Annotated in this window: 60 protein-coding genes and 1 pseudogene (2 of these 61 only partly in view); 34 read left to right on the top strand and 27 right to left on the bottom strand. The window is 61.8% G+C overall.

The genetic code is table 11. The annotated features are described in order from the left end of the window. Positions 1-1148, bottom strand: partial view of a sensor histidine kinase gene (locus BJG93_RS18315; protein WP_027195722.1) — the 5' portion only. The gene continues 238 nt to the left of window position 1, outside the view; 1148 of the gene's 1386 nt are visible here — the first part of the coding sequence; the start codon lies at positions 1146-1148; its stop codon lies beyond the left edge, outside the window. A 2-nt stretch (positions 1149-1150) separates the two neighbouring features. Then, positions 1151-1828 carry a response regulator gene (locus tag BJG93_RS18310; RefSeq protein WP_027195721.1) on the bottom strand — a complete coding sequence of 226 codons (678 nt, stop codon included), beginning with the start codon at positions 1826-1828 and terminating at the stop codon, positions 1151-1153. 272 nt (positions 1829-2100) lie between these two features. On the opposite strand from BJG93_RS18310, the gene BJG93_RS18305 reads away from it, so the two are divergent. The 10 genes from BJG93_RS18305 to BJG93_RS18260 all read left to right on the top strand — a co-directional run bounded on the left by BJG93_RS18305 (position 2101) and on the right by BJG93_RS18260 (position 13504). Beyond that, positions 2101-3120 (top strand): ABC transporter substrate-binding protein, encoded by a 1020-nt coding sequence (locus tag BJG93_RS18305; protein ID WP_027195720.1) that lies wholly within the window; start codon positions 2101-2103, stop codon positions 3118-3120. 39 nt (positions 3121-3159) lie between these two features. Further along, complete coding sequence (locus tag BJG93_RS18300) at positions 3160-3954, top strand: ABC transporter ATP-binding protein (protein WP_027195719.1); 795 nt, start codon at positions 3160-3162, stop codon at positions 3952-3954. Positions 3955-3970: 16 nt separating this feature from the next. Then, entirely contained in the window at positions 3971-4834 is an 864-nt protein-coding gene (locus tag BJG93_RS18295) for an ABC transporter permease (protein ID WP_027195718.1), read from the top strand. A 286-nt stretch (positions 4835-5120) separates the two neighbouring features. After that, complete coding sequence (locus tag BJG93_RS18290) at positions 5121-6593, top strand: tetratricopeptide repeat protein (RefSeq protein WP_027195717.1); 1473 nt, start codon at positions 5121-5123, stop codon at positions 6591-6593. A 54-nt stretch (positions 6594-6647) separates the two neighbouring features. Beyond that, positions 6648-7130 (top strand): glycoside hydrolase family 108 protein, encoded by a 483-nt coding sequence (locus BJG93_RS18285; protein ID WP_027195716.1) that lies wholly within the window; start codon positions 6648-6650, stop codon positions 7128-7130. Continuing rightward, positions 7130-7822: a hypothetical protein gene (locus BJG93_RS18280; protein WP_027195715.1), complete on the top strand. Its 693-nt coding sequence runs from the start codon at positions 7130-7132 to the stop codon at positions 7820-7822. Before BJG93_RS18285 ends, BJG93_RS18280 begins: the two co-directional genes overlap by 1 nt. Before the next feature lie 150 nt (positions 7823-7972). Continuing rightward, positions 7973-9517, top strand: a complete 1545-nt coding sequence (locus BJG93_RS18275; RefSeq protein ID WP_027195714.1) for an alkaline phosphatase family protein — start codon at positions 7973-7975, stop codon at positions 9515-9517. 1084 nt (positions 9518-10601) lie between these two features. Further along, positions 10602-11645: an AraC family transcriptional regulator gene (locus BJG93_RS18270; RefSeq protein ID WP_027195713.1), complete on the top strand. Its 1044-nt coding sequence runs from the start codon at positions 10602-10604 to the stop codon at positions 11643-11645. Positions 11646-11953: 308 nt separating this feature from the next. Beyond that, on the top strand, positions 11954-12886 hold the full coding sequence (locus BJG93_RS18265) for a hypothetical protein (protein ID WP_027195712.1): 933 nt from the start codon (positions 11954-11956) through the stop codon (positions 12884-12886). 45 nt (positions 12887-12931) lie between these two features. Next, positions 12932-13504 carry an OsmC family protein gene (locus tag BJG93_RS18260; RefSeq protein WP_027195711.1) on the top strand — a complete coding sequence of 191 codons (573 nt, stop codon included), beginning with the start codon at positions 12932-12934 and terminating at the stop codon, positions 13502-13504. A gap of 86 nt (positions 13505-13590) precedes the next feature. Here the strand turns inward: BJG93_RS18260 and BJG93_RS18255 are convergent, their stop codons facing one another. Both BJG93_RS18255 and BJG93_RS18250 read right to left on the bottom strand, forming a co-directional pair. Then, positions 13591-13767, bottom strand: a complete 177-nt coding sequence (locus BJG93_RS18255; protein WP_231337557.1) for a hypothetical protein — start codon at positions 13765-13767, stop codon at positions 13591-13593. Between the two features lie 34 nt (positions 13768-13801). Continuing rightward, positions 13802-14440 carry a glutathione S-transferase gene (locus tag BJG93_RS18250; protein WP_407675328.1) on the bottom strand — a complete coding sequence of 213 codons (639 nt, stop codon included), beginning with the start codon at positions 14438-14440 and terminating at the stop codon, positions 13802-13804. Positions 14441-14626: 186 nt separating this feature from the next. Here BJG93_RS18250 and BJG93_RS18245 point away from each other — a divergent pair, with 186 nt between their 5' ends. From BJG93_RS18245 to BJG93_RS18225, 5 genes are all read left to right on the top strand, one after another. Continuing rightward, positions 14627-15202 carry a TetR/AcrR family transcriptional regulator gene (locus BJG93_RS18245; RefSeq protein WP_027195709.1) on the top strand — a complete coding sequence of 192 codons (576 nt, stop codon included), beginning with the start codon at positions 14627-14629 and terminating at the stop codon, positions 15200-15202. A gap of 184 nt (positions 15203-15386) precedes the next feature. Further along, positions 15387-15902 carry a DUF2867 domain-containing protein gene (locus BJG93_RS18240; RefSeq protein ID WP_027195708.1) on the top strand — a complete coding sequence of 172 codons (516 nt, stop codon included), beginning with the start codon at positions 15387-15389 and terminating at the stop codon, positions 15900-15902. A gap of 142 nt (positions 15903-16044) precedes the next feature. Continuing rightward, positions 16045-16182: a hypothetical protein gene (locus tag BJG93_RS18235; protein ID WP_167544170.1), complete on the top strand. Its 138-nt coding sequence runs from the start codon at positions 16045-16047 to the stop codon at positions 16180-16182. Between the two features lie 110 nt (positions 16183-16292). Continuing rightward, complete coding sequence (locus tag BJG93_RS18230; RefSeq protein ID WP_027195707.1) at positions 16293-16610, top strand: hypothetical protein; 318 nt, start codon at positions 16293-16295, stop codon at positions 16608-16610. Positions 16611-16680: 70 nt separating this feature from the next. After that, the gene (locus BJG93_RS18225; RefSeq protein ID WP_018425166.1) at positions 16681-16932 is read left to right on the top strand and encodes a DUF1488 family protein; all 252 of its coding nucleotides are present in this window, start codon (positions 16681-16683) and stop codon (positions 16930-16932) included. Between the two features lie 281 nt (positions 16933-17213). On the opposite strand, the gene BJG93_RS18220 is transcribed toward BJG93_RS18225, so the two are convergent. Beyond that, a complete protein-coding gene (locus BJG93_RS18220; RefSeq protein ID WP_027195706.1) occupies positions 17214-17645 on the bottom strand; it encodes a helix-turn-helix domain-containing protein in 432 nt (143 codons plus the stop codon). 74 nt (positions 17646-17719) lie between these two features. Here BJG93_RS18220 and BJG93_RS18215 point away from each other — a divergent pair, with 74 nt between their 5' ends. Beyond that, a complete protein-coding gene (locus tag BJG93_RS18215) occupies positions 17720-18583 on the top strand; it encodes a class I SAM-dependent methyltransferase (RefSeq protein ID WP_027195705.1) in 864 nt (287 codons plus the stop codon). Positions 18584-18611: 28 nt separating this feature from the next. Here the strand turns inward: BJG93_RS18215 and BJG93_RS18210 are convergent, their stop codons facing one another. Beyond that, a complete protein-coding gene (locus BJG93_RS18210) occupies positions 18612-19232 on the bottom strand; it encodes an NADPH-dependent F420 reductase (RefSeq protein WP_051374270.1) in 621 nt (206 codons plus the stop codon). A gap of 161 nt (positions 19233-19393) precedes the next feature. On the opposite strand from BJG93_RS18210, the gene BJG93_RS18205 reads away from it, so the two are divergent. Next, entirely contained in the window at positions 19394-19846 is a 453-nt protein-coding gene (locus BJG93_RS18205; protein WP_027195704.1) for a winged helix-turn-helix transcriptional regulator, read from the top strand. Positions 19847-19902: 56 nt separating this feature from the next. On the opposite strand, the gene BJG93_RS18200 is transcribed toward BJG93_RS18205, so the two are convergent. After that, a complete protein-coding gene (locus BJG93_RS18200; RefSeq protein WP_231337602.1) occupies positions 19903-20316 on the bottom strand; it encodes a LysR substrate-binding domain-containing protein in 414 nt (137 codons plus the stop codon). On the opposite strand from BJG93_RS18200, the gene BJG93_RS18195 reads away from it, so the two are divergent. Next, complete coding sequence (locus tag BJG93_RS18195) at positions 20227-20535, top strand: Rossmann-fold NAD(P)-binding domain-containing protein (RefSeq protein WP_231337615.1); 309 nt, start codon at positions 20227-20229, stop codon at positions 20533-20535. The two genes, BJG93_RS18200 and BJG93_RS18195, sit on opposite strands and share 90 nt — an antisense overlap. Positions 20536-20757: 222 nt before the next feature. Then, positions 20758-21072, top strand: a complete 315-nt coding sequence (locus tag BJG93_RS18190; protein WP_027195703.1) for a DUF4148 domain-containing protein — start codon at positions 20758-20760, stop codon at positions 21070-21072. A 280-nt stretch (positions 21073-21352) separates the two neighbouring features. On the opposite strand, the gene BJG93_RS18185 is transcribed toward BJG93_RS18190, so the two are convergent. From BJG93_RS18185 to BJG93_RS18175, 3 genes are all read right to left on the bottom strand, one after another. Continuing rightward, positions 21353-21601, bottom strand: coding sequence for a hypothetical protein (locus BJG93_RS18185; protein ID WP_027195702.1), 249 nt, complete (start codon positions 21599-21601; stop codon positions 21353-21355). 183 nt (positions 21602-21784) lie between these two features. Next, the gene (locus BJG93_RS18180) at positions 21785-22831 is read right to left on the bottom strand and encodes a phytoene/squalene synthase family protein (RefSeq protein ID WP_027195701.1); all 1047 of its coding nucleotides are present in this window, start codon (positions 22829-22831) and stop codon (positions 21785-21787) included. A gap of 239 nt (positions 22832-23070) precedes the next feature. Beyond that, complete coding sequence (locus BJG93_RS18175; RefSeq protein ID WP_027195700.1) at positions 23071-23562, bottom strand: DUF4126 family protein; 492 nt, start codon at positions 23560-23562, stop codon at positions 23071-23073. Positions 23563-23901: 339 nt separating this feature from the next. Between BJG93_RS18175 and BJG93_RS18170 the strand changes: the two genes are divergently transcribed. Then, positions 23902-24780: a LysR family transcriptional regulator gene (locus BJG93_RS18170; RefSeq protein WP_027195699.1), complete on the top strand. Its 879-nt coding sequence runs from the start codon at positions 23902-23904 to the stop codon at positions 24778-24780. 4 nt (positions 24781-24784) lie between these two features. Here BJG93_RS18170 and BJG93_RS18165 read toward each other — a convergent pair whose 3' ends face one another. Continuing rightward, complete coding sequence (locus tag BJG93_RS18165; RefSeq protein WP_027195698.1) at positions 24785-25036, bottom strand: hypothetical protein; 252 nt, start codon at positions 25034-25036, stop codon at positions 24785-24787. A 41-nt stretch (positions 25037-25077) separates the two neighbouring features. Next, entirely contained in the window at positions 25078-25599 is a 522-nt protein-coding gene (locus tag BJG93_RS18160) for a lecithin retinol acyltransferase family protein (protein ID WP_027195697.1), read from the bottom strand. A 451-nt stretch (positions 25600-26050) separates the two neighbouring features. Between BJG93_RS18160 and BJG93_RS18155 the strand changes: the two genes are divergently transcribed. Continuing rightward, positions 26051-26338: a hypothetical protein gene (locus tag BJG93_RS18155; RefSeq protein WP_027195696.1), complete on the top strand. Its 288-nt coding sequence runs from the start codon at positions 26051-26053 to the stop codon at positions 26336-26338. Positions 26339-26343: 5 nt separating this feature from the next. Beyond that, on the top strand, positions 26344-27114 hold the full coding sequence (locus tag BJG93_RS18150) for a PP2C family protein-serine/threonine phosphatase (RefSeq protein WP_027195695.1): 771 nt from the start codon (positions 26344-26346) through the stop codon (positions 27112-27114). Positions 27115-27147: 33 nt separating this feature from the next. On the opposite strand, the gene BJG93_RS18145 is transcribed toward BJG93_RS18150, so the two are convergent. The 9 genes from BJG93_RS18145 to BJG93_RS18105 form a co-directional block, all read right to left on the bottom strand. Further along, positions 27148-28509 (bottom strand): sigma-54 interaction domain-containing protein, encoded by a 1362-nt coding sequence (locus BJG93_RS18145; RefSeq protein WP_027195694.1) that lies wholly within the window; start codon positions 28507-28509, stop codon positions 27148-27150. Beyond that, on the bottom strand, positions 28506-31574 hold the full coding sequence (locus BJG93_RS18140) for a peptidase domain-containing ABC transporter (RefSeq protein ID WP_027195693.1): 3069 nt from the start codon (positions 31572-31574) through the stop codon (positions 28506-28508). Before BJG93_RS18140 ends, BJG93_RS18145 begins: the two co-directional genes overlap by 4 nt. A 39-nt stretch (positions 31575-31613) precedes the next feature. Next, complete coding sequence (locus tag BJG93_RS18135) at positions 31614-32366, bottom strand: peptidylprolyl isomerase (protein ID WP_027195692.1); 753 nt, start codon at positions 32364-32366, stop codon at positions 31614-31616. Positions 32367-32403: 37 nt separating this feature from the next. Then, positions 32404-33777, bottom strand: a complete 1374-nt coding sequence (locus BJG93_RS18130; protein WP_027195691.1) for an HlyD family efflux transporter periplasmic adaptor subunit — start codon at positions 33775-33777, stop codon at positions 32404-32406. Next, positions 33755-36343 carry an FHA domain-containing protein gene (locus tag BJG93_RS18125; RefSeq protein ID WP_027195690.1) on the bottom strand — a complete coding sequence of 863 codons (2589 nt, stop codon included), beginning with the start codon at positions 36341-36343 and terminating at the stop codon, positions 33755-33757. Before BJG93_RS18125 ends, BJG93_RS18130 begins: the two co-directional genes overlap by 23 nt. A 237-nt stretch (positions 36344-36580) precedes the next feature. Beyond that, a complete protein-coding gene (locus tag BJG93_RS18120; RefSeq protein WP_027195689.1) occupies positions 36581-37993 on the bottom strand; it encodes an efflux transporter outer membrane subunit in 1413 nt (470 codons plus the stop codon). Between the two features lie 316 nt (positions 37994-38309). Further along, the gene (locus BJG93_RS18115; RefSeq protein ID WP_027195688.1) at positions 38310-38597 is read right to left on the bottom strand and encodes a hypothetical protein; all 288 of its coding nucleotides are present in this window, start codon (positions 38595-38597) and stop codon (positions 38310-38312) included. 251 nt (positions 38598-38848) lie between these two features. Continuing rightward, positions 38849-39286 carry a DUF4399 domain-containing protein gene (locus BJG93_RS18110; protein WP_027195687.1) on the bottom strand — a complete coding sequence of 146 codons (438 nt, stop codon included), beginning with the start codon at positions 39284-39286 and terminating at the stop codon, positions 38849-38851. A 46-nt stretch (positions 39287-39332) separates the two neighbouring features. Beyond that, positions 39333-39803 carry a DUF4399 domain-containing protein gene (locus BJG93_RS18105; protein WP_407675327.1) on the bottom strand — a complete coding sequence of 157 codons (471 nt, stop codon included), beginning with the start codon at positions 39801-39803 and terminating at the stop codon, positions 39333-39335. A 271-nt stretch (positions 39804-40074) separates the two neighbouring features. On the opposite strand from BJG93_RS18105, the pseudogene BJG93_RS36435 reads away from it, so the two are divergent. Beyond that, positions 40075-40929 (top strand): annotated as a pseudogene (locus BJG93_RS36435) (caspase family protein); the annotation flags it as partial. Between the two features lie 153 nt (positions 40930-41082). Beyond that, positions 41083-42096, top strand: coding sequence for a formylglycine-generating enzyme family protein (locus tag BJG93_RS36430; RefSeq protein WP_407675326.1), 1014 nt, complete (start codon positions 41083-41085; stop codon positions 42094-42096). Between the two features lie 27 nt (positions 42097-42123). Here BJG93_RS36430 and BJG93_RS18095 read toward each other — a convergent pair whose 3' ends face one another. Beyond that, positions 42124-44187: a serine/threonine-protein kinase gene (locus BJG93_RS18095; RefSeq protein ID WP_027195684.1), complete on the bottom strand. Its 2064-nt coding sequence runs from the start codon at positions 44185-44187 to the stop codon at positions 42124-42126. A gap of 433 nt (positions 44188-44620) precedes the next feature. Between BJG93_RS18095 and BJG93_RS18090 the strand changes: the two genes are divergently transcribed. From BJG93_RS18090 to BJG93_RS18060, 7 genes are all read left to right on the top strand, one after another. Next, positions 44621-44887 (top strand): hypothetical protein, encoded by a 267-nt coding sequence (locus BJG93_RS18090; protein WP_027195683.1) that lies wholly within the window; start codon positions 44621-44623, stop codon positions 44885-44887. A gap of 88 nt (positions 44888-44975) precedes the next feature. Further along, positions 44976-45272: a hypothetical protein gene (locus BJG93_RS18085; RefSeq protein ID WP_027195682.1), complete on the top strand. Its 297-nt coding sequence runs from the start codon at positions 44976-44978 to the stop codon at positions 45270-45272. A 195-nt stretch (positions 45273-45467) separates the two neighbouring features. Next, a complete protein-coding gene (locus tag BJG93_RS18080) occupies positions 45468-45686 on the top strand; it encodes a hypothetical protein (RefSeq protein ID WP_027195681.1) in 219 nt (72 codons plus the stop codon). 346 nt (positions 45687-46032) lie between these two features. After that, complete coding sequence (locus BJG93_RS18075; protein WP_027195680.1) at positions 46033-46239, top strand: hypothetical protein; 207 nt, start codon at positions 46033-46035, stop codon at positions 46237-46239. A gap of 188 nt (positions 46240-46427) precedes the next feature. Beyond that, positions 46428-46583, top strand: a complete 156-nt coding sequence (locus BJG93_RS18070; RefSeq protein ID WP_018423731.1) for a DUF3309 family protein — start codon at positions 46428-46430, stop codon at positions 46581-46583. Between the two features lie 100 nt (positions 46584-46683). After that, positions 46684-47484 (top strand): SDR family oxidoreductase, encoded by an 801-nt coding sequence (locus BJG93_RS18065; protein WP_027195679.1) that lies wholly within the window; start codon positions 46684-46686, stop codon positions 47482-47484. Between the two features lie 754 nt (positions 47485-48238). Then, positions 48239-48712: an Lrp/AsnC family transcriptional regulator gene (locus tag BJG93_RS18060; protein WP_027195678.1), complete on the top strand. Its 474-nt coding sequence runs from the start codon at positions 48239-48241 to the stop codon at positions 48710-48712. 21 nt (positions 48713-48733) lie between these two features. On the opposite strand, the gene BJG93_RS18055 is transcribed toward BJG93_RS18060, so the two are convergent. From BJG93_RS18055 to BJG93_RS18045, 3 genes are all read right to left on the bottom strand, one after another. Then, positions 48734-49522 carry an alpha/beta fold hydrolase gene (locus tag BJG93_RS18055; RefSeq protein WP_027195677.1) on the bottom strand — a complete coding sequence of 263 codons (789 nt, stop codon included), beginning with the start codon at positions 49520-49522 and terminating at the stop codon, positions 48734-48736. A 78-nt stretch (positions 49523-49600) separates the two neighbouring features. Beyond that, a complete protein-coding gene (locus BJG93_RS18050; protein WP_027195676.1) occupies positions 49601-49948 on the bottom strand; it encodes a DUF4148 domain-containing protein in 348 nt (115 codons plus the stop codon). Positions 49949-50225: 277 nt separating this feature from the next. Continuing rightward, entirely contained in the window at positions 50226-51269 is a 1044-nt protein-coding gene (locus BJG93_RS18045; RefSeq protein ID WP_027195675.1) for an alpha/beta fold hydrolase, read from the bottom strand. Between the two features lie 309 nt (positions 51270-51578). Here BJG93_RS18045 and BJG93_RS18040 point away from each other — a divergent pair, with 309 nt between their 5' ends. From BJG93_RS18040 to BJG93_RS18030, 3 genes are all read left to right on the top strand, one after another. After that, on the top strand, positions 51579-52550 hold the full coding sequence (locus BJG93_RS18040; protein ID WP_027195674.1) for a LysR family transcriptional regulator: 972 nt from the start codon (positions 51579-51581) through the stop codon (positions 52548-52550). A 168-nt stretch (positions 52551-52718) separates the two neighbouring features. Further along, positions 52719-53435, top strand: coding sequence for a cytochrome c biogenesis CcdA family protein (locus tag BJG93_RS18035; RefSeq protein WP_027195673.1), 717 nt, complete (start codon positions 52719-52721; stop codon positions 53433-53435). 1 nt (position 53436) lies between these two features. Further along, positions 53437-53976 (top strand): thioredoxin family protein, encoded by a 540-nt coding sequence (locus tag BJG93_RS18030; RefSeq protein WP_027195672.1) that lies wholly within the window; start codon positions 53437-53439, stop codon positions 53974-53976. An 83-nt stretch (positions 53977-54059) separates the two neighbouring features. Here the strand turns inward: BJG93_RS18030 and BJG93_RS36090 are convergent, their stop codons facing one another. Next, positions 54060-54350 carry a MipA/OmpV family protein gene (locus BJG93_RS36090; RefSeq protein WP_027195671.1) on the bottom strand — a complete coding sequence of 97 codons (291 nt, stop codon included), beginning with the start codon at positions 54348-54350 and terminating at the stop codon, positions 54060-54062. Further along, on the bottom strand, positions 54347-55052 hold the 3' portion of the coding sequence (locus BJG93_RS36085) for a MipA/OmpV family protein (RefSeq protein WP_162162777.1). 164 nt of this gene lie beyond the right edge of the window; the window shows 706 of its 870 coding nt (coding positions 165-870); the start codon falls outside the window, past its right edge; its stop codon occupies positions 54347-54349. Before BJG93_RS36085 ends, BJG93_RS36090 begins: the two co-directional genes overlap by 4 nt.

Below are 55052 nucleotides of genomic sequence, written 5' to 3'. Positions count from 1 at the left end.
TCGGCATCCGCACGCACGGCAACCGTCACGTGACCACCGCTACCCGTGTAGCGGATCGCATTCTCGGCGAGATTGGCGATCAGCGCCTGCAACAGGCCGCGATGTCCGAGCACCGGCGCCGCGCCGTGCAATTCCGCGCCCAGATCGATTCCGCGGGCCTGCGCGAGCAGCGCGAGATCCTCGACGACCTCCATCGCGAGCGGCACCAGATCGACGCTTTCCATCGCGACTTGCGAGTTGTCGGCGGCCTCGGCCTGCGCGAGCAACAGCAGCTTGTTGGTGAGACCGACCATCGAGCGATTGCTGCGATGCATCGCGGCGAGCGCTTCGTCGAGCGCGGGATTGAGACCTTCCTGCTGCCGCGCGAACTGCAATTGCGTGCCCAGCAGCGTGAGCGGCGTGCGCAACTGATGCGCGGCGTCGGCAATGAAGCGCCGCTGCGCGGCCACCTGCACGCCGAGCCGCGCGATGCACTGATTGATCGCATCGACGATGGGCCGCAGTTCCGTATGCAGACGCTCGACGCGAATCGGTTCGAGCTGCATCGGATCGCGGTCGGCAACCTCGTCTTTCACCTTCATCAAGGGCCGCAGCTCGAATGTGAGCCCGATGCAGACCAGTGCGACCGCCAGCGCGATCATTTCGAGCTGCCGCACGAGTTGCGGCCGCCATAGCTGTTGCGTCATCGCGTCGCGCGAGCGCACCGTCTTGCCGACCGTCACGCGCACGGGGCGCGCCACGCCGTTGTCGTACATGAGCCGTACGATGTCCACCGCGCGCACCTGTTGGCCGTGCAAGTCCGTGTAGTACGAGTCCGGCACGTCGGGCGCTGGCAACCGACGCGGCGAAAAATCAGGCGTGCCCGCGAGCAGCGGTCCACCGACGACCCGCACGCTGTAGAACACCTGGTCGCGATAGGGCGACGCGAAGATCTCGAGCGCGGCGGGCGGCACATCGACCCGCAGAAAGCCGTCGCTCCATTCGACCTCGCCCGCGATCATCCGCGCCGAGGCCACCAGCTGATTGTCCTGCACGAGATTCGCGGTGTGCCGCGCGTTGTCGTACTCGGTCTTGCCGGTCACGAACACATAGAGCGCGAGCGGCACGAGCAGCCACCAGAGCAGGCGTATGCGCAGGCTATTGGCCATCGTTACTGGTCGTCTTCTTTCTTGCGCAGCAGATAGCCGAGTCCACGCAGCGTGACGATCGCGGCCGAGCTGCCATCGAGCTTCTTACGCAGACGGGAAATATAGATCTCGACGGCGTCCTCGCTCGGCTCGTCGGCGAGTGTGAAGATTGCATCGACGAGCGCGGGCTTCGTCACCGTCTTGCCCAGGCGCAGGATCAGCGCTTCGAGCACCGAACGCTCGCGCGGCGTCACGTTCAGGGGCGCGCCCTTCAGCGTGAACTGGCGCGTGTCGATGTCGAACGACAGATCGCCGCACACCACCTCGCTCGCCTTCGACGGCGACTGCCGGCGAATCGCCACCTTGACGCGCGCGATCAGCTCGCGCACTTCGAACGGCTTCACCAGATAGTCGTCAGCGCCAGCGCCGAGCAGTTCCACCTTCTCGTCGATGGAGCCGCTCGCGGTCAAGATCAGCACCGGCGTCGCGTCGCCACGCTGACGCAGCCGGCGCAGCACGTTCTTGCCCGAGAGCTTCGGCAGGTTCAGGTCGAGCAGGATCACGTCGTAGTGATTGGTGCGCAGCAGGCGGTCGGCTTCGTCGCCGTCCTGCACGGCGTCGAGCGCGAAGGCTTCCTGCTCCAGCATCTTCGCGAGCCAGTGCGCAAGCGTGGGGTTGTCTTCGATCAGCAGCAGCTTCATGGCGGCAACGGCAAAAGTCAGGCCGTCGATTGTGCCTTAAAACAACGGCTCTGCGCGCTTGCCGTGTGGTTTGCAGCGTCCGTCCAGTGCCTGGCGCGGAGGTAGCGGCGCATTGGTCGGCGCATGGCTCGGCGCATGGCTGGGGTTAACACCCATGTTTTGCGCCGAACCCCGAAAGCTCTCCGAAGGTTTCGCGTTTCTATAATCGCTGCCAGTGACCCAGAAAAACGCCGCCCGCCACGCTCGCGGCGACCAACCTAAGGAGACTCCTCATGCGTACTTTGCGCCAGATTGCTGCTGTGTCAGGTGTTGCGTTCGCCCTTGCCGCCGCTTCCGCCGCGGCTCACGCCGAGAAGATCACGATCATGGTCGGCGGCGCCACCAAGATCATCTATCTGCCCGCCAAACTCACCGAGCAGCTCGGCTACTTCAAGGACGAAGGCCTCGACGTCGAAATTCTGTCGCAGCCGGCCGGTGTCGATGCGGAGAATGAACTGCTCGCGGGCGCGGTGCAAGGCGTGGTCGGCTTCTACGATCATACGATCGATCTGCAGAGCAAGGGCAAGGAAGTGCAGGCGCTCGTCGTCTTCGGCCAGGTGCCGGGCGAAGTCGAAATGGTCTCGACGAAGGCGGCCGATTCGCTCAAGAGCATGGCCGATGTCAAAGGCAAGACGCTCGGCGTGACCGGTCTCGGTTCGTCGACGAGCTTCCTCACGCAGTACCTCGCGCAGCGCGCGGGCGTGCCGTCGACGCAATACACGATGTTGCCGGTCGGCGCGGACAACAGCTTTATCGCCGCCGTCAAGCAAGGCCGCATCGACGCCGGCATGACCACCGAGCCGACCGTCTCGCAACTGCTGAAGACCGGCGACGCGAAGGTGCTGGTCGACATGCGCAACGTGGAAGGCACGCGCGCCGCCCTCGGCGGCACCTACCCCGCGTCGAGCTTCTATGTGCAGCGCGCGTGGGCCGAAACGCACAAGGACGAGGCCGCGAAGCTCTCGCATGCGTTCGCGAAGACGCTGAACTTCATCGCGACGCATAGCGCCGAGGACATCGCCGCGCAGATGCCGAAGGACTACTACGGGAACAACAAGGACCTGTACGTGAACGCGCTAAAGGCGTCGAAGCCGATGTTCACGAAGGACGGCAAGATGCCCGCCGACGGTCCGGATACGGTGCTCAAGGTGCTCTCCGCATTCAATCCGTCGGTGAAGGGCAAGCATATCGATCTCGCCAAGACCTACTCCAACGACTACCTGTCGGCGCCGGTCAAGACCGCGTCGAAGTAACGCTTCTTTAATATTCACAGAACTTCGAGGCACCCGCCGATGAATCAATCTATGTCACGCGAGACGCCAGCGATCGAAATGCGCAACGTGTCGTGCCGTTTCATTTCCCCGGACGGCAAGGCCACGGTCGCGCTGCGCGACTTCAGCATGTCGGTGGCACGCGGCGAATTCGTCGCCGTGGTCGGCCCGACCGGCTGCGGCAAGTCCACCACGCTCAGCATGATCACCGGTTTGCTCAAGCCGACCACCGGCGAAGTGCGCGTGATGGGCACGCCGGTGGACGGCATCGATCCGCGCATCGGCTTCGTGTTCCAGGCCGATGCGGTGTTTCCCTGGCGCTCGGTGCTCGATAACGTCGCGGCGGGTCCGCTCTACCGCGGCCGCTCGAAATCGGCCGCCTACGACGAAGCGAACGAATGGCTGCGCCGCGTGGGCCTCGACAAGTTCGGCAAGCACTATCCGCATCAACTGTCCGGCGGCATGCGCAAGCGCGTCGCGCTTGCGCAGACCTTCATCAACAAGCCGGAAATCCTGCTGATGGACGAGCCGTTTTCGGCGCTCGACATGCAGACGCGCACGTTGATGCAGGACGAGTTGCTGCAATTGTGGGGCGGCGCCGGCTCGGTCGTGTTCGTCACGCACGACCTCGAAGAAGCGATTGCGCTCGCCGACCGCGTGTTCGTGCTGACCGCGCGCCCCGCCACGTTGAAGAAAGTCTACGAAATCGATCTGCCGCGACCACGTGTTACGTCGGAGATCCGCTACGACTCACGTTTCATCGAAATTTCGCGCGATATCTGGCATGACCTGCGCGAAGAAGTGCAGATCGGTTAATCAAGGAATGGCAAACATGTCTACACCCTCTCAACAGATGATGCCCTCGGGCATCGACGCCGCGTCGCTCGCTAACGTCGAGCGAATCGCGCAGAAGAAGATCCGCCAGCGCCAGATGCTGGTGATTTCGCTGCGCATTCTGCTGCTCGTGGTCGTGCTCGGCGGCTGGGAACTGTCCGCGCGCCTGAAGTGGATCGACCCTTTCTTCTTCTCGATGCCGACCGAGATCTTCGCTCAGATCGTCGACTGGTTCGTGAACGGTACGTCGCAAGGGCCGCTGCTCACGCAGGTGTGGGTCACGCTCGAGGAAACCGGGCTCGGCTTCATCATCGGTTCGATCGGGGGCATCTTCTGCGGCATCGTGCTCGGCCGCAACAAGCTGCTCTCCGACGTATTCAGCCTCTACATCAAGATCGCCAACTCGATTCCGCGCGTCGTGCTCGGCTCGGTGTTCGTAATCGCGCTCGGGCTCGGCATGGCATCGAAGGTCGCGCTTGCGGTCGTGATGGTGTTCTTCGTCGTGTTCGCCAACGCGTTCCAGGGTGTGCGCGAAGCGGATCGCTACATGATCGCCAATGCGCAGATTCTCGGCGCGTCACGCCGTCAGGTGACGACCTCGGTCGTGATTCCGTCGGCGCTGAGCTGGATTCTCGCGAGCTTGCACGTGAGCTTCGGCTTCGCGTTGGTCGGTGCAGTGGTCGGCGAGTTTCTCGGCTCCAAGCAGGGCATCGGTTTGCTGATCTCCACCGCGCAGGGCGCATTCAATGCCAGCGGCGTGTTCGCGGCGATGATCGTGCTGGCGGTGGTGGCGCTGGCCGCCGACTATCTGCTGACCGCGGTGGAGAATCGATTGTTGAAGTGGCGACCGAGTTCGGTTTGAGTCGCGGCGACGCGAGTCGCCAATAGGAAGTTCTCGTCAAAAATGCCGCTCAGTCTTTCCGACCGAGCGGCATTTTTATTTGCTAGCCGCTCGTCCTGTCTCCCGTCGGCGAACGCTTTGCGCCGATACGTTGGCCAGCACGCAACACTACTCCTTTTGTAGTCCCGTACCATAAGCCAACAGGCGGCTGCCAGCCGGTCTCGCCGGCTATGGCACGTTCAATGCATACCCACCGCGCAAGTCAGGCGATCGCCAACATCGATCGCGGATCGAAGCGAGGTGGTTCATGTCGAGTGTACATAGTCAACGCCGATCACCGAACGGGTACAACCGCCCGTTCATGCGCGCCAACGCAGCGAATCGCCGCCATCGTCATCATTCGAGCGGATTTGTGCTGTTCGGCTTGCATACCGCCCGTGAGATCGGCTGCGGACCGAAGCGGCTGTGGCCGTATGTATTGCCCTGGGTGTTCGCCATTCTGGCGATGGGCTTCTTCTGCCTCGTCGTGCGCGGCGTGCTCACGCGTCAATTGCTGGTGCCGCCAGTCGAATCCCCGCAAACGCTGAGCGAGCGTGGCTATACGTCGAACTTTCTCGCCGAGCGCATCATGTCGGCGATGAAGGAGATCGGGCAGGATGCCGAATCGATTTCGCACGACACGATGACCGACAACGATGCGCAACCCGACATCCAGATTCCGGGGCAGGAGATGTCGTATGCGTCGACGGTGCGCTTCCTTAAGGGCGTCCTCAACCGCACCGATGTCGCCGTGCATGTCGGCATCACGAAGACGAATGACAGCGCGGATTCGTACGTTGCGCATGTGCAGATCGAAGGCGGTCCATTCAACGCCCGCGAAAGTAGCGTGCCGTTCGAAGGGCGCGACCTCGAGAACTTCGTGCGCGATATCGCGGTCATGGCGATGCGCCTCGCCGAACCGAACATCCTCGCCAGTCATCTGTTCACCCAGGTGCAAAAGACAAAATGCTCGCTCGCGCAATGCGACTATCACGAGATCGTCGGGATTTATGACGAAGTACTCGCGCTGCCCGCCTCGGAGCAAGCCGAATGGGCGCTCGCGGGCAAGGCGTGGTTGCTTAACAGTCAGCGGCGCTCGAAAGAAGCGGAGCAGCAGATTCGCGAAGCGTTGACCCAGCACAAACACTCGGCGGTGCTGCGCGCGAGTCTGGGCATTGCGCTCGAACAGCAGAACAGCATCGACGATGCGCTGAAAGAACTGCGGGCCGGCGCGAACGAAAAGTCGCGCACCGTCGAAAACCTGCGGCTGCTCGGCGATGTGTTGTTGCATGCGAAGCACGATCGCGAAGCACTCGAAGCGTTCAGGAAGGCCGCCGACTTAAAGCCCGACTCCGTCGATACGCTGCACGACTGGGCCGAGGCGCTCATCAAAACCGGGCACGACGACGAAGCGATCGACAAACTCTCGCACGCCGTCGCGTTGCGCCCCGATCACGCGCCGTCCTATGTGGAATGGGGCCACGCGCTGGAACATAAGGGCGCTCCGCGCGAGGCCGCGCGCAAGTACGCGCAGGCACTGCAGTTCGACGCCAGCACGCTGTCGGCGCGCGAACGCGAGCTGGCGCGCTCGGCGGGCGTATCGCCGGACGCAGACGACACCGCCACATCGATGCCCGACCTGCGCGTCAAGCCCGTTTCGAATCCAATGACGTCGTATCCGCTTCGGGCATCGCTCGATACGGTACGCGACAGCGTAGGACATGCGATGCAAGCGGCCTGAGCCGGGTGCATTCGCCGTTTGAGTCGCCAACACGGCCGAAGAGGAGACAGATCGATGGATAGCTTCGAAGACGCATTCACAGCCTTGATCGGAAATGAAGGCGGGTACAGCTTCAACCCGGGGGATCCCGGCGGCGAAACGATGTGGGGTGTGACCGCGCGCGTCGCGCGCAGCGAGGGCTATAACGGCGCAATGAAAGATCTGCCGCTCGATACCGCGCATCAGATCGCCAAGCGCAGGTATTGGGACCCGTTGCATCTCGACGAACTCGATCCGCGCGTGGCCTTCCAGATATTCGATGCGAACTACAACGGCGGCCTCGTCGTGCTGTGGATGCAGAAAGCGTCCGGCGCGAAGGAAGACGGCAAGTTCGGCCCCGCCACGCTCGATGCGGTCAAGAACGCCGATCCGATGAAGTTCGTGCTGCGCTTTGCCGCGTATCGTCTGCGGTACCTGCGCAACCTGCATTCGTGGCCGAATTTCAGCCGCGGTTGGACCGAGCGCATGGCAGCCAATCTTCTCCTCGGAGCAGCATGATGGACTGGTCTAAAGTAGCGACGAACATCAACAGCACCGCGCCGCTTCTCGCCGGGCTCGTGGGCGGTCCGGTCGGCCTCGGCGTAACCGCTGCCGCCGCGATCATCTCGCACGCACTCGGCACGCCGAGTGATCCGACGTATGTGGAACCCGCGTTGAACGACCCCGGCGCGCTCGAAAAGATTCGCCGGGCCGAAAACGCGAACTCGCTGCAATTGCAGCAGTTGATGGTGACGGCGGCGCAGTCGAGCCTCGCGCACGAAAGCGACCTGGCCCGCATCGCCACGAGCGACATCGCAAGCGCACGCGCGATGGGTGTCGCCGATCGCGACTGGGTGCCGAAGGTACTTGCGATGGCGGTCACCACCGGCTTCTTCGGCATTCTGCTGCTGATGGCGTTCCAGCCTCTGCCGGGCACCAACAAGGATCTCGTCAACGTGATCGTCGGCGCGTTGGGAACGGCGTGGATCAGCATCATCGGCTACTACTTCGGCACGTCGGTCGGCTCGATGCGCAAGACCGAACTGCTCGCGAAGCCGCGTGTGCCCATTGCGCCCGATAGCGCGTCGACGTCGCGCGAACCGGTGTCGCAGTCGGGTTTGCCCGCACCGGCGGCGGCCGCGCCGTCCGGCGACATCTTCCCGTCGTTCGCGCCGGGCGCGCAAGGTCCGATCTTCTCGGGCGGCAGTTGAGTCGATGCTACGTTGAGCGAATCATGCACGTGACCCAATAGGCTTAGCGTGGCATGCAGATCCGTTTTGAAGCGAGGCACTTTCGCCAGCACGCGTTTTACGCTAACTTTGCAACGCGAAGTCCATCCCGGCCCGAGTGGAGCGATAAAGATGAGTGACGTCGAGCAAAACGCGCAGAACGATCCGATCGAACACGTCGTGCTGCTGCTATTGGAGAATCATTCGTTTGACCAGATGCTCGGCTGCCTCGATGCCGTGCACGACAAACTGGACGGCGTGCGCAACGCCGCCGGCAAATCGAACGCCGACGGTAAAGGCAACACATTCCATCCGCGTGTGACGCGCGAGCGGCAGATGAAGCAGGATCCGAATCACGGGCACAAGGCCGTGATGGAACAGATCGCCGCGGACAACAGCGGCTTCGTGCGTTCGTTCGTGAACGACTATCCGAACAGCAGCCTCGCCGCGCGGCAAGACGTGATGGGCTATTACCCGCCCGGCTTTCTGCCAGCGCTGCATACGCTCGGTTCGCAATTCACCGTGTGCGATCGGTGGTTCTCGTCATTGCCGGGGCCGACATGGCCGAACCGTTTCTTCGCGCTGACAGGTACGTCGAAAGGCGAGATAGACATGCCCGCGGGACTCGACGGGCTCAACCCGCGCTGGTACACCGAGCAGGATCAGGACACCATCTTCGATCGGCTGAATGCGGCGCGCAAAACATGGAGCGTCTACTTCTACGATTTCCCCGCTTCGCTGCTGCTCAAAAACCAGCGACGTGCGGAAAACCTCGCGAATTACCGCTCTTTCGACAAGTTCTTCGAAGACGCAGCGGGACCCGCCGATCGATTTCCGCAATTCGTGCTGATCGAGCCGAAGTACTTCGGCGAAGCGCAGAACGACGATCATCCGCCGCATAACATCATGAAGGCGGAGAAGCTGATCGCGGATACCTACAACGCGCTGCGCTCGAATCAGGCGCTGTGGGAGCGCACGTTATTGGTGATTCTCTACGATGAGCACGGCGGTTTCTACGATCACGTATCGCCTCCGGCCGACGCCGTCGCACCCGACGAGCACACCGCAAGCTTCGATTTCAAACGACTCGGCGTACGCGTTCCCGCGATCCTGGTGTCGCCGTGGTGCGAAGCCGGCGTGTGCAACGAACGATTCGATCATTGCAGCCTCCTGAAGTACCTGAGCGACAAGTGGCAAATGCCGCCGCTTGGCAAGCGCACCCAGGCGTCCGCCAACATCGGTGTGGCGATTCGCCGCGGCGGCGGCGCGCGCACCGATACGCCGGCGTTTATTCGCGTGGCCAATCAATCGTTGATTGCAGAGCACGTCGAGCTGGAGCGCAAATCGTCGAACGGCAATCAGCATGGCCTGCATCATTTCGCCGACTATCTGCACGCTGAACTGGACCGGCTCGCCGCCGAGGCAGTCGAGGCTGCCGCGCAACTGGCGCGCACCGGCAACGCATGGGTGCGCTTCAAGAGCGCGGCGGGCTCGCTGATGATGAGTGTCGGCCAGTGGCTCAGCAAGGACTTCTACGACGCACGCGACCAGCGCGATGCGCGCACGAGTCAGGCGTTCACGCGCTTGCGGCAATCGGTTCGTGGCGCGACGTCGGGCGTCGCGCGAAACGATGCGCAAGCAACGGGCTCTTCCGTCAGTCCGGTGTCGGAGAAGTAGCACTCGGCAAAAACCGCGGGCAGGTTGCTATCCGACCGGTGCAATTGGCCTGCTCCTCATGCAGTCGTTCGAACGTCAGCTTGCACGTTGGCGACGGGCGCATCCGTGCCGATCGTATCCGGCGCGTCGTTGATCAGCATTGGGCAACCATCGGTTTACGTTACTCGCCAATGTCCGCAAACCTTGCTGTCAAAGAGTGAATCGGATAACCCACTTCCACCGGAATTACTCCACTGCTCTCGCTTGCCTGTGCGCTTGCTTCCATCTTGCGTTCGAGTAACCCACCTTGCTTGACGTACCGACGCACGGCACTAACTCTTGTTGAACAGGCTCAAGACGCGGGAGATAGATTTCGCTGCCAGAACGAGCAGAGCGCCGGAGACGTTGTAGTCGACGTTGTACATCAGGTCCGTCAAGTAGAACATAGGTAGCGCAATTAGCGGATGGCATATCGTGCGGCTTATCAGGAGTCTCATAGACATCTCACGCAATGTCGATTGCCCGAAGCGGTAGGTCACTGGACGCGAACCGATGGGTGCAAGTGGGATAGCGCAGCGGGCTTCGGATAGCCATTGAAGATTTCGCCACGAGAACGACCGACGTTGCTCACGTCACGTCCCGTTCTGTACCAACTCTGCCTTTCTCAACCAGTTGCGGTCCTGCCCGCGCGTCGACGTTTCTTGTCCGATCGTCCAAGTCTTGCCGATGCTGCGCGTAGCTATTGCCGGGCGTCCAGAAAGATTGCCCTGCACTCCTGCCAAAGCGCTCGATGTTACGGTAACGACGAGGCGGGACGTCGCCACGTTGGCACACGGGCGAATCCGAGTCGCGATTGCCGCGTCGATCGTGATGGGTCCGACGCGGGGACCAACCAGGTGAGACCCGTCCGGTGAGCCAGGTTTGCTAACGACCTGGCCGCACCGCTACACATCTCATGAAGCGCCTCAGGAGGCGGGGTGGAATCATCCGTAAGGGATTTGTCATCGATTAGCGCAACGGGTATAACATGTACTCCCCGGCCAAATGACGAATGAGCGCCATCGCAGTTCCTTGTCGGGGAAATCGCATTTCACGCGAGCTATTCATGGATGCAGTCTCCGACGTTCTGCGCGCTGTGCGCCTAAGCGGCGCGGTGTTCCTGAACGGAACCTTCACGGCACCGTGGTCCTTGATAGGCCGCACCGATGCTGCGCTCTGTGCGGCCTACCTACCGCGTTCAGAGCGGGTAGTCTCCTATCATCTGATCATAGAAGGGAGTTGCTGGGCGAAGTTGGCAAACGACCCGCATTCAGCTATTCATCTCAACGCCGGAGAACTGCTGGTGATCCCGCAAGGTGAAGCGCATGTGATGGGCAGCGCCATGGATGTTCCGCCCACGCCGTCGGAATCGCTATTAGCCGGTCTGATGGCGGAAACACCCGGTGAGGTAATGACGCTGTCCCATGGAGGCGGAGGAGCGACGACTCGCATCGTATGTGGCTTTCTAGCCTGCGACGATACGCTGAGCAACCCACTGCTCTCATCGCTGCCGCGACTCTTCAAGATTGATATGCGTCAGGATCCGCGCGCGGCATGGCTTGAGTCCTCTCTCAAGTTTGCTGCCGCCGAGGCAGGGCATTCGCGTCCGGGCGGCACGATCGTACTCGCCAGACTGTCCGAACTCCTGTTTGTCGAGGCGGCGCGTAGCTGTATTGAAGCGCTACCCGCGGACCAGACAGGATGGCTGGCCGGCGTGCGCGACCGGTATGTGGGGCGCGCGCTTTCCTTGCTCCATGCTCAATCGATTCACCCCTGGACCGTCGATGAACTTGCGCGCAAGGTGGGGTTATCGCGCTCGGCGTTGGCGCAACGGTTCACCGATCTTCTTGGACAACCGCCAATGCAGTACCTTGCGCGATGGCGCATGCAGATTGCGGCACACGAGCTGCTGATCGGCAGTAAGTCACTCGCGGCAATAGCGGAGCAGATCGGCTACGAGTCGGAGGCGGCGTTCAGTCGAGCCTTCAGACGCGAATTTGGAATGCCGCCGGCGAGCTGGCGCCGGAGCAAAGGAAAGTTGGACGGCACTGCCGTATCCAGGCAGGCATCACTAAGCGCAAGCGGTATCGCATCGCCACCGGTTCAGTGACACCGTTCGCCACGCGCAACGGTGCGCCGATAAACGTCAGCAGACGCCCGAACTGATCGGTGGCTCATTGCGCCAATTGGCCGGATCAATCGCCAGCGTGCCTCTGGCATGCCCGACGCAATGTTCATTCACGCACGTCAATGCTGACGCGGCGTTTCAGTCATATCGTCCGGCGGCCCGATCATAGAGCTTCGCCTATCCCCATCGTACATTGAGCGTACCGGAACGCCAGATCAGCTATCTGGTTCTGACCGGTTGATGAACACGCATAACTCGACCGCGTGGCGGTCTCTATTGGGAGCAAGGCTATGGAAGCAGTATCGCGACTTTCCGACCGCGATCGTTACGCCCGGTGCATTCGCGCCTCAAAGATGGTCAGTTGGGATATCGACCGTGACGTGATTGGAGGCCGCACTTTTGACACATCCCAGAAGTATCTGCCCGACGGTCTCTCACTGGCGCCGAATTTCTTCACCCTGTCCGGCAGTGAGAAACGGTTTGTCAGTCAGATTCAGGGCCGCACGTATGCAAACGTGTTCGGGCTGGTCGAACGCTTCATCAACGCAAAGGTGCTTGAAATCGGCCGCGACTACTGGCTCGGCGACCAGGTGGCTCTTGAGGCGCTGGTTCGGTTCAGCGAGGAGGAAATCAAGCATCAGGCGCTGTTTCGCCGGATCGACAAAATGATCGGTGAAACCCTGCCTGCCGGCTATCGCTTCGACGTCGACCCCGATGCCATTGCCGCGGTAATCCTCGGGAAGAGCACCTGGGCCGTACTGGCGCTGACGTTGTATATCGAACTTTTCACACAGCTTCATTATCGTCAGAGCATCAATCCAGACGATCAGCTATCCGAACTGTTCAAGAACGTATTTTTCTATCACTGGAAGGAAGAGAGTCAGCACGCCATCCTTGATGAACTCGAATGGCAGCGTCACGACGCTACTGTGACGGCCAATGAGCGCGACAAGGCTGTCGACGAGTTCATCGAGCTGGTCACCGCAATCGACGGCATTCTGCAGGCGCAGGCCGCAGCCGATGCGCGTTACTTCGCGGCGAACTGCGGCCGCGCAGTCGACGAGGTTGAAACGCTGTCGATCGAAGCGAATTTTCTGGAGGCTTACCGGTGGCAATACATCCATTCCGGTGTACGCCATCCCCACTTCGGGGAGGTTCTTCATAGGCTCATCTCCGAAGACCAAGGCATGCGCATCCAGACCGCGCTAGCCACGTTGCAATGAGATCGACCGAAACGGAACAACCCGCGTAGGTAAAGGAGATGCGATATGAATGCGAATGCACAGACCCAGCAACCTAACGTCGTCAACGGCATCAACGTCGACGACCTGTTCGCGCTGATCGAGAGCGTCAGGCGCGATGCCTCGAAAGCCACCACCGGTTGGCGCATTGCTACGACATGGCAAGGCCAGACCCGGACTCGCGCGGAGGTAGACGGCTTCTCGATCGGAGGACAGAACGTGTCGCGCCGGTTCACGATCGATATCGATGAGCCTTGCGAACTTGGCGGCTCTAATCAGTTTGCCAACCCTCAGGAGCATCTGATCGCGGCGCTGAACGCTTGCATCGCGGTGGGTTACGCGGCGCAATGCGCCGTTCGCGGGATTACGCTCCAATCTCTGCACGTTGAGACTGAGGGCGAAATAGATCTCAGAGGGTTTCTTGGGCTCGACTCCAAGGTGGCAAACGGCTACGAGAGCTTGCGTTTCACCGTTCGTATCAAGGGCAGCGGCACCAGGCAGCAATTCGCCGAAATCCACGACGCTGTCATGGCCACGTCTCCCAACGTCTACAACCTGGCGAATGCGGTCGCCTTGAAATCGACGTTTGTGGTCGAGTGACTTCGAGATGGGGCGCTGCGGGACCCGAATCGTCGCCGCGGCGCTTTTTTTAACGGATGGAGGCGAGAGCACGCACGCCCAACTTCTCACACCAGGTGTTCGCCAACAACGCCGCACGCCGACCGATCGCTTTGGGCAAAGACCGCAGGCCGATCTGAGAGCACCCGGCCTTCAAAGCCATGCTCGATGCCGAGACCAGACTGCTTGTGGCCACCGAACGAAATATCGACGCCCCGGGTGCGGATTTCATTCACCCATGCCATGCCCGTCTCCAGGCGTGTGGCGACAGCTGCGATTTCAGGCAAATGCCGGCTGGCTCTTGACGCTCGGGCGTTCGCGCATTCTCGCGTACCAGGCGAGAAGGGCTTCGCACTCTGCGGGCACCCGCAGCTTCACGATCGACGCAAAGACCAGGCCGCCAATGACGGTGATGTCGGCCATCGAGAATGCATCTCCGGCGACAAACGGCTGCTCTTTCAAGACGTCATTGAAGTACTGCATGCCCCTGAGAGCTTTGTCGCGCTGACGAAATCCCCATTCGGGGTTTTGATAAAGCTCGACTTCGGGCCCCAGTCCAGGCGTGGCGTGGTGGAAATAGACACTGATGGCGTCGAGTAATTCCAGCTCGGCGCGCTTGCTCATCATGTGGATCACGCCCTTGTCGAGCGGTGTTTTGCCGGTCAGTGCGGGTGCGCCATCGAGCGTATCGAGGTATTCGGTGATAGCGGTGCATTCGGCGATGCACGTTCCGTCATGGAGTTCGAGGACCGGCAGCGTACCCGAGTAGTTTTTCCCTGAGATGAACTCGGGCCTTTTGTGCTCTCCCTTGTAAAGATCGACCATCACGAACTCGACGCGCGATTGCAGATTCTTTTCGGCCAAAGCGATACGCACCCGCGTCGGATAAGGTCCCTTGGGGAAATCGTAAATCGTCATGATGGGCAGTTCGGTTACATCGGAATGAATGATGCCGGATGTCATGCTTACCTCTCCAGGTGGCGGTTACTCGGGATCGGGGGATAGGGGACAGTATCCACCGACCTACCTAACGCTTGTTAGGTTTACCATAGAGGGTACAATTCGCTGTGTCAACAGTCATCCCAGTTTCAGGAGGCGGTCGCAGTGAAGAACGATTCGGGCTTGAGCTCCAGGGAACGAATCCTGGCGGCTGCTACAGAGATTGCGCAAGCGCACGGCTACAGCGGCCTGAATTTTCGTGATCTCGCTGAGGCTGTCGGCATCAAGGCCGCGAGCATCTACCATCACTTCGCAAGCAAGTCCGATCTCGGAGCCGAGGTGGCGAGGCGTTACTGGGAGGACTCGGCAGCCACCCTGGATGCACTTTGGGCCGAATCCGCGAATCCGATCGACTGTCTGCGCCGCTATCCGGATACATTTCGCACGGCACTGGAGCGCGATAATCGCATCTGCCTCTGCAGCTTCATGGCCGCCGAATCTGATGACTTGCCGGAGGCGGTGACCAAGGAGGTCCAAACCTTTGCGGACGTGAATGTTGCATGGCTCAGCAAGGTGCTATCCGCCACGGCGATTGTCCGGGCCGAGGAGCGCGGGGGGCGTGCTCGCGCCATCTTCGCAGCCGTCGCCGGCGCTCAACTCATCGCCAGAAGTCGCGCGGATATCTCTGTCTACGATGGGTTAATTGAAAGCTATCGTATTGCCGGTCTTTTGCCGGCATAGCAGTAGAAAAAAAGCCGGTACGACGCCTCCTGGCCTTCGAGGTGCAGGTGCCGGTGTGTCGGATGGGCAAACGTTTCTGGCGACTGACGTTTCACCGCACATGTTGGGCGGGGAGTCGGCGGTCGACGGCGACATCTCGCTGCTATAACGTCTCGGCCCAAGACCCTCGCATTGGTGATCGCACATGTATTGCTATCCGAACATCGAACAGTCCGATTTGCCGCCGTGCTCGCAGTTGAGACTGTCGTACGGCCTGGCTGATTTCGCGGACGCGTTCTCGGTGGACCTGCCAGAAAGAGCCTGCCACGACGCAGAGGCGCTCGCACGACACGTTTTCGCCAGGCAGCCCGCGTGGATTGGCATGCTGCTGAGATTCCGGGACATTCTCGTGCGGCCGTTCGGCTTGAAGACAGCAGCTGACCTCAAGCAGAAAGGAGGCGACAGGATAAGCCTATTTCACGTATTCGAACGATATGACGACGAGATCGTTCTCGGCGAGGATGACACGCATCTGGATTTTCGCCTCTCGGTCCTGGTGCAGCCGTCATCTCACGGTCGATCCCGCCTCACAGTCACGACGCTCGTCTTCTACAAGCGTCCGCTGGGGCGAGCCTATATCACGCTCATCGCGCCTTTTCATCGGGTTGTCGTCCGAGCTTCGCTTCATCGCGCGCAGCGGCTAGGATGGCCCAATGCATAACGGCGATCCCACTCGCAATCGGCCAACCCTGTCAGTTTTCCGCGTAGCGACACGCCAGATCCGTTCATTTTGACGCCGAGACCAAGCTAAGCGCGTATGCTGGGAATGTCACCTAGTCACGCAACGCACCAGGAGCAACACCATGGCCAAAAGTCAATTACGCAGCACACGCGAAGCGAAAAAGCCCAAGCAACCCACGAAGCCGTCAGTGCCGGCAAAGCCGTTCAGCCCGGTTCATTCGCGGATTGCGAACGAAGGAGTTGCCAAGAAAAAGACATAAATCGGTTGGCCGCGGACACGCCGCACAGCGATCGCATGCAACTTCTAGCGTTTACCGCAGGAAATTGATATCTCCACATCGAAGGCGCAAGCCGCTTCGGGAGGCGCATCATGATCCATCACAACTCCGACCCCACTTTTCGAGGGCTTCCGCTCACGGCCGAGCAAGACTCGGAAATTCGTCACTACCTGAACAGAAAGGCCAAGCTGGGCAAGCCATGGAACACGCCCGAACTGCGCGGGATGCTTGAGGACATGCTGCTGCCGCCAAGCACCGAAGACGTCAGCGAGAGCGATATCCCGGGCGACGCGTCGACCGCCGCTGAGCGCGCCGCGGCATTCGTCGATCAGGATATGGAACCCATCGAGGCGTATGAGGAATTGCATGCCGCGATGGAAGCCGAAAGCATGAAAGGCGATCCGCACTAGCGGGAGCGCTCCGCGCAGGTAGTGAGCGTGCAACCCGGTCCATCTCGAGGCGTAGAACGAAGGACGACACATGGCACTTAGCTTTTCCAACCCCAGCCGCAGCTATGATGGGATCAGGCATGGCGTGTGGTTCTGGGGATACGACAAAGCACGCGAGATTACCTTCTTTGTGGAAGACCGCGTACTGAAGCATTTCGACTCCGCCCTCGGTACTGACGAAGCCGAGGTGCTTGCCTCCTTCGACCGGAATCGCAATGAGATCCTGAAGGTCGCCATGACCCTTTATGCTGAGGGGCCGCAGACTCTCTACACGCTGCACTAAAGAAGAAGCCTGGGCGGGCCGCGAGCGACACGCCCCGCCGCATCGGGCGCGCAGGCATCCGCCGAGGGTTGCGCTGGAGGCGAGGATGCGGGAGAAAGCGCACGCTCGCTTCGACTTGCTTCGAGAAACTTATGCGATGAAGCCTCGAAAGATCCATTGATCCCTTGGCCGCGTCCCAACCAGCAATCGGACCCATTTGAGCCATTCGGTCTGTAATGGCTCAAATGGTGTAGCGAGGACGCCATCCAGATGGTCGACAATGGCCGTTCCTCGAACCTGCTTTACGGTCGCTGTGGGGCTGTCTTCCTTTGCATTCGAATACCCCTGGATGCGACAGCGCGAAGGATGCGGCGAAACGCCGGGCATTCCATGTGGCTTGGTGCGGGGCAGGCAGCGGCATGTCGCAACCCGTCGCGCATGACGCTCAATTTGCGGATCGTCGCGTCCAACTCGTCGGCCTTGGCCACCAGCATCCGGCGGTCGATGCGCGGCTGCCCCGCCGGCGCAAACATCAACGCGATGTCATCGAGCGAGAAGCCGGCAGCGCGCCCCAGCGCGATCAATGCCAACTGATCCAGCACGCCGGGGTTGTACAGGCGGCGCAATCCCCGGCGGCCGCTCGACGCTATCAGCCCCTTTGCCTCGTAGAACCGCAGCGTCGATGCGGGTACGCTGGATCGCCGCACCACCTCGCCGATATCTAGCTTGAACATCGCTTGACCTGAAGTCGACTTGAACTTGCATAGTTTAGCTTCCGCTCCCCGGGGGCAAGCCAAGGACAACGATCATGGATGTCACACGCCAGACTGAAAACGCGCAGACGGCACTTTGGAATGGCAGCGCCGGTCGCGCATGGATAGCCGAACAGGCGGTACTCGACCAGATGTTCAAGCCCCTCGAGGAGCTACTGGTCGACATGATGGGCGCCGGAGCCGGGCTGCGGGTGCTCGACGTCGGCTGTGGCACGGGCGCCACGACGCTTGCCGCGGCACGGCGGCTCGGCGCGAACGGCCATTGCATCGGAATCGATGTTTCCGCCCCGATGATCACGGTCGCCCGGCGGCGTGCCGAGCGAGAGAACTCGACAGCCAGCTTCGTCTGTGCCGACGCACAGACCCATGCCTTTGAGCCGGCGAGCTTCAACAGGATCATGTCGCGGTTCGGCATCATGTTCTTCGAGAACCCGTCGCTGGCGTTCGCAAACCTGCGGTGCGCTGCAAAGGACGGCGCCGGATTGCGCTGCATTGCCTGGCGCAGTGCCGAGGACAATCCGTTCATGACCACCGCCGAGCGCGCCGCTGCACCCCTGTTGCCGAACCTGCCCGCTCGCCGGCCTGACGCGCCAGGGCAATTCTCCTTCGCGGACCCGCATCGGGTGTCGGCTATCCTGGAGGAGAGCGGCTGGGCGGAGATCGACATCCGGCCGATCGATATGGACTGCACTTTGCCCGAGAAGGAGTTGGTCAGCTACTTCAGCCGGCTAGGCCCTGTTGGTCGGATCCTTCAGGAAACGGACGAGCGGACGCGAACCCAGGTCATTGAATCTGTCCGCGCCGCCTTTGACCCCTATGTGCACGGAACCGAAGTTCGCTACACCGCGGCCTGCTGGATGCTCAGCGCGCGAGCGCTGTCTACGGACGGCCGTTCCTGACACAAAGAAGCGGCACGTGTCCATCCGGTCAGTCGATCGTAGGAAGGACGAACCGTTCGTTAAACGTCAGATTGACCCCAACGAGCGGTCCGCCGGTTTGCTGGAGTCGGCCGCCAACCGCGAGGGAACCGAGATCGAGGCTGTAAAAACCGATCTGCTCAATGAGGTCGGTCACCCTCTTTTTGGCGTCGGCATCGTCCCCGGATACGAAGAACGCGGTCTTCCGTTTTGCTGGTGAGAAATCCGAGATCCAAGACATTGGAACGGTGTTGAACGCCTTGACGACCCTCGCTCCCGGCGCGAGATCGGCGACGATCTCGCTCGACGTCCGACCGGATATGTCGCCCAACATCAAAGGCTGATAGCTGGCAACGCGGTTGGTCGTATCCACCAGGATCCGGCCTTTCCAGTCGCTGACCGAAAACAACGCTGCCTGCACGTGCCACCATTTGGTGGCGAGCACCACGAGGTCCTGCTCGGCAGCCTCCTTAGCCGTTCCGGCGGCAGCGCCGGAACCCAACTCCGCGATAACGGAGGCGAGCGATTCAGGCTCACGCGAATTACTCAGTACAACCTCGTGACCCACCGATAGGGTGTGTTTGGCAATCGATTGGGCGACAATCCCGGCGCCGATAAAGCCAATTTTCATTGCGAACTTCCTTGCTGTTATGGGTTGAGCATTCGTCCAGCACGGGCGCCATCTAGTGACCGCGCTCGGCGTATGAATCATGCTAGCCATGTAACTTGCAAAACACAAGTAAACTGACCGGGATTTTACTTGTGACATGCAAGCGATGCTAAGATCCAGCCATGAAGACGACGAGCAAACAAGACATTCGGTCACATTGCGCAGTGAACTACGGCGTAGAGATCTTCGGCGACAGGTGGTCGCTCTTGATCATTCGCGACATCGTTTTTGCTGGCAAGAAGACGTACGGCGAGTTCCTGAAATCGGAAGAAGGAATCGCGACGAATATCCTGGCTTCCCGCCTTGCCTTTCTTGAGGAGCAAGGGATTCTCTCGAGGACGCCCAGCCCCGCCGACGGGCGCAAGGACTTCTACACGTTGACGGAGAAAGGCCTGGACCTGATTCCCATCGTGCTCGACATAGCCCTTTGGAGCGCAAAGCACGATTCGAAGTCGTACGTGCGGCGCCGCAAGGATTTCCTTGCGCGATTGAAGCGAGACCGAATAGAGGTGAGCGAAGAGGTGAAGGCGTTGGTCCGCAACGGCGGGTGTGTCTTTCCTCAGAGCAAGGAATGAGCATGACGGCAAGCGCGCCCTATCGGGTCGCACGGACAATAAGCACAAACCACCGGCTACTGCGCCCGCAGGCGCTTCACTAACGCCGCCAGCACCGGCGAAACCTGCTTGCGCGACGGGTAGTAGAGGAAGAATCCCGCAAACGGCGGACACCAGTCGTCCAGTATCCGAACCAGACGCCCCGTTTCAACATGCGGCGCCGCCTCGTGCTCCAGTACGTAGGCCACGCCAAGACCATCGACAGCGGCCTGCAACATCGGGCCGGGCTCATTGAAAGTCAGCGGCCCTGACGGCGCCACTTTCAGCGCTCGCCCCTCCTTTTCAAACTCCCATGCATACAGGCTGCCCGTGCTTTCCATCCGGTAGTTGATGCAGCGGTGATGCTGCAGTTCCCCCGGCGTTGCCGGCGCTCGATGTCGCGACAGATATGCCGGCGAGGCGACGACTTCGCTGCAACGCTGGGTAAGCAACGCGACGCCCTGCTCGCCTCGGATGGGAAGCAGCAGAACGATCCGTCGAAAGGCGCGCTTGCGATCATCGAGGCGCTGAAAGCGAAACAACCGCCGTTGCATCTGCTACTGGGCGTCGACGCGCTTGAACTCGCACGCAAACAGCTTGCTGCAATGGCCCGGGATTTTGACGCTTGGGAGACGCTGACACGAAGCACTGCATTTGACGAACCGGCGTAAGTACTGCCCACCGGTATTGCGTAGAGCATGTCGGACGCGAGGGAGGCAACCATAATCGCCTACGCGTTAACCCTAAAGGTTCCGCACTTCTGTATCAAATATCGCAATAAACATTACCCATCTCGCGAGTTACTCTGCCTAGTTCACCAATCTACAATGTAATCACTGACTACGAACAAGCAAGTTCGCAGCACAAAAAACCGTGAACTGGAGGTAAGTATCATGAAATCGCTGATTCAAGCCGTTGTCATCGCCGTCGCTATCGCCGCCCCGGTCGCTGCGTTTGCGCAAGCCAACCAGCCCGTGACGCGCGCTCAGGTACGCGCCGAACTGGTCCAACTCGAACAGGCCGGCTATCAACCCGGTCACGCCGACCCGCACTACCCGGCTGACATCCAGGCTGCGCAAGCCCGCGTCGACGCGCAAAACGGCGTCGGCCAGGCCACTAGCGGCTTCGGTGGTGTAGAGAGCGGTACGTCGCAATCGAGCCATGCGGCTCCGACGGTTGGCCCGAAGTCGGTCTACTTCGGTCATTAAGCGGTAAGCAGTAGGCGGTTCGTGAAGCCCAGCAGTTGTGTCGCCCGAAGCCGTACGGCGGCGACACGAACCGCTAGCAGTTCCGAATAGCGCGTCCTTGCGACGCGCATCCCGATTCAAATGAACTGGCCCGCGGCTCGGGTATCTCCGAGCGCGGGCCAGTTCAATATGGGGTTACCTCCGTCATCGGACTCCCGATGACTTCGCCCAGGCCTTCACGGTCTGGGCGCTTTTTCGCGGCGCTCTGCGTGCACCGCGACGAATCCTCAGTTGCCCCCGCTCAGTCGCGCGCGATCAGATCGCCGACCTGGCCGCGCCCGGTCACGAGGCAACTCGACAGGAAGCTCTCGCTCTGCGCGCTCGCGCCAGCGTCACCAAAGCCCTTTTTCAACGCATCCGATTTGACCAGCGCCGCGCCCTGGTGACAGGTAATCGTGCCGACCTCACCCGCCTGCGCACGCATCAACGTCCGATCCGCCATCAAATAGCCAAGCAAAAGCACCAACGCAATATTGAACGCTTGTCGCATGGTCGCCTCCTTTTCGAAGAGACTAACGCGAAGCGCGAATGCAGTGGCCTAGGGCTTTCCCGATTGTTGACGGTTCAATGATCCAGAATAAATCGCGGCTACTGCGGGCGATTCGTAGTGCATTGAAGCGATTCAGTTTTATTCGATGCGGGTAGCTGTGCGCGCAACCGTAGGCGTTTACGCCTACAGCCGCGTTTCGATCCTCGCGATGCGGCTATTGATCGCGTTGCGCAAGAGCGCATTCGACGGCACCAGCAGCAGCGACGACCCGATGATCCGATACACGCGATGGCGCGTCACCTTCGACACTTTCGCCGGATCGAGCCACGCGTCGTTATCCGCGAGCAGCAGCAAGGTGTCGAGGCCGATCAGGATCGGCCACAGGCAGGCGAGCCGCAAGCGCACCGCGCTCGCCGGAATCGCGAGCGTATAGTCGAGCGCCGCGCGGAAATGGTCGAGGCTCTTGCGCAGAAGTTCGCCGAGCAGCGGCCGCGCGCGCAGCGAATTGGCCGGTTGCAGCAGATCGCGCGCGCTCAGAGCGTGGCGCTCGAGCATGCTCTGCGGCAGATAGCAGCGGCCGATGCGCAAGTCTTTGCCGCAATCACGCAGCACGTTGGTCATCTGCAATGCCTTGCCGAAACGCACGCCACGCTGCGTCATCGTGTCGGGCTGTTCTTTCAGCGTGCCCGGCATGTGCGCGTAAGTCATCGTGGTCCAGAACTCGCCGACGCATCCCGCGACCAGATACGTATAGCGATCGAGTTCGTCGTATTCGCGCAGTGCCGCGATCTGGCCGGAGCGTTCGTCGGGGAACGTGCGCAAATCGAATTCCATGCCTTCGGTCAGCGTCGTGACGATTGCGCGCACCGCTTGGCGGTCGGACTCGCTCAGTTGTGAGAGCACGTCGAGTGCGGGGCTCAACGATTCGAGCAGCAGCTTTTCATCCGACTGTGCCTGCTGATCTGCGAGTTCCGCGGCGATGCGTTGGAACGGCGCGCTGTCGACGGCCACACCATTGACCTGATCGCGTAGTGCGAGCAGCAATTCGAGGCGTTGAGCTGGTGCAATCAGCGAGGTGTCCGCAATCGTATCGGCCGCGCGCGCGAGCAGATAGGCGAGTCCGATCGGATCGCGCATGCCGATGGGCAATACGCGCAGCGTCAAGTAGAAGGAGCGTGAAACGCCTTTCAGGAGCGGGCCGAGAAGGAAGGCCCGGGTCGAATCCGGCATGGGTCGAGTTGGATTGGTTGGCAAATAGGCGGGGAAAGCCCGCGGCGCTCAGGCGCTGCCGAATTGTATACGGCCGGGCGCGGCTGATAACAGGACACTGCCGGGACTCTTGCGCGACTTCCCGCGATGCCGGTGCGCATCGGCGCTTGCCAACCTGTGGCGCGTGGCTATCTGCCTGTGGCCTCTGCCGGCCGTCGCGTGCAATGTGATGAGCCAGCCGATCAGGCACATTCAGCGTGTCAGAACCCATGCAACGACACCACGATCAACGCCGCGGCAACCGCTGCGACCACGTCCTCGATCAACGCCGCGGGTGCATCGCGCCCGAACATGTTCGCGAGAGAGCTGCGCACCTTCGCGCCGCCGAGCGTGCCGATCACCGCGCCGACGGCTCCGACCACCGCGCCGAGAACCCCGACGATCAAGCCGCCCGCGAGGCCGCCATGCGCGCCGCTGATCGCCGCGCCGCTCAGCGCACCGAGCACGATGCGCGCGCCGAACTGCAGCGGCACCTTGCGGCTCGGCGTTTCGGGCAATTGATCCGTGACCAGTTCGATCACCGCCAGCACGGTGAAGATATACGGCGTGGCCGTGAAGCCGAGGAATGCGAGCGGCGTGCCTTGCAGCGGCAGCCATCCCAGACGCGCAGCCCAACTGACGGCGGTGGGGGCGATCATCGCGCGAAGGCCGGCGACGACGCCGATGAACAAGGCCAGAACATACACGGACATAGCGGACTCCCGATCGAGGGCAATGATGCAAGGTTGCACAAGCCGACGGCTTATCAGGACGAACGTCGGCAGAACATGTCGAGCATTCCATCTGCACAGTCAACTTCTCCCACCTACATCGACGCAATCCGCAGTGGCCGTTCACGATTGTTCACGCTTGCCGACGCTTTGTCTCCGACCCGCTACCGCGGGTCTCGCGTGGCGCCGGGCGGGCGTTTGCCGCCGTCGATGTGGTCCAAGTGTCGCACGATTCGACAGGCGAATATCAGACCGGAAGTCGGCGAAGCGGGCCGATGATGATAAGTTAGCCCACTCACAAGAAAACCCATTATCTGCACCATGAGACCGTATCTCCCGCTGAATGCGCTGCGCGCGTTCGAATCGTCCGCGCGGCATCTGAGCTTTACGCGCGCCGCGCAAGAGCTGAACGTGACCCAAGCCGCGGTCAGTCAGCAGGTACGCTCGCTGGAGGAGCGGCTCGGCACCGCGCTGTTCAAGCGTTTGCCGCGCGGCCTCGTGATGACCGACGAAGGGCTCGCGCTGCGGCCAGTGCTTTCCGACGCGTTCGATCGCATCGAGGCGGCGCTCAAGCGGTTCGACGGCGGCCATTTTCACGAGGTGCTGACGGTCGGTGTAGTCGGCACGTTCGCGGTCGGCTGGCTGATGTCGCGCGTGACATCGTTTCGCGACGCGCATCCGTTCGTCGAACTGCGGCTGCTGACCAACAACAATCTCGTCGACCTCGCGACCGAAGGCCTCGATTTCGCGATCCGTTTCGGCGACGGAACGTGGCCCGGCTCGCTCGCCACCAAACTGCTCGACGCGCCGCTCGCGCTGCTCTGCACGCCCGAGATCGCCGCGCGCCTGGCGCGGCCTGACGATCTTGCCAACGAAACGCTGCTGCGCTCGTACCGCACGGACGACTGGATGAACTGGTTCGCGGCCGCGGGCATCGCGCCGCGGCCGGTGCGCGGGCCGGTGTTCGATTCGTCGCGGCTGATGGTGGAAGCCGCGATACAGGGCGCGGGCATCGCGCTCGCGCCTGCGTCGATGTTCGAGCCGGAGATCAAAAGCGGGCGTCTAGTGCGCCCTTTCGACGTCGAGGTCCAGGCGGGCAGTTACTGGCTGACCTGCCTGAAGGGCAAGCCGATGACGCCGGCCATGGTGCTATTCCAACAGTGGATCGCAAGGGAAGCGGCCACGCCGGGCCGCGCATGAGTTTCTACGCGGCCGTGCGGCAATGCCCGTTCATCGCGGGCCGCTCGGCTTGCGGCGGGAACACGTTCCACGAACCATCGCCGTGGCGGAAGAAGAAGATCGACAACAGTCCTTCGGGCTTCAACGCCTGCACGCACACATAGCGCTGCTGTTGCGACGCGCGATGGCAGAACCGCACGACGCGCGCGGGCATCGACGGCGTGGGCGCGAGCCATTTGTCGACGGCCCAGTGCAAGGTCTTTTCTGCTGCAACCATGATGTTTCTCCTCGAAGCGTCCCGTTCCCGACGCGCTGCGCTCACGCGAGTTGCGCGAGTTGCGCCGCCCGCTGTTGATGCCTCGTCCCGCTCTCGACGAACGACTTCACGAGGCACAGCAGCGCACGCACGCCCGTGCGCGGGTCGCGCAGGCAGCAATGCACCTGTTCGCTGCGGCTTTCGCCGAGCAGGCACCACGCGCAGAAGTGTTCGCAGTTGTTGGTCAGCAGGCGATAGCGGTTTTCGCCGAGGCGGGAGCGCGCGCGGCGCACCGCTTCCGTGCCGCCGTAGATCGCGCTAGGCGTCGCGCGAACCGACAGCGAATGGCCGGCGGCGAAGCGCGCCAGTTCGACTTCCTCGACCGGCCCGCGATGCACCGAGCCCGCGAAGCCCGCGTAATGCACGACGCGGCCGTTGCCGACATAGATGCCGTGATGTTCGTAGCCGTTACGCTGCGTGACCAGATGCGCGCCGATCGGCAGATCGATCGTCGATGATGCGGTGTCGCGAATCGCGGCCGATGGCGGGGCGTCGTCGCGTGTATCGAGCGTTGGGGTGTTCATGGCTGGCCTCGTTCGCATTTCCAACACAGTTGCGACAGCTTTCGCATGATCCGGGCCAAGCGCCGGAAAGCCCTTGTTTGCCGGGCCGACGGCTAATTGAGCAGGTTTCTGAAGACGAGAATGTCAGTACCGAACCAACAGAAATCGCGCTGATCTGTTAGCGTGTGACGCTCATTTGCGAGGGGTGTCGCGTGGTGCTTTCGCGTGAAATGAAGCGCACGCGGGACCCGATCCATGTGTTGGGTCCTACACCTGTTCGAGTGCGAGCTTGTTGGCCGCGAGCCGACCGATCGCGTCGACCGCGCGCGGGGTCGAACTGCGCAAAGGCGCGCCAGTCAACGCGCGGCGCGCTTAGGCTGCAATCCGTTGCTGATTGGCATGGTGTTTGCAGCGTCCCGGGCAGAGTCCATTCAGCCGCGCGCATTGCGCATGCGGCCAACCGGAGAACGACATGTCCTGCATCAAATTGAACGACCTCTCTTTGAACCTCGCGCTCGATCGCAAAGCGATGGCGGCGATTCGCGGTGGCGGCGGCGCGCCGTGGATCTATGGCTGGATTCAGCCCTATGTGCCGCAAACGCCGAGCATCGGGCCCGTGGTCAATCTGTACGAGGTCTCCAACAACTTCTATGCTAACCAGATGATCAACCAGTTTCAGTCGGTCGACGTACGCAACACCGGCGCGAACGCGAACCTCAACGTGTCTCCGGACGCACGCAACAGAAACGACATGGTGTAGCCGTTGTGACCTGCGCGAGCCAATTTCTCTGGACATCGTCTGCGCGTTCCGACGCGGGACGGGTGCGCGAAATCAATGAAGACGCCTGCCTCGACGAGCCCGAAGCGGGACGCTGGGCCGTCGCCGATGGGATGGGCGGGCACGCGGTCGGCGACCTTGCGAGCCGCACCGTGATCGACGCGTTGACCACGCTGGCCGAGCCGCAGGGCCTCAGAACGCTGATTGCCGATGCACGCGCGCGGCTGCAAATCGCGAACCGTCAATTGCGCGACGAAGCCGCGCGCCGCCAGGTGCAGCGCATCGGCAGCACCGTGGTCGCGCTGCTTGCCTGCGATCGCTTCTGCGGTTACGTGTGGGCCGGCGACAGCCGCATTTATCTGTACCGCGCGGGACAGTTGCGGCAACTGACGCGCGATCACAGCCAGGTCGAGGAGTTGCGCTCGCTCGGGGTGATCACCGACGAAGAGGCGCGCCATCACCCCGCGCAGCACATGATCACGCGCGCGGTCGGCGCGACGGATCTGCTCGAACTCGACGACGATGCGATCGAAGTCGCCGACGGCGACGTGTTCCTGTTGTGCAGCGACGGTCTCAGCAATGAACTGAGCGACGACGAGATCGCCGACGTGCTGACGTCGGCGGAGCGCGAAAACGCATGTTGCGAACTCGTCGAGCTCGCGCTCGCGCGCGGCGGGCGCGACAACATTACCGCAGTGGTCGTCGAAGCGCAGGACCCGAATGCGGCGGACAACACCTTGCGGAATCCGGCGCCTTGATCGTCTTCGGGCGAGCGTTTCGCTGAATCCTCATTAGCCTTCGTCGTCTTCCTCGTCGCGCTCGTTCGCGCCGTTCTTCGTGGGCGGCGCATTGCGATTGCGGAAATCCTTTGAGTGCAGGCCGTGCTTTTTCAGCAGCATCTGCAAGTGCGAGCGATTCATATCGATGCGCCGTGCCAGTTCGGCGACGGTCCCGCCAACTTCACGCAGTCCGCGTTCGAGGAATGCTTTTTCGGCGTCGTCGCTGGCCGCCCGCTTCGCGTCGCTCAACGACATCAGGTTCGCGACACTGATCGGCTGCTCGCCGCTCGCCTGCCCGCCATCCACCTGCGCCGGCGCCGGCGCCGAGCCGGGCGCAGCGGGCCGCATGTCGAGCGGCAAATGCTCGACGTCGGCCATCTCTCCCGCCAGACATGAAATGCGGTACATCACGTTGCGCAATTCACGGATATTGCCCGGATACGCGTAGCTCAACAGAAAGTCCCGCAAACGTGGCGTCAATCTGACCGGCCGGCGTTTCAGCGTGCCCGCCGCTTCGTCGCCGAACCACGCAATCAGCAACGGAATTTCATCACGCCGTTCGCGCAGCGGTGGCAGCGTCACGTGAATCACGCTGAGCCGGTAGAACAGATCCTCGCGAAACCGGCCTTCCTCGCTGAGCTTGCGCAGATTGCGATTGGTCGCCGCGACGATGCGCGTATCGACCGCGATCGTTTCGTCGGAGCCGACGCGTTGAATCTCATGCGCTTCGAGCACGCGCAACAGCTTGACCTGGCCTGCGAGCGGCAACTCGCCGATTTCGTCGAGAAAGATCGTGCCCGTATGCGCGCTTTCGAATTTGCCCTTGCGGTCGTTCGACGCGCCGGTGAATGCGCCCTTGCGATGCCCGAACAACTCCGATTCCAGCAGATTGTCCGGAATCGCGCCGCAGTTCACGGAAATGAACGGCTTGTCCGCACGCGCGCCATTCGCATGGATCACTTTCGCCATCAGCTCCTTGCCCGTGCCGCTTTCGCCATCGATCAACACCGGCAGGTCGGTTGGCGCGGCTTTTTCCGCGATTTCGAGCGATTCGAGCAAACGCGGATTGTCGCCGAACGTTCCCTCGAAGATAAAGCTGCGTTCGAGCAGCGCCTTGCGGCGCGCACCGCGCGATTGCTCCGCGCTCGTCTGCGGCTCGCCCGCGGTGGCCGCCTGCACGAAGCGCTCCTTGTGCGAAAGCTGCATGACTTCGTCGCGCAGCGACGTGGCCTGCCTCAGCAGCTTGTCGATATCGGCGCGTTCGAGCCGCGACGACCAGCGCAACGTGGAGCGCAGGATCTCGATGCGCTCGATCAGTCCCGCATACGATATTGCGGGACTCGCCTCTTCAATCTGGTCGAGTATCTTCATCATGATGCGCTCAACTGTTTCTGCACCAGCTGGTAGTACATGCCGCCGCGCTGGATCAGCTCTTCGTGACGGCCCTGTTCGACGATCGCGCCTTCATACAGCACGAGAATCTTGTCCGCCCGCATGATCGTGCTGAGACGATGTGCAATGATCACCGCGGTGCGGCCCTTCAGAATGTCGTGCATATTGCCGAGAATATTGCTTTCCGATTGCGAGTCGAGCGCCGAGGTCGCCTCGTCGAATACGAGCAGACGCGGATCGTGATACAACGCACGCGCGATGCAAAGCCGCTGGATCTGACCGCCCGACAAACCGATGCCGCGTTCGCCCACGATCTGCTCATAGCCGAGCGGCATCTTGCTGATGAAGCCGTGGGCGTCGGCCATCTTCGCGACTTCCTCGATGCGGCGGCGCTCCGGCGCGTCGTCGCCGCTCGCGATGTTCTCGGCGATCGTGCCCGAGAACAGCAGATTGCTTTGCATCACGTAGCCGATTTGCGCGCGAAAATACGCCTTGTCGATCACGCCGGAGTCATAGCCGTCGATCGTCATTTTCCCTTCGCTTGGCTGATAGAAGCCGACCAGCAGCTTCGCCAGCGTAGTCTTGCCCGATCCGCTGCGCCCGACGATCGCGACCAGCTCGCCCGGCTTGATATCGAAGCTGATGTTCTCCAGCACATAAGCGGAATCGTCTTCGCCATAGCGGAAATACACGCCTTGCAGGCTGATTTCGCCTTGCAGCTCCGGCAGCATCACGCGCGACGGTAAATCCTGCGGCTTCTGTTCGGGCTCGATATCGAGCACATCGCCGAGCCGTTCCATCGCGACGCCCGCATCGTTGAGCATGCTCCACAGGCCGACGAGCCCCATCAGCGGACTCAATACGCTGCCCATGAACGCATTGAACGCGATCAGCTGGCCGATCGTCAATTCGCGCGCGAGTACCAGATTCGCGCCGACCCACAGAATCGCGATCGTCGTGGCCGCATTCAGCAATTGACTGCCGAAGCTGACCAGAATATTGAATGCGTGCGCGCGATACTGCAATTCAAGCGCCTTCGCGTATTTCTTTTCCCAGCGTAACCGTACTGGCCGCTCGATACCCATGCCCTTGACGGTCTCGACACCGGCCAGAGCCTCCATCAGAAACGACTTCGCCTCGGTGGACGCCGTAAACACCTCCCGCGCGTAGCCCTTGATCTTCGGCGTCGCGATCACCGTGAGTCCCATGATCGGAATCACGAACGCGATCAACACCAGCGTCATCTTCACGTTGTACACGAACATGATCGTGAAGTAGATGAAGATCATCAGCAGATTCAGTGCGGTGGTCACGGTGGATTCGGTCAGGAACGCACGGATCGTCTGGTTCTCCTGAAAGCGCGCGAATATATCGCCGGTCTTGCGCTTCGCGAAGAACGAGAACGGCAGCGACATCGTATGCTTGAAGAACTGCGACATCATCGCGAAGTCCATGTTGCGGACCATGAAGTTCGCCAGATAGGCGCGAATCGTCGACATCAACTGCGTGAAGACGTTGGAGATGATGAGCCCGCCGATCAGCAGATGGAGCAGACTGACGTTCTGATGCACGATCACGCCATCCAGAATGTTCTGAATGATCAGTGGTGGTATCACGCCGAGCACCTGGATCACGAAAGTCGCGAGAAACAGATAGCCCAGTATCTTGCGGTACGGCTTCAGATAGCCGACAAAACGGATCCACGGCGAGCGCGCGGCCGACATCTGCAACAGTTGCGATCCGCCGGTAAACAACAGACAGGTGCCGCTCCAGCCACGTTCGAAGTCTTCGACGCTCAGTTTTCTGAAACCGAGTGCCGGGTCCGCCACCCAGACATAGTCCTTCGACAGCCCGTACACGATCACGTAGTGATAGCCCTCCCAATGCACGATAAACGGCAGATCGAAGCCGGCGAGCGAATCGAACGTGCATTGCACGCCGCGCGTCGTGAAGCCGAGCGACTCGCCCGCGCGCGAGAGGCTATCGAGCGTCGCGCCCTGCGTCGTCACATTCGCGAGTTCGCGCAGTTTTCCGAGCGTCATCGGAATGCCGTAATGGCGGCAGATCATCGCGAGGCAGGCGGCGCCGCAATCCATCTCCTCGGCCTGCTCGACGAGCGCGAAGCGCCGGATGATCCTTTCGCCCAGTTCCGGCTTGCTCTGCAGGTCGAGCAGCAACGGCAGCTTGCGCCGCTGTTCGAGCCGCTTTTGCCGCTGCAATTCGCGGTCGCCGTAGCGGATGCGCTCGTCGAGTACTTCGCGTAGCTTTGGATTGCGTTCGAGAATGAAATGAACGGTGCGCTCGGGAATGACCAGTAGCCGCGTGTCGGTGGTCGCGACGACCGATGCCATCTGTTCCTGGCGCATCAGGCACGCCTTCTCGCCGAAGATCTCGCCTTCGCCGAGCGTGGCGAGCGTATAGTCGTGGCCCTGCTCCTGCCGCACGATGCGCACCTGGCCCTGCCGCACCAGATAAAGCCGCCTGTCGTCGCGGCCGTCCTGTTTGAGAATCTCCTTGCCGGCAGCCACCCGCTTGGCCCCGACGCTGCGCACGCATTCCTCGAGTTCCGCCTTGTTCAACTTGCCGCGCAGATCGAACAGTTGCGCGACGAAGCCGCCGGCCGAATTGATCGCGACATAGCTCGCGACGAACGCCAACGCCGCGGCGTTGCCCGCCATCACGGGTTCGAGCGCTGTGCGCGGAATGAACAGCAATTCGGTCCTGGCCGACGCCCGTACCGACGCTTCGTGAACGTACGTGCGCAGCATCGCAATGTCGGCGAAGATCTCCCCCGATTTGCGCACGCCCCTGCTGGATTCCTTGCCGTGCTCCTCGGTGAAGATGCGCACCGTACCCGAGCGGATCACATAGAGCCCGTCGGCCACCTCTCCCGCCGAGCACACCGTTTCGCCGAACGAATAGGACTTGGCCTGCGCGTAGTCGGCAAGCCGCTCGATCTCGTCGCGCGAGAACGCCGACAGGATCTCCACCGAAGCGAGAAATTCGGCGGTGGAAGACGCGGATGGCGCGGTCTGGGGGGCATCCATGTATCGGCGAGCCTCGCTTTATCGGTCGCTAGTCGGGTACTAGCGCGCTTCGATCACGTGTTCCTGGGCGCGGGCTATCAGCCAGCTCTCGCGCAGCAAACGGCGGATTTCGGTGGCCACGTCGGCATCGAGCGTGGCCGGATATTTGGCCGTCACCGCGAAGATTTCGAAGCACGAACGGTCGGCCGACGGAAACGGCCCGAGCAGATCGCCGAGCGCCGCATTGAAGATCTTCGCCTCGATGTCGGGCTTCAGCGAGCCGCGTAGCACCTTGCCGATCACGCCGCCCGACTCGCGCGTATCGGCAATCGAATGCTCGCGCGCCATCTCGGCGAAGCTGTCGGGGTCGTCGCGCAGGTACGAGATCATTTCCTTCGCCTTGCCTTCGCTATCGAGCACGATATGACTGACTTCGAGCGCGTCGAACTTCGGTGAATTCAATGCGAAGTAATCGCGGATCGCCGCGTCGTTGCCGATCTCGTCGAGCATCTTCTCCTGATAGAGGCCGTCCGTAATGAACGCCTCGAATTCGTCGAGGCTCACGTGCAGCGCGTCGAGATAATGATTCATATCCGCTGCGCGATGCAGCCCGCGCACGCGGCGAAACTGGTCGGCGCGCTGCTGGATTTCGTCGACGCTGACGGCAACGCCCTGCTTCTTCGCCGCATGGACGGTCAGCTTGTCGCGCACGATCTGCTCGATCAGGCTCTCGAACTGGCCGGTCAGTTTAAGAAGACGAATGAACTCGTCGACGTCCACGACCTCGTCATCGATACGCACTATCGCGGTCATTTGCTCCGCTCCTTTGGTGAATGTTTGATTCGCGCGCTCAACCCGCCACCTCTCTGAACGGATCGAGACCGAGATCGATCAGGCGCCGCTCACGCACGACGATTTCCGCATTGGCGGTCATGCCGTAACGAAGCGGATAACGCGTGCCGGCCACCTGGTAGTAATCGTTGTCGAGCATGACGCGGCCCTCGTAGACCGGCTGCTTGTCCTGCGCCGACGGTTTGGTGGCCGGCGAGATATAGGCTAGCGTGCCGCTGATCAACCCATAGCGCTGGTAGGGAAACGCGTTGAACTTCAATTTGACCGGCAGGCCTTCGTGCAGAAAAGCGCGGTCGTGTTCGGCGATTTCTATCTTCAGCACGGGCCGCGCGTCTTTTGGCGCAATGCCGCCGAGCGGCGCATTCGCCTGAATCTTGTCGCCGCGCTGCGTCGATGTGACGTCGGTGATCACGCCCGAAACCGGCGCGAGAATCAGCAGAAAATTATCCTTGTCGATGTTCTCGAAACGCACGCGCGCGGCGGCATCGGCTTCGAGGCGTGCGCTTTGCAGTTGCACGCGCAGCTTGTCTTCCGCATCGGTGATATCGCGCACCGCCGCATCGTATTGCAGTTGCAGATCGGTGCTTTGCTGGCCGCTCGTCGCGAGTTGCGCGTTCGCCTGCGCATATTCATGGCTCAGCCGGAAGTCGAGCTCGGACAGCTTCGATTGCGCGACACGGTATGCGTTATCCGCCTCGAGCGCGGCCGTGCGTTTCTGCTCGACCTGCAATTCAGCGATACCACCGCCGCCCGGTTGCGCGAACAGCCGTGAATAGCGATCGAGTTCCTGATTCGCCGCTTCGCGCACACGGCGCGCGTTGTCGAGCGAGCTGCGCGCTTCGTCGAGTTCGGCCTTCTGCCCTTCGGCAAGCTTCGTCGTGCCTTCTGAAACGCGATTCTCGTGCAAGCGCTCTTCGACTTCGAGTTGCGCCTTCAGCGACGCGGCCTTGCGTTCCATCAACGCCTTCTTCTGCGGAAACTGCTTCCATTCGCGTTCGGCGTCTTCGAGTTTGAGTTGGGCCTGCAACGCATTGCTCGCGGCCTCGATCGCACCGCGCGCATTGAGTCGCGCCAGCACGTCGCCCTTCGACACCGGCTGCCCCTCGGCGATATACAGATCCGCGAGTTCGCCGTCGATCGGCGTATAGATGCGCCGTACTTCCGATTCCGGCGACAACGTGCCAGGCGCACTGACGATCACGTCCGCGCGACCGACGAACGACCACAACAAACCCGAGACGACGAGCGCAACCATCGCCCAGATCAGCGCACGCGCGATCCGCATCGGCTCCGACGTCAGAATCGCGATGCCTTCGACGCTATGATCTTCGAGCGCCTCCGACAACGGTCTAGGGTGAGGGTCGCGTTTCACTCTGATCGCCTCCAATCAATGCGAGCTTCGCCTTCAAAAGCCCAGCGTCCAGCACCATGCGCAACTCGGTCAACGAGCGACGCTGCAAACTCGCTTCGGCTTCGATATCCGCGAGCAGGCGATCGAAATCGGCGGGATGATCGGCCTTCAACTGCGTGTAGATGCGCATGCCCTGCCGCGCCGCCGTCTGCGCTTCGGTCAGCAGCCGCGCTTCGTTGCGAAAGCCCGCCGAGATGCCGGCTTCGAGCCGCTGCGTGCCGCCGATCGAACCATTGGCGCGGTATGTCTTCCACAGGCTTTGCGCGCGCAGCAGCAGATCTTGCGCGTGCGTGAGTGCCTTGTCATGCAACGCGGCAACGTCTTTCTGGACCGCCTGGACGAACCATGCGTCGGTCTGCGGATCGAGGCTCGCGTAAAACGACAGCAGACGCTGGTCGTAATCCTTCGCGCCACGGGTTTTTTGCAAATCGTTGTATTGATCGAACAAGCCCTTCTTGTGCGCGGCTTCGGTCGCCAGCACGTCGGACCACGGGCTCGCCGGCATCGACTGCAAATCGTTCAGCGCCTGCTGCGCGTCGCCGCGCTGCCACGCGGCGTCGACCGCATCCTGACGTTGAACGACGTCCGCCGCCGGCAAACGCGTAGCCGCAAGCTGCCGGAATTGGGCCTGAAAAGGCGGTGTACGGAAGCGCGCGGTTTTCATCATCGCTAGCAGTGACGTCAACTGGCGGCTCAGCGCGGCATTCAGCAAGGCCGTGTATTGGCGCAAATCGTCACGCACGCGATCGAGTCCCGCGAGCCGTGGATAACGCTGCGCGTAATCGTCGAGTACCGGTGGCAACGCGTCGGGTTTGTCGCGCGCGAGTTCGGCGAGGATCACGCCGTTCAGCCGGTCGATCGCGGCGACGTACACCGAATCGTCGCTTTCGAGCTTGCGCAGATGACTGAGCGCTTGCGCGTAGGGCTCCGCGAAGACCGGCACGTAGCTCGCAATACGGTCGAGCGCGCGCTGATGACTCGTCGCGTCGTCGTCCCAGCGGTGCAGCAGGTCATTGATCGTCGCTTCGTCCGTGTACATGCGAATCGGCGCGTCGACGCCGCCGCGCGCCGCGACGAAGCGTTCGAGATCGCCGACCCATTGCAGTTCGCCGACCAGCGACGCGGCATCGGCGTTATTCACGCTCAACGCCTTCATGTTCTTCAGCAGCGCATCGGCCCGGTCGAACTGCGCTTTTTGCAGTGCTTCGAGCCAGCCCGGCAATTCGCCTTTCAGCAACGCCTCGCTCGCGAGCACGCTGATTTTCGTGTCCGCCGGATGCGTGGCCAGATAGCCGCGCGCCACCGTGACGGCGCTCGAGTAATCACCGCTCGCGAGCAAGCTCTTCAACTCCCGTTCCGATGAACCGTGCAGATAGAGGCCCACGCCGAGCGCAACCACGATTGCGACACCCGCGCCGCCCCATGCCGCGGCGCGCCGCGCGTTGGTATGCTCGCCGTCCGCGAACGCCTTGTGCAGTTCGCCGGCGAGCATCTTCCAGCGTCGCGGCTGACGCTTTACGCCGCCTTTGCCGCTTCTTTCATTCGCGCGGTCTTTCGGGTCCGCGGGATGCGCCCCCTGCGCGCCGTTTGCCGTCGCTACGCCATCGCGCTTCGCGCGCGCGGCGCCCGGCTGCGCCGCTTCATTGACTTCGTCTTCGCGTTGCAGCGCCGGATCGACGCAAAAGATCTCGAGAAACGAATGCGCCGCGCCGACGAAGGTGGTCTTGTCGGCATCGGCGCCACTGTCGGCAGCGCTACGAAGAGAAAGCTGGGTCACGGTGGGTTCGACGTCGGGGGATTTCTGCAGCGACACCCTGTAGACGAAGTGGTCGCCGCCAAATGCAACGACGTCGCCATCCACCAGCGCAAGCGCCGATTCGCCGAGCCGCTGCCCATTCACGAACGTACCGTTGGTGCTGCCGAGATCCTCGACATAAAGCGCACCGCCCTTCAGAAACAGATGCGCATGGCGCCGCGAAATGTAATTGACCTGGTGCGGATAACGATCTTTATAGCGGGAGAAAACCTCGTCCGTCTTGCTGACGAGAAACGGAAAAGCCAGCACGTCGACCGGTTGCAGACCAAGGTCATCGCGCTGCGGCACCAGCAATAGATGCGTGACGGGCGAAGCGCTTCCGCTCGCGACGATGCGCGCGCGCGGCTCGATGCCGACCCGATAGCGCAGCTCACCGCCAAAGCAGAGTTCATCGCCGGCGCACACGCGCGCGGGAGCTTGCCGCACCGCGATGCCGTTGACCGTGGTGCCGTTCTTGCTGCCTAGATCGGCAACATAAATCGCGCCATGCTCGACGAAAACGCGCGCATGCCGGCGCGAGAGACCGGCGGTCCATTGCGGAGGGTAGTCGTTGAACGGCGCTTCGCTGCGGCCGATGGCGAACAGGTTGTCGACGATGCGAATCGCTTCGAGCGCGGGGCGCTGCGCGCACGCTACCGGCGACAACACCACGTCGAAGGCAGTGCCCACTGTCGCGCGCATTTCAGCAATCGGAGCTTCGCCGGTGGCCATTTTCTGGATCACTAAGCGTTTACCCGCCGCGGCGACGACGCGGGGCGAACGGGACGAAGAACAACGGCGCAACCATGTCGTTGTGACGAGCCACGCAAACGCTGACCCCTAAAGGATTGTAAGTCACGCATCGAGAGTGTCAATTTGGATATCGCCGGTTGAGAAGACAGCGCGTAAGTCATCAGCCGACGAAATACCCGCGTGATACGCCAACACCAGGATTAGCTCAATGTTTCGTTACTTCTCTTTGATCTGCGCTTGTACGTCGACGCCTGGCCAGCCGCCGCCGAGCGCCTTATAAAGCGTTACCGTATCGGACAGAATCAATTGATGATTTGCCAGCAAGGCCTGTTGCGCCTCCAGCAAGGTCCGCTCGTCTTCGAACACTTCGAGTTGCGACACGACGCCAAGGCGTAGTTGCGACTGGATCTGGTCCGCGACGATCTGCAGCCGCGCCACCTGCTGCTGCAGTTCCGCGTGCTGCGCCTTATGGGCACTCAGATTGACGAGCGCATTTTCCACTTCCTCGAACGCGCCCATCACTGCCACGCGATATTGCTGCTCGGCGACTGTAGACTGCGCTTCGCTCACCTTCACATGTGCGCGCACGCCCGGATCGAACAGCGGGATGTTGATGCTCGGCATCAGGCCGAACGTGAACGACTTCAGCAACTGGTTGAGCGCGTAGCTTGCCGTACCGCCCTGCGCGGTAAGGCCGATGGTCGGCAATTGGGCGAGCTTCGACTGACCGACAAGGTCATAGGCCTCGAGCACCCTGAATTCGGCCGCCACCACGTCGGGACGGCGCGACAACAATTGCGCGGGCAAGCCATCGGGCACGCTCGGCAACTTCACCCGGTCCTGCAAATGACCCTGCGGCAGTTGGAACTCGCCGGCCGGCACGCCGAGTAGCGTACAGAGCGCGTTGTTGGCGACCGCGCGTGAGCGTCGCTGCTCGAACAGATCGTTGGTGAGCCGGTTGATCTCCGCCAGCTGGCGCAAGACCTGCGTTTGCGGCACGAGCCCGTTGCGCGCCTGGCCTTGGTAGATCGTCAGGATTTGCCGGTTCGTGTCGATAGTCTTTTGCTGCTGCGCGATCTGGTCGTCGAATTGCAGGATCTGGAAATAGGTACTGGCCACATTCGCGACCAGTTCGAGATACCCCGCGCGCCAATCCGCCTCGCTCGCGTGGAATTCGGCTTTTTGCGCCTGCACGCCTTTTTCGACCTTGCCCCAGATGTCGATGTCCCAGCTCACCTGCAGCGCGACGTTATACGTCCTTGTCAAAGGCTGTCCGGTCGACGTCTGGATGTCGGTGCCCGCCCCGAGGTCCACGCTCGGCAATGCGCCCGCTTGGGTCTCGCTGATCTGCGTGTGCGCGACTTCGATACGCGCGGCCAGCACCCGGATATCGAAGTTGCCGTCGATCGCCTTGTCGATCAGCGTGTTCAGGTACGGGTCCTGGAAGCCCTTCCACCAGTCGCGCTCGATCGTCTGCGCCGCCGATACCGGTGCGCCCTTGCGATCCGACCACGATGTCTTGTCCGGCGTGTCCGGGCGTTGATAAGCCGGCATGCGCACGTCGACGCACGCACTCAACACAAGCGCGCACATCGTTGCGGCGCCGATGCCGCGCAGCACACGGCCCATGTCGCGCGGCGCCGTCGTCGCAGCGCAGAGTCGCTGACGTTGCGGCGAATCACACGGCAAATCGGGCGATGATTCCGGCAATGCTGACACGATGATCTCCGATTGCATTCGCCTGTTTCGCGCGAGCTGCCCGGCTTCAGGCCGAGCCGCATTTCGCGCGGCATCGGCAATGAAGCCGCGGAAACGTCGATGCGGGGAGCGGCGGATACGCGAAGGATGCGTCGAAAGGACGATTGAATGAGCGGTCTTTTTGAGCGACCAGCCTGTTGCAGGGCGCACATGCGCGGCCGCTCGGGCCGCGCGTGCGCCGCACCGTTCAGCCCACGTGGGAGTAGTTATTCGAGGTAATGTGCGGTTCGATCAAGGTCGTCGTACCCGCGACCAACGCCGAGTTGTTGCCGTTGGCGCTTTGGATGTTCATCTCCGTGTTGATCATCTGCGTCGTGGAGACGTTCCTGGTGGTGCTCGGCGCATAGACGGGCGCGTAGCTGAAGTACGACGGAGACATCGGGCAGTAGTAGCCGTTGCCGCCGCGCACCGCGCTCATCGCCTTGCTGTCGAGCTGTTCGGTGTTGGGCAGGTCCTTGATCATCAGCGTGTTCATGTCGAATCTCCTGGAAAAGGGAACGGGCATCGTCGTGCGTCGGGTTCGAGCAACTTGTCTGCTCGGGCGCTACTGATGCATGGGTTATGCCAGGAGTGTCCCGCCTGCCTCATTCACGTCCTGAACGCTTGCTGGCAAAGGTCTCGAACATCGCAGCCGTTCTTCGAACGCGACCAACCGGCAAGGCAAGACTCGTGAATGGTGGATGGCAGCCAACAGCGTGCGCGACATGGTTGGCCGCATGACGACAGTCAGCGCGCGATCACCGTGATCTTCTTCGAATACACCGGCGGGTTGTGCGGCATATGCATGTCGTCGCCCATCAACAGCTGCAACGTATGCTTGCCCGGCGGCAATTGAATCATCGTTTCCGTTTCGCCCGCGCCGAAATGCAAATGATGGCGGTCCGAGGGTATCTCCTGATCCATCGGCGGCAGATCGGTATCGATCAGAAGATGATGGTGGCCCGTGTTCGGGTACTTGACGCCTTTTGGCGCGACGCCCATGAAACGCAGGCCGAACCATACCCGGAAGGGCTTATTGGCGGGCACCACCTGGCCATCGTTCGGATAGCCGATGTATGCGTATGCGCCAGCGGGCGACGGCTCTGCTGCCCACGCGCGTTGCGGCGCGGTCGATGGCGCCAGTGCCGCTGCGACAAACGCGGCGGCCGCAAGGATCTTCTTCATCAGGACTCTCCGTTCCGGCTTGACCAGTTCGAACGAACGGATCGCGTTAGTTTTTTAGCACGGTGATGGTGATCTTCCTCGAGTACACGGGCGGTATGTGCGGCACGTGATTATGGTCGCCGAGAATCAGCTGCAGCGTGTGCTTGCCGGGCGGCAACTCGATGCGTGCGTCGGTTTCGCCCGCACCGAAATGCAGGTGCTGGCGATCCGACGGAATCTCCTGGTCGAGGGCGGGCAGATCCGTGTCGATCAGTAGATGATGGTGGCCGGAATTGGGAAATGCGACGCCCTTCGGACACACGCCCATATTGCGCAGCCCCATGCGCACCCACAGCTTGCCGCCGTGTATCACCGCGCCATCGGACGGCCAGATGATGTACTCCTCGGCGCCCGGCGGCGACTGCGTCTGCTCGGCGCGCGCGACGCCGCCAGTTCCGATACCGAGGCAGACCGCGACGAACGTCGCACATACTGCCGCGTGTAATCCGCCGCAATGCGCTTGCGCCGGATGACGCATGCCGAAAAGAGAGGGAACACGGGTTCTTCGCATAGCGCACTCTCCTGAACAGGAGTCATGGCTGGGCCCGGCTAGTGATGATCTTCCGGGTGTTTGAGCGGCATGTCGCAAGTTGAATTCGCGCACGACCACCTAGTTAAAACGACCGTGTGACGTGACTTTGTGAATGAGCTTAGGACGTAACTTGCCAAAAAGATACGCAATGCTCGTTAACCGTATGACGCGTTAAGGACTCCCGGACAGTTGTGACGCGAAGCGCGTGCTATCGTTAATGAACAGTGCGGACAGCGCGAGCGCGGGGCACGAAGGCCTCAATTCTGTCCGGTACAAACAGGATATGAAGATGTGGAGACGATTCCTGCTGGTATGCGTGGTTGGGGCAATCCAGGCGCAGTGGGACAGTGCTGGTGCCGCAACGCAACGTGAACGCATCGAGCCGAGCGCGGCTTGGGCGACGCGTAGTGCGGGGTGGCCGGCGGATACCGCTTGGCTCCTTTCACCACTTGCTTTATCGCACGGCGCGACGCATTCGCGACGCGTCGCGCTCGTGATCGGAAATGGCGAGTACGGCGACGCCATCAACCCGATCCGCGCCAATGCGCCGCGCGACGCCGAATCGATCAGCGATGCACTTCGCGCGCGTGGTTTCGACGTCATCACCCGAACGAATGCGACGCCGCCGCAAATGCGCGCGGCCATCGACGCATTTCAACGACGCTTGCGAACAGGTGATATCGGATTGTTCTATTTCGCCGGACACGGCATGCAGATAGGCCCGCAAACGCTGCTTTTGCCGGCGAGACTGGATGCGCGAGCCGATACCCGCGCACCGGCGTCGCTACTCAATAACGGCATCGATCTGAATACCGTTTTGGATGCGATGCAATCCACGCGCGCGGGCCGGCTCAATCTCGTGATTCTCGATACGTGTCTCGACAATCCCTTTACGCCCGCCGCAGTTGCGATAGAAAAGCCGGTGATCTCTGCCAACACCATGATTGCCTATGCGACCGCACCGGGCGGCTTCGCGGCGGACGGCCCGCGGCATGGCGTCTATACCCGTGCCTTGTTGCAGGCACTGAATGATGGCGACGCATCGTCCGAATCGCTCATCGCGTTGTTCCGGCACGTCGCCGCCGAAGTACGCACCGTCACACGCGGCATCCAGCAACCGTGGCTCTCTGTTGCGGGTTCTTCCATTCCCACCAGTGGCGAAGCCGCCAGAGAGTCGTCGAATACGTCCGACGATCGGGCCATCACGCCGCGCAGTCGCGGCATCATGCCCAAAGAAAGCGGCGAACAATACGAAATCACGTTCTGGGAGTCGATCAAGGACAGCAACTACCCGGCCGATTACGAGGCTTATCTGAAGGCCTACCCGAATGGCCGCTTCGCTACGCTTGCGCATGCGCGTATCGATCGGTTGCGCGCGGCGGCATCGACTCCCGCGGTGAGTTCCACGCCAGCCGCTGCGCCACCACCTCACCCCGCTGCCGCGCCATCGCCATCGCCAACGCCACCCGCCTCGGCCGCCGCGGCGCCACTCGCGCAAAAGACCGTCGCCCATCCGCCGACTGCCGGAGAGCTCCGCGACTGCGCGAGCTGTCCAATCATGGTCGTGGTACCCGCCGGCTCGTTCGCGATGGGCAGCAATACCGACGACCCGTCGGAAAAGCCGGTGCATCGCGTCAGCATTGGCGCGCCATTCGCGATCGGCAAATTCCCGGTGACGGTCGAGCAATGGAATGCGTGCGTCGCCGCCAACGCATGCCAGAAGCTGACGCCACAAAGCAATAGCAACAAGGCGGCACCCGCGCGCGATCTCAGTTGGGACGACGCGCAGCAGTACGTCAAATGGCTCGCCAAATCGACCGGCAAACCGTACCGTCTGCCGACCGAAGCCGAATGGGAATACGCGGACCGCGCCGGCACCACGACCGCGTACTGGTGGGGTGAGCAGATGCGCAAGGGCAACGCCAACTGCAAGGACTGCGGCGACCCGTGGCACAAGGAAGGGCCGGAAAACGTCGGCACGTTCGCCGCCAACCCGCTCGGCTTGTACGACATGAACGGCGGCGTCTGGGAATGGACCGCCGACTGCTGGCACAACTCCTATCAGGGCGCGCCCGTCGATGGCCATGTGTGGGACTCGCCCGGCTGCGAGATGCGGGTGATTCGCGGCGGCTCATGGCGCGAAGGTGGCGACTACATGCTCAGCGCGACGCGCTTCAAATACAGCGCGGGCGTGCGTCAATCGCAGGACGGCTTTCGCGTCGTCAAGGATCTGCACTGAGACGGGTTCGATGAGCTCTATCACCGATCATCGCGTGGCGGGTTTCGTCGTAATCGGCGCGAAGTCCGCCAACAGACGATCCGGCCCATATCGACCGCCGATTTGCCGCAGCCGCGTCTCGAGCGCGCGCAGGTAATCGGCGCGCGCTTCGCTTTGCGGGCGCAGCTTGTCGAACAGCGGCACCGGTGTCACCACCAGCACCACCATCTCCGAGCCGAACGGCTTCGCGACGGTCCAGTCGCCAGCATTGCTGCCGATCGTGTACGGACCGCCGTTGGGCTGCATCTGGTTGTCCGGCCAGAGATGACTGGGCACCATGTGCACGACGTGGCCGTCGAGCTGGTAGTAGTCGACGGTCGCAAAAGACTCGAACGGGGGCGCTTTCAGGTCGACTACCAGCGAGTCGTTCTCGGTCAGCAAACCGCTTGGCGGACGCATTTGCATCGACGCTGCGCGCCCCGCCTGCCAGTTGCGCACCACCAACGGCGCGAGCGTTTTGACGAAGTCGCATTTGTCGTCGGCGAGCGGCCGCACGTCGAGCGAAACCGTATCGACGCCCGGCAGTGCCGCCAGCGTCTCCTTCAGATGGGCGGCCCCATACCGCTGCGACAGGAAACCGCGCACCGTCAATGCGTGGTCGTGCACCGCACCCGATAAAGCCGAACACGGTACCTGGGCGAGCGTGGGCATGATCGCGGCGAGCGTCAGCGCCGGCTTCGGCGCGGGCGCGGGCGCGGCCGCGGACGCCGCAGCCGCCCGATCGACCTGATCGCCACGCGGTCCCGCCGCCTCGGCTCGCGCGGCTTGCTGCCGGCTGGGTCCGGAGCGAAAAGCGAACACGCCCACCGTGACCGCGCACACGACGGCCAGGGTAGCAAGCCCCGCCCACGCGAGCGTTCCGGATTTCTCCGCGCGCGCTTCGTTGTCGAACTCGGCGATAAAGCGCACGACGCTCGGCATCCGCGTATCGCGCTCGAACGACAACGCGGCACGCAACGCGCGCCACTGTCGGGCGTCGAGATTCGGCGGACGCTGCGGTTTGAAGTCGGCATTGCGCGCCTGGGTGGCCGACAGGCGGTCGAACGGATGATGTCCCGTCAGCAGTTCATAGGTGATGCAGCCAAGCGCGTAGATATCGTCGCGCGGGTCCGGCTCGCGATGCTCGATCATCTCCGGGCTCGCATAGGCCGGCGTCAACGCGCCGAGACTGCCGGGATCGAACACCGTCGCGTCGCTCTCCTCTTCCGGCCGCTGGAATACGCGCGCGATGCCGAAGTCGATCACTTTGACTTCGGCATGCGTGGTCAGAAACACGTTCGCGGGTTTGAAATCGCAATGGACGAAGCCGCGCTCGTGCGCGTACGCGAGCGCCGCGCACATGCCGCGCACGATCGGCAACGCGGAGCGGACCGGCATGCCTTGATAGCCGGGCGTGCGCAGCAGCTGGCTCAATGGTTTGCCGCTCAGGTACTCCATCGTCAGATAGACGATCGGCCCGTCGCGGTCGAAGTCGTACACGGTGATGATGTTGCGATGCGCGAGTACCTGGGCCTTGCGCGCCTCGCGTTGCAACGCCACCAGCGAATTCGGATTGCCGCGGAACTGGACGTTCAGCACCTTGATCGCGAGATAGGGCTTGCGATCCGACGCTTCGAGCTTGCGCAGGTCGAGCGCCTTGTACACCGTGCCCATGCCGCCCACGCCGAGGCACTCTTCGAGCACGAAGCGATTGTTGAGCGTATCGCCGATGCCTTTGACGGTCTCTTGCGCGGCGCTTCCCGCAGTGTTCGCGCTGCCCGCCTTGCCGGCGCTCGACGAACCCGGCGACGGCACGTCGATCGCGGTCTGTATGCCGGTTTCCTCGCCGCCCGCCGCGACGTTCGACACGCGCAGCTGCTCGATGCGCCGCCGCACTTCGAGATAGAGATCTTCGGGCAACGGCGTCCGATGATGCGCGGCGTACAACGTCTCCAGCAGCCGCGTCGGGCCGAGCTGCTCGGTCGCCAACGCGCTGTCGAGCCGCGCGACGAACTCGTCCCGCGACAGCTCGCCGCTCTGGAAGTCGAGAATCACACGCGCAAGGCTAGCCATTTGTGCGAAGCACCGCCGTTGCCGCTGGACCGTGTCGCGTGCGACCGAAGCCACGCGGGTTGATAGAAAACCTGTCGTAACCGGTTACATGTGCCGTTTCGATACTAGCTCCCGGTCCGCGCTTTCGCAAACCAGGCAAACCAGGCATCGGCCGCGCACCGCGCCGAGTCGTCGTTCGCGCAATGTCGTACGCCAGCCGACAGGGCGCGCTGCGATGTCGGGCGGCAGCCACCGCCCGGAGCGCGTCAACGTGCTCCGAGCTCACCGGCGCGGTGGCCGGCACATCTGCCAAACCCTTATGCGACAGGGATTCGGCAACTTTGTCAGGATACTTGAATAAAACTGGCACAACCTGTGCGTTAGTGATGTCCGAGCAAACGGATTGCTCGACACCACTCGCAACACTGCGAACACTTCTTTCAGGAGACTCACCATGAAAACGCTGATGATCAAAGACCTGTCCGTCACCGAGCAACTCGACAGCAAGGCCATGCGCGCCGTACGCGGCGGCTTTGGGTCGAGCTACTATAACTTCAGCCCTGTCTATGCGCCGACCAAAGTCAAGAACGCCGAGACCACGCAACTGATCACCAACGAACTGAACTTCCAGAACGCCAACGGCAACAACGTTGCGTTCTCCGAAGGCATCGATTCGACGTTCATGCCGTATGTGACGTCGAACAACAACAGCCACTCGTAATGCGTGGCGCGGCGAGCTGCCCGCTGACGCGGGCCGCTTCGCCGCGTGCCATGCTTGTCCGCTTTCCGTATGTCTTTGGAGAAACGCCATGTCATCCCTCATGATTCGCGATCTGTCCGGCACGCGCGAACTCGACCGCCGGGCCATGTCCGGGATTGCCGGCGGCACCGGCAGCAACGTGCCCATGCCCTCGGGCGGCTATGGCGGTCTCGGCAGCCTTGCCGGCATCGCCAACGTCAACGTCACAATCAATCAGAACCTGGTTCAGCAGCAAAATGTCGACGTCGCAGCGCTCAACAACGTCGGCGTGATCGGCGCAGGATTCGTGCCGCTGAAGCTGAACGTCGACCCTACGCTGTGGGGCGGCAATTTCTCTGCCGTGTAAGCCGACGCAGCAGCGGGGGAACGGGGTTTCCTTCACTGCCGCGGCAACACCGCGTCCATGCGCGCCGCGAACGGATTTCCTATACTGAAAGCGCGTCGAGATCTGAGTACAACGAACAACGCGCCGAACACATACCGAGCACGGCGGCCGGAACCCGAACGGGTCCGGCCGCCGGAGCGTTTTTCCGGAGCCGTCATGGCCAAGCTGACCATCAAGGATCTGACCGAAAGCGTCGAACTGGACCGCGAGGCGATGGCCGCGATCGTCGGCGGCGCCCGTGTCGGTGCGCGTTCGAGTCTCGCCGCGCCGCTGGTGCCGGCCGCGCCGCGCGTTGTCGAGTACCCGCCGGGCTTTGCGACCGCGCATCTGCGTATCGCCGAGGCAGCGTCGCCGCGCAAGCGCCCGCGCCGCTAGCATCGCTCGCTGGGTCGTATCACCATTGCGGCACGCGCATAGGGCGCGTGCCGTTTCTGTTTGCGCTTCCGGCTGAGTGTTGCACGCACAACCTCGCGATGCGCAACACTGCGCTGAGCCCCAACGATTCGCACGCGACTCGTGGGACGCGCGCGAACACTTCGATTCGCCATCGCGATCGTGTCCACTACGCTTCAACGCCCCTAAAGCGTGGATCGTTGCCAGGCTTCGCATTGCGGCTCCCGCTCGATTTCCGGATCACGTTCCCCTCAGATTGGCATGCGCCTTGCAGAACTCGAAGCGGGCGCCGCACTGTGCTCGCCTTTCCACGTCAAGGAGAAATGCCATGAAAGCCAATGTGATCATCAAGGACCTGCCGCCTCGCGCGGGCGATCCATCCGGGCAAAAAACGCTGACCGTCGAACAGATGAAGGCGCTGCACGGCGGCCGCTCGGTAGTCGTCAAGGTGGACGGTGGCGGCACGGGTACCGTCGACGATTGGGAGATCAACACCGCGATCTTCGAAGGCCGCATCGGCGGAACTTATCTATAGGACGCGCGACGTGTCCGCAATTGGAAAAACGGCAGCCTGCCCATGTTTTGCATGCGACGGGTGCCGTTTCCATGAGCCCACTCAAGGATCGATCGCGGGCACACCGCTTGCTCGTCAGAGATCACCCCTGCGGCCTTGTGGCCAATGCAGGCAACGCAGGTCTCTCTCAATCAGACGGAGGTCATAACATGCTAGGAACCATTCTTCTCATCGTGCTGATTCTGCTGCTGATCGGCGCTTTTCCGGCATGGCCACATAGCCGATCGTGGGGCTATGGTCCGACCGGTGGACTCGGCATCGTACTGATTGTGGTGATCGTTCTGCTCGTTGCGGGGGTGATATAAACCACGCGCAGGACTGAAACACCGGCGAGCCGCCGTCTTCCCGTGCGATGTCGTGCGCTGGGTTGGCGGCGGCTTCGCTATTTCGTTGCCGGAGCACTCCATGGAAAAGTCCTTGGCCAATCAGGTCGCGCTGATTACCGGCGCGAGTTCGGGAATCGGCTATGGCGTCGCCATAGCACTCGCGGATGCTGGCGCGGCGGTCGTGCTCAACTATCATTCGCACGCGGAACCCGGTGAAAAGCTCGCCGACGAAATCGAAAAGGCCGGCGGATCGGCAATCGCAATTCGTGCGGACGTGTCGGATCCGGCTCAGGTCGCAAAGCTCTTCGATGTGAGTCGCGCTCGCTTTGGCGGCATCGATATCGTGGTCGCGAATGCCGGACTGCAGAAGGACAGTCCGTTCGCCGATATGACGCTCGACGATTGGCAACTGGTGCTGTCGACGAATCTGACCGGCCAGTTTCTGACGTGCCAGGCCGCGGTCAAGGAGTTCCGCCGGCGCGGCCCGTCGACCGTATCGAAAGCGCTCGGCAAGATCATTTGCATGAGTTCGGTTCACGAAGTGATTCCGTGGGCGGGTCGCGTCAATTACGCCGCGTCGAAAGGCGGCATTCAGATGTTCATGAAATCGCTGGCGCAGGAAGTCGCGCCCGAGCGCATTCGCGTCAATTCGATTGCCCCGGGCGCAATCCGTACGTCGATCAATAAAGACGCGTGGGATTCACAAGCAGCGCTCGATAAGCTCCTGCAGTTGATCCCCTACGGACGCGTCGGCGCCGTGGAAGATATCGGCAAGGCGGCGGTATGGCTTGCTTCCGATGAAAGCGATTATGTCGTGGGCACGACGCTGTTCGTTGATGGTGGAATGACGTTGTATCCGGGCTTTACCAATAACGGCTAGAGCCTGACACGTGGTCCATCGGCGTTGCGGTGGATCAGGCCTTGATGGACGGGAATGCGCCGCCTCGCCTCCGATGATGCCGAGTCGGTTGGAGCGTTTTCGACGCAGGCACGCAGCCTGCTGAAGCTCTTGCGTATTCGAACTTCAATCCGAAAGGAGATGACATCATGCCCTACCTACTTGGCTGGCTGCTTGGCGTTCCGCTGATCGTACTGGTTATCCTCTACCTCATTTTCCATTGACATCGCACGGTGCAGACAATAAGGGTGACGTTGTTGCCGTGGCGGCGGTATGCGCGTAGCCGTAGTTAGCGTACCGCCGCATTAATATCAGAGCAAAAGTACTGGCCAGAAAAAGTACTGATGATCTGTTGAAAGAAGGACGGAAAGAACAGAGCGTTTTCGGATTCAACGCGATTGGTGTTTGCGCGGCTTCGCGACGGATGGCAATAGACACATGCGGTGACATGCGTCCATGCCCGGCGAGCGCGAATTCCGGCGCGGGTAGCGCCGGAATTCGCCCGCGTGCCGCCTTACCGCGAAAGGCGGCGAGACGCCGACAAGCGGCTTGTGGCCACGGAGGATCGCTGGCGCGAGGCCTGCGGTCCGGGCGGTCGTCCCGGGCACGAATGCACGCTGAAAATATACCCGCAGGCCCGCTGGATAGGCTTCTCAAACGCATCAACTTATGCCGCTGTGTCGGAACGATCTTCGCGTACAATTCCTCCACACAGAAGATTCTTCCGGCCCCGCCCATGACTACCCGAAACCGCCCGCCCGACACGCTCGATCGCAAGATCATGCGCGAGCTGCAGAAGAACGCCCGCCTCAGCAACGCCGAACTCGCCGACCTGGTCGGCATGTCCACCACCGCGTGTTGGAACCGCACGCGGCAGCTTGAAAACGAAGGGTATATCCGCGGCTACGTCGCCTTGCTCGATCAGCAGAAGCTCGGCTTCGCGGACGTGGTGTTGCTCGAAGTCACGCTGGACCGGCACGACGAAAACGCGCTCGCGCGCTTTGGCGCCGAGCTCGCCGCGCTCAGCGAAGTGCTCGAAGCGTATCTGGTGTCCGGCGACTACGACTACCTGGTCAAGGTCGCGGTGGACGGCACCGCGGGCTACGAGCGCTTCCTGCGCGAAAAGCTCTACAAGATCGCAGGCATTCGCCATAGCCGCTCGATGTTCGCGCTGCGCTGCATGAAGAGCATTCCGTCGATCGCGATCTGATTGGCAATCAGATCGCGCGCTTTATTGCGCGACCCGCGCTGCGGCGATGATCGTGTCGGCCACGGCCTGCGGCTGGCTCAGCATCGCGACGTGGCTGGTGTCGACGCGCGTGATCTTAGCGTTGATGTGCTTCGCCATCTCCGATTGCAAAGCCGGATCAATCATGCGGTCGCGGCCCGACACCACGAAGTACGCCGGCTTGTGATGCCACGCGGCGTTCGTCACTTGGTCGTCGATACAGCCGGCGGCCCAAGGCTGCTGGGTCGCCGCGATCAGGCGTTTCTGCGGCAACGGCAGGTCCTGCGCAAAATCGTCGAGCACCGCCTGGGTCGACAGCGTCAGATAACCGGCCGAGTCCTTGCGCAACTCGCCCGCCCATACCGGCGCGGGTTTGTTTTTCGTGATGTCGGCAATGGACTCGCCGTTGTCCGGCGCAAATGCCGCGACGTACACGAGGCTACCCACCTTGTCGTCGTTGCCGGCCTCGGTGAGCACCACGCCGCCCCACGAATGGCCGACCAGAATCACGGGACCGTTCTGCTGCGCGATCACGCGCCGCGTAGCCGCCACATCGTCGGCGAGCGAACTCAGCGGGTTCTGTACAGCCACCACGTGCAGGCCGCGCGCTTCGAGCAGCGGGATCACCTTGTCCCAGCTGGACCCGTCGGCGAAAGCGCCGTGTATGAGCACGACGTTCTTGCCCGTCAGGTCGTCGGACGGGGCGGCCTGCGCGAACGCCGCGGACTGCACCGCAAACAGTCCGCCCAGCAACAGGACGGAACCGAGGAATTTCTTCAGCTGTGTGGTCATCGTTGTTGTCTCGACAGGTGGAGTTGAACACGGCGTCCGCGCGTCGATGCGCGCGGACCGCCTGTTTGCTTGCATCGATCACGAATGCGCGTAGATCGAACCAAGGCCGACGAGATTCGAGCCGTCGTTCGCCCGATCCGCCGCCGCATGCTTCATGGGCACGTGGGAGCCGGACACCGAACTGCCGTTCGCGACGCCACCGTATGCGGCCGCGTCATGGCCCGCGCTGATGCGCGCCTCTGCCGCCTGGATGTTCTGCGGGTATTGCGTGTTGTCGCCGGCTGGGCTGTAACCGGCCTTTTCCAACTGCACCAGTTCAGCGCGGACTTCAGCATGCGTGAGCGCCTGATGCGGTTGGGATTGCGCGAACGAAACGACGGGGGCAGCAACGAGTGCGGCGACGATCAGCGATTGAACGAGTTTCATGAGTCTTCTCCGGTAGTCAAACCATCAGGGGTAAAAGAATTGCGCGGAACGCGAAGCCATCAACGCCGATGCACCGTCATGTCCCGCCTGATTCACACGCAACGTTGTGAATCAACCTTGCGTGAAGACATTAGAACGCCTCAACGTATCTGCCATGTTTTCGTCACCCCCCATTTATGCAAGCGTGTTTGTCTGCATACGGTGTCGATACATTGCGATACAAAACGTGCTTTGGACTGCTGGGGTTCCGTTAAGAAGCCGGTGGGCGCCGGCTCGATCAAAGCCGCGTGACGTCGAGAATTGCATCCGCAAAGGCTTTCGGCGCTTCCTGCGGCAAGTTGTGGCCGATGCCGCCGCTGACGTTGCGATGCTGATACTTGCCGGTAAACTTCTTCGCGTATGCTGCGGGCTCGGGATGCGCGGCGCCGTTCGCATCGCCTTCGAGCGTAATGGTCGGCACCGCGATCGTCGGCCCGGTGGCGAGGCGACTTTCGAGTTCGTCGTATTGCGGCTCGCCCTGCGCGAGCCCCAGACGCCAGCGGTAGTTGTGAATCACCACGGCAACATGGTCCGGGTTATTGAACGATTCGGCGGAACGCTCGAACGTGGCGTCGTCGAAATTCCATTTCGGCGAGGCCGTATGCCAGATCAGCTTGTTGAAGTCATGACGGTTGGCTTCATAACCCGCGCGGCCGCGCTCGGTGGCGAAATAGAACTGATACCACCACGCGAGCTCGGCCTTCGGCGGCAACGGCGCATGGTTCGCTTGCTGGCTGCCGATCAGATAGCCGCTCACCAACACCATCGCCTTCACGCGTTGAGGCCACAGCGCGGCGACGATGTTCACCGTGCGCGCGCCCCAGTCGAAGCCGCCGAGCACGGCCTTGTCGATCTTCAGTGCGTCCATCAGGTTGATGATGTCGACCGCGACCACCGCCTGTTGACCGTTGCGTGGCGTATCCGCCGACACAAAACGGGTGCCGCCGTAGCCGCGCAGATATGGCACGATCACGCGATAACCGGCCGCCGTCAGCAACGGCGTCACTTCGGCGAAGCTGTAGATGTCATAAGGCCAGCCATGCAGCAAAATCACCACCGGTCCGTTCCGCGGGCCCGCTTCCGCGTAACTGACATTCAACGTGCCCGCATTGATCGAGCGAATGTTCTCGAACGACGCGACCCCCGCGCCCGCCTTCGCATTACCGGCCGTGTCGGCCGATTGCGCATGCGCGAGGCTGCTCAGCCCCAATTCGAGCAGGCTGAGACCCGCAACTGTTGTACCGAGAAAGCGGCGGCGACGGCTGTTGATCTGATCCGACATGGTTATTCTCCTTTTATCAGGGCGTTGATACGGAATTGATCGAGTCCGTCCGCTAGCGCGCGATATCGCACAGCCGCATGCGAGCAACGTGCAAGCAGACCGGACTTCAATGGAATCGGATGAAACGAAGTGAACGAGACGGGCAGAGCGAATCTGAAAACGAGGATGCCTTGACGACTGAACCTCCGGCTTACCGCTGCGGCACCGCATGAGATGAATAATGTCAGCGCAAGCCGTTATCAGCAAGAGCAACTAAGTCCACACGTCGTTGCCTTCTGGGCAACGCATTAACCGCGGTCGACTAATAACATGCGCGAGATCAATCAGCAACGCCTTCGCTATTTCAACGAGGTGCTCACGCACGGCACCATACGCGGCGCCGCCGAAAGCATCAATACGTCGCCTTCCGTGATCACGCGGCAGATCAAGTTGCTCGAGGACGAACTCGGCACCGTGCTGTTCGAGCGGCAGGCGCGCGGAGTCAAGCCAACCGAAGCGGCCACGCACCTGCTCGAATTCTGGCGCGGCTACCGTTCGCAGCAGGAGAAGCTCGAAGATCAGTTGCATGCGTTGAAAGGCCTGCAGCGAGGGCAGATCAGGCTCGCGGTCAGCGAAGGCTTCGTCGACATGCTGGTCGACGATGTGCTCGCGCCATTCTGTGTGCAATACCCGGAACTTGAAATCGGCCTGGATATGCTCGCGGTCGACGCAATCCAGCAAGAAGTCGCCGAAAGCCGTGCGCATATCGGGCTTGCGTACAATCCGCCGCCTCACACGCGTCTCGAGTACCGCGCGAGTTCGTCGCAACCGGTCGTGTTGTTGTTGAGAAGCGACCATCCGCTCGCGAAGCGCAAAAGACCCGCGACGCTCGAGGACCTGCGCGCATGGCCCCTTGCACTGATGCCGCCAAGCTTTGGCATCGGTCATGTCGTCAAGATGACGGAGCTCGCGGAAAACGTGTCGATTCCCGCGACGCTGACTACCAACTCACTGAGTGCCTTGAAGCGCTTCGTCACCGTCGACAACTTCATGACGCTGATCGGTGAATTCGCCGCCTACCGCGAAATCGCGAGCGGCGAATTGACCACGGTACCGATCGCGCATCCGCTGTTTTCCGGTGCGCAGGCGCGTGTGCTCGTCAAGACCGGCCGCCCGCTCGCGCCGGGACCGCTCGAATTGCTGCGCTGGATCGAGGAGCGCATGGCGATGTTCTCCAGCTCGAACGTCAACCGAGCCGCACGGGCAACGGGAACCGCGGTACGCAAACGCAAGACGCGCTGATCCTCGCTGCCTCTAGTCTCGCGCGCATCGGCTCGTCAGCCGATTTGTGTCGCAATGTGTCTGCGCGGTACGCAGACACTCAACATTGCAAGCACGCCGGATCGCAGACATAAACCAGATACGTGCGGGCGTTCCAATAGGGCCATCCCAGCCAACGGAACGCCCATCATGCACAGTACGCTCGAAACCCCGCTCGCCCTGCTTGCCGGGCTGCTGACGATTGCCTCTCCCTGCGTGCTGCCGGTGATGCCGATCCTGCTCGGCACTTCCGTCGAACAACCGAGTCGCACGCGGCCACTGTTCATCGTCGCCGGCTTCATTCTGACTTTCGCGTCTTTCGCGCTGCTATTGGGCGCGGTGTCGAGCACCGTGCATGTTGCGCAACAGGTACTGCGCAATACCGGCATTGCGTTGCTCGCACTGTCCGGACTGCTGCGCATCTGGCCGCGGCCTTACGACTGGCTCGTCGCGCAACTGCAGGGGCCGCTCGACCGCATCGGCGCGGTCATTGCGCCGGGCACACATCCCGGCAGCGGCAACGCGGGCGGCTTCGTGCTCGGCATGTCGCTCGGCGCGGTATGGACGCCCTGCGCCGGCCCCGTGCTCGCATCGATTCTCGTGCTCGTCGTCAAGGCTCAGGATCTCGGCTGGTCGGCACTGCTGCTCACGCTGTATGCGATCGGCGCGGCGATTCCGATGCTCGCGATCATCTACGGCGGGCATTACGTGACGCGTCACGTACGCGTCGTCGCACGTCACGCCGAACGCCTGCAACAGGTGTTCGGCGTACTGGTGATGCTGACCGCACTCGCCATCTACCTGCAATACGACGTGCTGCTCTATGCGCGGCTCGCCGCCCTTTTCCCCTCACTCAAAGGACTTTGACATGACTACCCGATTGAAAGCCTTCGCACTGTCCACCGCGTTTGCCGCCTGCGCGTTGATCGCGACGAGTACGGCCGCCTTCGCCGCGCCGCAGGAAAGTGGGCCGCCGGCGCCCGAGTTCAGCGGCATTTCGCAATGGCTCAATAGCGAACCGCTCAAATTGCAGCAGTTGCGCGGCAAGGTGGTACTCGTCGACTTCTGGACCTATAGCTGCATCAATTGCGCCAACACGCTGCCCTACGTGAAAAGCTGGAACCAGAAGTACAAGGATCAGGGGCTGACGGTGATCGGTGTGCATACGCCCGAATATCCGTTCGAACGCGACACCGGCAACGTGAAGACAGCGCTCAAGCGGCTCGGCATCAGCTATCCGGTCGCGCAGGACAACCAGTATGCGACCTGGAATGCGTACAACAATCAGTACTGGCCCGCGTTCTATCTGATCGACAAGCAAGGTCGTATCGTCTACACGCATTTCGGAGAAGGCGACTATGCAAAGACCGAGGCGAAGATTCAGGCTCTGCTCGCGCAGAACAACTGATGACGCGTTTGCTCACCCATAGAACGAAAAGTCATCCTGCGCCTGAGCGATCAGGCGCAGGGATCTGCGCTTCTGGCCGACCACTAAAAGAGGTAATTCGCGAAAAGGCCGTACGTGACCTGACTCGTCTTCTCGGTGATCGGGCTGTCGGTTGCATCGCCGCGCAGCCACGCGAACGACATGCTCGCGCCGACGTTCCAGCGCGTCGCGATCCGGTACACCCCATTGATCGAGAAGCGCAACTGGTTCAGACCGGAACCGGCCGAGTAAGCCGGCAATCCCGAGCGCGCGCTCTGCTCGGACGTCACGCCGAAATACGTTTGGTTGTATTTGTCGCTTGCCCACGTCAGGCCGGGCCCCGCGCTTAGCGTCAATTGCGCAGTGCCGGTTGATAGCGACCAAGCAGGTCGAAAGTCGCGACAGTGCCGCGGTCGTTGCCGGCAATATCGGTCAACACGCTCGCACGCGCGGTGATGAACTCCCAGCTATAGACACCGAACAGCTCCGCATGCGCGGTGCGTTTGACGTCGCCGAGTCCGCGCAGCCGCGCATCGTCGGACTCGCTGCGTGGTTCGATGAAATCGTAAGTCACTGCCGCGCCGACACGCCAGTTATTGTCGCGGTACAAATACGCGCCGAGCGACAGCAGGGAGCCCGCATCCGGATTTGCGCCAATAAAGAAGCGGTCGTAATTCGCGCTCACCGACGGCACCACTTCCCATTTCGTGCCACTCGCACCGGGAAATTTCGGCATGTTCACGATCCCCGCGCCAACCGCAAAGCGCCACGGGCTCGCGTTCGCGGCGGGCGTCTGCGTGATTTCCGGCGCGCCGATCGAGAACAGGCTCTCCGACAAACCGAGCGTATCGTCCGCCACCGCGGCGATGGCAAACAGCGACAAGGCGGAACCAGCCAATACCCTGATCATGCGCGGCTTTGATATGTCGATCATTTCTATTTCTCCGTGAAAAAGTGAAAAGTCTAAACACGGCTTTGCGGGTCCGGATATTCCTCGTGTAGTGGCGAAATTGTGAAATAGTTGAATATCGGTTTCCGCGGTGCGCGCAAAATGAAAA

It is taken from the genome of Paraburkholderia sprentiae WSM5005, assembly GCF_001865575.2.
GTDB classification, from domain to species: Bacteria; Pseudomonadota; Gammaproteobacteria; order Burkholderiales; family Burkholderiaceae; genus Paraburkholderia; species Paraburkholderia sprentiae.
The sequence above is the reverse complement of the archived record's forward strand: the minus strand, read 5'-3'. Positions and strand labels throughout refer to the sequence as shown.

Coding starts and splice junctions, on each gene's coding strand:
- BJG93_RS18310 (WP_027195721.1), bottom strand. CDS start 1,828: ATGAAGCTGCTGCTGATCGAAGACAACCCCACGCTTGCGCACTGGCTC.
- BJG93_RS18305 (WP_027195720.1), top strand. CDS start 2,101: ATGCGTACTTTGCGCCAGATTGCTGCTGTGTCAGGTGTTGCGTTCGCC.
- BJG93_RS18300 (WP_027195719.1), top strand. CDS start 3,160: ATGAATCAATCTATGTCACGCGAGACGCCAGCGATCGAAATGCGCAAC.
- BJG93_RS18295 (WP_027195718.1), top strand. CDS start 3,971: ATGTCTACACCCTCTCAACAGATGATGCCCTCGGGCATCGACGCCGCG.
- BJG93_RS18290 (WP_027195717.1), top strand. CDS start 5,121: ATGTCGAGTGTACATAGTCAACGCCGATCACCGAACGGGTACAACCGC.
- BJG93_RS18285 (WP_027195716.1), top strand. CDS start 6,648: ATGGATAGCTTCGAAGACGCATTCACAGCCTTGATCGGAAATGAAGGC.
- BJG93_RS18280 (WP_027195715.1), top strand. CDS start 7,130: ATGGACTGGTCTAAAGTAGCGACGAACATCAACAGCACCGCGCCGCTT.
- BJG93_RS18275 (WP_027195714.1), top strand. CDS start 7,973: ATGAGTGACGTCGAGCAAAACGCGCAGAACGATCCGATCGAACACGTC.
- BJG93_RS18270 (WP_027195713.1), top strand. CDS start 10,602: ATGGATGCAGTCTCCGACGTTCTGCGCGCTGTGCGCCTAAGCGGCGCG.
- BJG93_RS18265 (WP_027195712.1), top strand. CDS start 11,954: ATGGAAGCAGTATCGCGACTTTCCGACCGCGATCGTTACGCCCGGTGC.
- BJG93_RS18260 (WP_027195711.1), top strand. CDS start 12,932: ATGAATGCGAATGCACAGACCCAGCAACCTAACGTCGTCAACGGCATC.
- BJG93_RS18255 (WP_231337557.1), bottom strand. CDS start 13,767: ATGGCATGGGTGAATGAAATCCGCACCCGGGGCGTCGATATTTCGTTC.
- BJG93_RS18250 (WP_407675328.1), bottom strand. CDS start 14,440: ATGACGATTTACGATTTCCCCAAGGGACCTTATCCGACGCGGGTGCGT.
- BJG93_RS18240 (WP_027195708.1), top strand. CDS start 15,387: ATGTATTGCTATCCGAACATCGAACAGTCCGATTTGCCGCCGTGCTCG.
- BJG93_RS18235 (WP_167544170.1), top strand. CDS start 16,045: ATGGCCAAAAGTCAATTACGCAGCACACGCGAAGCGAAAAAGCCCAAG.
- BJG93_RS18230 (WP_027195707.1), top strand. CDS start 16,293: ATGATCCATCACAACTCCGACCCCACTTTTCGAGGGCTTCCGCTCACG.
- BJG93_RS18225 (WP_018425166.1), top strand. CDS start 16,681: ATGGCACTTAGCTTTTCCAACCCCAGCCGCAGCTATGATGGGATCAGG.
- BJG93_RS18220 (WP_027195706.1), bottom strand. CDS start 17,645: ATGTTCAAGCTAGATATCGGCGAGGTGGTGCGGCGATCCAGCGTACCC.
- BJG93_RS18215 (WP_027195705.1), top strand. CDS start 17,720: ATGGATGTCACACGCCAGACTGAAAACGCGCAGACGGCACTTTGGAAT.
- BJG93_RS18210 (WP_051374270.1), bottom strand. CDS start 19,232: ATGAAAATTGGCTTTATCGGCGCCGGGATTGTCGCCCAATCGATTGCC.
- BJG93_RS18205 (WP_027195704.1), top strand. CDS start 19,394: ATGAAGACGACGAGCAAACAAGACATTCGGTCACATTGCGCAGTGAAC.
- BJG93_RS18195 (WP_231337615.1), top strand. CDS start 20,227: ATGCTGCAGTTCCCCCGGCGTTGCCGGCGCTCGATGTCGCGACAGATA.
- BJG93_RS18190 (WP_027195703.1), top strand. CDS start 20,758: ATGAAATCGCTGATTCAAGCCGTTGTCATCGCCGTCGCTATCGCCGCC.
- BJG93_RS18185 (WP_027195702.1), bottom strand. CDS start 21,601: ATGCGACAAGCGTTCAATATTGCGTTGGTGCTTTTGCTTGGCTATTTG.
- BJG93_RS18180 (WP_027195701.1), bottom strand. CDS start 22,831: ATGCCGGATTCGACCCGGGCCTTCCTTCTCGGCCCGCTCCTGAAAGGC.
- BJG93_RS18175 (WP_027195700.1), bottom strand. CDS start 23,562: ATGTCCGTGTATGTTCTGGCCTTGTTCATCGGCGTCGTCGCCGGCCTT.
- BJG93_RS18170 (WP_027195699.1), top strand. CDS start 23,902: ATGAGACCGTATCTCCCGCTGAATGCGCTGCGCGCGTTCGAATCGTCC.
- BJG93_RS18165 (WP_027195698.1), bottom strand. CDS start 25,036: ATGGTTGCAGCAGAAAAGACCTTGCACTGGGCCGTCGACAAATGGCTC.
- BJG93_RS18160 (WP_027195697.1), bottom strand. CDS start 25,599: ATGAACACCCCAACGCTCGATACACGCGACGACGCCCCGCCATCGGCC.
- BJG93_RS18155 (WP_027195696.1), top strand. CDS start 26,051: ATGTCCTGCATCAAATTGAACGACCTCTCTTTGAACCTCGCGCTCGAT.
- BJG93_RS18145 (WP_027195694.1), bottom strand. CDS start 28,509: ATGATGAAGATACTCGACCAGATTGAAGAGGCGAGTCCCGCAATATCG.
- BJG93_RS18140 (WP_027195693.1), bottom strand. CDS start 31,574: ATGGATGCCCCCCAGACCGCGCCATCCGCGTCTTCCACCGCCGAATTT.
- BJG93_RS18135 (WP_027195692.1), bottom strand. CDS start 32,366: ATGACCGCGATAGTGCGTATCGATGACGAGGTCGTGGACGTCGACGAG.
- BJG93_RS18125 (WP_027195690.1), bottom strand. CDS start 36,343: ATGGCCACCGGCGAAGCTCCGATTGCTGAAATGCGCGCGACAGTGGGC.
- BJG93_RS18120 (WP_027195689.1), bottom strand. CDS start 37,993: ATGGGCCGTGTGCTGCGCGGCATCGGCGCCGCAACGATGTGCGCGCTT.
- BJG93_RS18115 (WP_027195688.1), bottom strand. CDS start 38,597: ATGAACACGCTGATGATCAAGGACCTGCCCAACACCGAACAGCTCGAC.
- BJG93_RS18110 (WP_027195687.1), bottom strand. CDS start 39,286: ATGAAGAAGATCCTTGCGGCCGCCGCGTTTGTCGCAGCGGCACTGGCG.
- BJG93_RS18105 (WP_407675327.1), bottom strand. CDS start 39,803: ATGCGTCATCCGGCGCAAGCGCATTGCGGCGGATTACACGCGGCAGTA.
- BJG93_RS36430 (WP_407675326.1), top strand. CDS start 41,083: ATGCCCAAAGAAAGCGGCGAACAATACGAAATCACGTTCTGGGAGTCG.
- BJG93_RS18095 (WP_027195684.1), bottom strand. CDS start 44,187: ATGGCTAGCCTTGCGCGTGTGATTCTCGACTTCCAGAGCGGCGAGCTG.
- BJG93_RS18090 (WP_027195683.1), top strand. CDS start 44,621: ATGAAAACGCTGATGATCAAAGACCTGTCCGTCACCGAGCAACTCGAC.
- BJG93_RS18085 (WP_027195682.1), top strand. CDS start 44,976: ATGTCATCCCTCATGATTCGCGATCTGTCCGGCACGCGCGAACTCGAC.
- BJG93_RS18080 (WP_027195681.1), top strand. CDS start 45,468: ATGGCCAAGCTGACCATCAAGGATCTGACCGAAAGCGTCGAACTGGAC.
- BJG93_RS18075 (WP_027195680.1), top strand. CDS start 46,033: ATGAAAGCCAATGTGATCATCAAGGACCTGCCGCCTCGCGCGGGCGAT.
- BJG93_RS18070 (WP_018423731.1), top strand. CDS start 46,428: ATGCTAGGAACCATTCTTCTCATCGTGCTGATTCTGCTGCTGATCGGC.
- BJG93_RS18065 (WP_027195679.1), top strand. CDS start 46,684: ATGGAAAAGTCCTTGGCCAATCAGGTCGCGCTGATTACCGGCGCGAGT.
- BJG93_RS18060 (WP_027195678.1), top strand. CDS start 48,239: ATGACTACCCGAAACCGCCCGCCCGACACGCTCGATCGCAAGATCATG.
- BJG93_RS18055 (WP_027195677.1), bottom strand. CDS start 49,522: ATGACCACACAGCTGAAGAAATTCCTCGGTTCCGTCCTGTTGCTGGGC.
- BJG93_RS18050 (WP_027195676.1), bottom strand. CDS start 49,948: ATGAAACTCGTTCAATCGCTGATCGTCGCCGCACTCGTTGCTGCCCCC.
- BJG93_RS18045 (WP_027195675.1), bottom strand. CDS start 51,269: ATGTCGGATCAGATCAACAGCCGTCGCCGCCGCTTTCTCGGTACAACA.
- BJG93_RS18040 (WP_027195674.1), top strand. CDS start 51,579: ATGCGCGAGATCAATCAGCAACGCCTTCGCTATTTCAACGAGGTGCTC.
- BJG93_RS18035 (WP_027195673.1), top strand. CDS start 52,719: ATGCACAGTACGCTCGAAACCCCGCTCGCCCTGCTTGCCGGGCTGCTG.
- BJG93_RS18030 (WP_027195672.1), top strand. CDS start 53,437: ATGACTACCCGATTGAAAGCCTTCGCACTGTCCACCGCGTTTGCCGCC.